Annotated in this window: 51 protein-coding genes (1 of these 51 only partly in view); 24 read left to right on the forward strand and 27 right to left on the reverse strand. The window is 60.0% G+C overall.

Translation table 11 applies throughout. The annotated features are described in order from the left end of the window. Positions 1-136: 136 nt before the first annotated feature. From M1D88_RS15920 to M1D88_RS15930, 3 genes are read right to left on the reverse strand one after another with little or no spacing between them, the layout of a single operon-like run. Positions 137-1,237 (reverse strand): polyprenyl synthetase family protein, encoded by a 1,101-nt coding sequence (locus M1D88_RS15920; RefSeq protein ID WP_458111717.1) that lies wholly within the window; start codon positions 1,235-1,237, stop codon positions 137-139. After that, positions 1,234-2,553: a geranylgeranyl reductase family protein gene (locus M1D88_RS15925; protein WP_458111718.1), complete on the reverse strand. Its 1,320-nt coding sequence runs from the start codon at positions 2,551-2,553 to the stop codon at positions 1,234-1,236. The genes M1D88_RS15920 and M1D88_RS15925 overlap by 4 nt, the downstream gene beginning before the upstream one ends. Positions 2,554-2,559: 6 nt before the next feature. Continuing rightward, positions 2,560-3,345, reverse strand: a complete 786-nt coding sequence (locus M1D88_RS15930) for a demethylmenaquinone methyltransferase (protein WP_458114549.1) — start codon at positions 3,343-3,345, stop codon at positions 2,560-2,562. Between the two features lie 122 nt (positions 3,346-3,467). On the opposite strand from M1D88_RS15930, the gene M1D88_RS15935 reads away from it, so the two are divergent. The 4 genes from M1D88_RS15935 (at position 3,468) to M1D88_RS15950 (ending at position 7,589) form a co-directional block, all read left to right on the forward strand. Continuing rightward, entirely contained in the window at positions 3,468-4,865 is a 1,398-nt protein-coding gene (locus M1D88_RS15935; RefSeq protein WP_458111719.1) for an isochorismate synthase, read from the forward strand. Between the two features lie 201 nt (positions 4,866-5,066). Further along, positions 5,067-5,870, forward strand: coding sequence for an ABC transporter substrate-binding protein (locus M1D88_RS15940; protein ID WP_458111720.1), 804 nt, complete (start codon positions 5,067-5,069; stop codon positions 5,868-5,870). A gap of 118 nt (positions 5,871-5,988) precedes the next feature. Beyond that, a complete protein-coding gene (locus tag M1D88_RS15945) occupies positions 5,989-6,780 on the forward strand; it encodes an amino acid ABC transporter permease (protein WP_458111721.1) in 792 nt (263 codons plus the stop codon). 11 nt (positions 6,781-6,791) lie between these two features. After that, positions 6,792-7,589: an amino acid ABC transporter ATP-binding protein gene (locus M1D88_RS15950; RefSeq protein WP_458111722.1), complete on the forward strand. Its 798-nt coding sequence runs from the start codon at positions 6,792-6,794 to the stop codon at positions 7,587-7,589. Positions 7,590-7,645: 56 nt separating this feature from the next. On the opposite strand, the gene M1D88_RS15955 is transcribed toward M1D88_RS15950, so the two are convergent. The 5 genes from M1D88_RS15955 to M1D88_RS15975 form a co-directional block, all read right to left on the reverse strand. Next, positions 7,646-8,641, reverse strand: coding sequence for a hypothetical protein (locus tag M1D88_RS15955; protein WP_458111723.1), 996 nt, complete (start codon positions 8,639-8,641; stop codon positions 7,646-7,648). 143 nt (positions 8,642-8,784) lie between these two features. Then, positions 8,785-10,509: a 2-succinyl-5-enolpyruvyl-6-hydroxy-3-cyclohexene-1-carboxylic-acid synthase gene (menD, locus tag M1D88_RS15960; protein ID WP_458111724.1), complete on the reverse strand. Its 1,725-nt coding sequence runs from the start codon at positions 10,507-10,509 to the stop codon at positions 8,785-8,787. A gap of 316 nt (positions 10,510-10,825) precedes the next feature. After that, positions 10,826-12,592: an arginine--tRNA ligase gene (gene argS / locus M1D88_RS15965; RefSeq protein WP_458111725.1), complete on the reverse strand. Its 1,767-nt coding sequence runs from the start codon at positions 12,590-12,592 to the stop codon at positions 10,826-10,828. 224 nt (positions 12,593-12,816) lie between these two features. Next, the gene (locus M1D88_RS15970) at positions 12,817-14,922 is read right to left on the reverse strand and encodes a PhoX family protein (RefSeq protein ID WP_458111726.1); all 2,106 of its coding nucleotides are present in this window, start codon (positions 14,920-14,922) and stop codon (positions 12,817-12,819) included. Positions 14,923-14,963: 41 nt separating this feature from the next. After that, a complete protein-coding gene (locus tag M1D88_RS15975) occupies positions 14,964-15,935 on the reverse strand; it encodes an o-succinylbenzoate synthase (protein ID WP_458114550.1) in 972 nt (323 codons plus the stop codon). Positions 15,936-16,081: 146 nt separating this feature from the next. Here M1D88_RS15975 and M1D88_RS15980 point away from each other — a divergent pair, with 146 nt between their 5' ends. Together M1D88_RS15980 and M1D88_RS15985 are read left to right on the forward strand one after the other, a co-directional pair. After that, complete coding sequence (locus M1D88_RS15980) at positions 16,082-17,095, forward strand: phosphatase PAP2 family protein (RefSeq protein WP_458111727.1); 1,014 nt, start codon at positions 16,082-16,084, stop codon at positions 17,093-17,095. Between the two features lie 290 nt (positions 17,096-17,385). Next, positions 17,386-18,171, forward strand: a complete 786-nt coding sequence (locus M1D88_RS15985; RefSeq protein ID WP_458111728.1) for a response regulator transcription factor — start codon at positions 17,386-17,388, stop codon at positions 18,169-18,171. Position 18,172: 1 nt separating this feature from the next. Here the strand turns inward: M1D88_RS15985 and M1D88_RS15990 are convergent, their stop codons facing one another. Together M1D88_RS15990 and M1D88_RS15995 are read right to left on the reverse strand one after the other, a co-directional pair. Further along, positions 18,173-18,670 carry an Hpt domain-containing protein gene (locus M1D88_RS15990; protein ID WP_458111729.1) on the reverse strand — a complete coding sequence of 166 codons (498 nt, stop codon included), beginning with the start codon at positions 18,668-18,670 and terminating at the stop codon, positions 18,173-18,175. A gap of 246 nt (positions 18,671-18,916) precedes the next feature. Further along, positions 18,917-19,414, reverse strand: coding sequence for a hypothetical protein (locus tag M1D88_RS15995; RefSeq protein WP_458111730.1), 498 nt, complete (start codon positions 19,412-19,414; stop codon positions 18,917-18,919). A 106-nt stretch (positions 19,415-19,520) separates the two neighbouring features. Between M1D88_RS15995 and M1D88_RS16000 the strand changes: the two genes are divergently transcribed. From M1D88_RS16000 to M1D88_RS16015, 4 genes are all read left to right on the forward strand, one after another. Continuing rightward, on the forward strand, positions 19,521-19,709 hold the full coding sequence (locus M1D88_RS16000) for a hypothetical protein (protein ID WP_458111731.1): 189 nt from the start codon (positions 19,521-19,523) through the stop codon (positions 19,707-19,709). 248 nt (positions 19,710-19,957) lie between these two features. Beyond that, positions 19,958-20,473, forward strand: coding sequence for a hypothetical protein (locus tag M1D88_RS16005; RefSeq protein ID WP_458111732.1), 516 nt, complete (start codon positions 19,958-19,960; stop codon positions 20,471-20,473). A 116-nt stretch (positions 20,474-20,589) separates the two neighbouring features. Continuing rightward, a complete protein-coding gene (locus tag M1D88_RS16010; protein ID WP_458111733.1) occupies positions 20,590-21,657 on the forward strand; it encodes a hypothetical protein in 1,068 nt (355 codons plus the stop codon). 119 nt (positions 21,658-21,776) lie between these two features. Continuing rightward, entirely contained in the window at positions 21,777-22,022 is a 246-nt protein-coding gene (locus M1D88_RS16015) for a hypothetical protein (protein WP_458111734.1), read from the forward strand. Between the two features lie 67 nt (positions 22,023-22,089). Here M1D88_RS16015 and M1D88_RS16020 read toward each other — a convergent pair whose 3' ends face one another. Together M1D88_RS16020 and M1D88_RS16025 are read right to left on the reverse strand one after the other, a co-directional pair. Next, entirely contained in the window at positions 22,090-23,304 is a 1,215-nt protein-coding gene (locus M1D88_RS16020) for an MFS transporter (RefSeq protein WP_458111735.1), read from the reverse strand. Between the two features lie 10 nt (positions 23,305-23,314). Continuing rightward, positions 23,315-23,878 (reverse strand): DUF2243 domain-containing protein, encoded by a 564-nt coding sequence (locus tag M1D88_RS16025; RefSeq protein ID WP_458111736.1) that lies wholly within the window; start codon positions 23,876-23,878, stop codon positions 23,315-23,317. Between the two features lie 152 nt (positions 23,879-24,030). Between M1D88_RS16025 and M1D88_RS16030 the strand changes: the two genes are divergently transcribed. Both M1D88_RS16030 and M1D88_RS16035 read left to right on the forward strand, forming a co-directional pair. Then, complete coding sequence (locus M1D88_RS16030) at positions 24,031-24,831, forward strand: alpha/beta fold hydrolase (protein WP_458111737.1); 801 nt, start codon at positions 24,031-24,033, stop codon at positions 24,829-24,831. After that, positions 24,828-25,565, forward strand: coding sequence for an esterase/lipase family protein (locus M1D88_RS16035; RefSeq protein ID WP_458111738.1), 738 nt, complete (start codon positions 24,828-24,830; stop codon positions 25,563-25,565). The genes M1D88_RS16030 and M1D88_RS16035 overlap by 4 nt, the downstream gene beginning before the upstream one ends. 22 nt (positions 25,566-25,587) lie before the next feature. Here M1D88_RS16035 and M1D88_RS16040 read toward each other — a convergent pair whose 3' ends face one another. The 3 genes from M1D88_RS16040 to M1D88_RS16050 form a co-directional block, all read right to left on the reverse strand. After that, a complete protein-coding gene (locus M1D88_RS16040) occupies positions 25,588-26,151 on the reverse strand; it encodes a hypothetical protein (RefSeq protein ID WP_458111739.1) in 564 nt (187 codons plus the stop codon). 112 nt (positions 26,152-26,263) lie between these two features. Further along, entirely contained in the window at positions 26,264-26,716 is a 453-nt protein-coding gene (locus M1D88_RS16045; protein ID WP_458111740.1) for an SRPBCC family protein, read from the reverse strand. A 93-nt stretch (positions 26,717-26,809) separates the two neighbouring features. Continuing rightward, on the reverse strand, positions 26,810-28,042 hold the full coding sequence (locus M1D88_RS16050) for a MinD/ParA family ATP-binding protein (protein ID WP_458111741.1): 1,233 nt from the start codon (positions 28,040-28,042) through the stop codon (positions 26,810-26,812). Positions 28,043-28,205: 163 nt separating this feature from the next. Here M1D88_RS16050 and M1D88_RS16055 point away from each other — a divergent pair, with 163 nt between their 5' ends. Continuing rightward, on the forward strand, positions 28,206-28,940 hold the full coding sequence (locus M1D88_RS16055) for a GAF and ANTAR domain-containing protein (RefSeq protein WP_458111742.1): 735 nt from the start codon (positions 28,206-28,208) through the stop codon (positions 28,938-28,940). A 288-nt stretch (positions 28,941-29,228) separates the two neighbouring features. Here the strand turns inward: M1D88_RS16055 and M1D88_RS16060 are convergent, their stop codons facing one another. Both M1D88_RS16060 and M1D88_RS16065 read right to left on the reverse strand, forming a co-directional pair. After that, complete coding sequence (locus tag M1D88_RS16060; protein WP_458111743.1) at positions 29,229-30,044, reverse strand: MBL fold metallo-hydrolase; 816 nt, start codon at positions 30,042-30,044, stop codon at positions 29,229-29,231. Positions 30,045-30,147: 103 nt separating this feature from the next. Next, complete coding sequence (locus M1D88_RS16065) at positions 30,148-30,852, reverse strand: SGNH/GDSL hydrolase family protein (RefSeq protein WP_458111744.1); 705 nt, start codon at positions 30,850-30,852, stop codon at positions 30,148-30,150. A gap of 465 nt (positions 30,853-31,317) precedes the next feature. On the opposite strand from M1D88_RS16065, the gene M1D88_RS16070 reads away from it, so the two are divergent. After that, on the forward strand, positions 31,318-32,811 hold the full coding sequence (locus tag M1D88_RS16070; protein WP_458111745.1) for a right-handed parallel beta-helix repeat-containing protein: 1,494 nt from the start codon (positions 31,318-31,320) through the stop codon (positions 32,809-32,811). Positions 32,812-32,915: 104 nt separating this feature from the next. On the opposite strand, the gene M1D88_RS16075 is transcribed toward M1D88_RS16070, so the two are convergent. Genes M1D88_RS16075 through pdhA form a run of 3 tightly spaced genes read right to left on the reverse strand, consistent with a single transcriptional unit; the run spans position 32,916 to position 36,716 of the window. Then, complete coding sequence (locus M1D88_RS16075) at positions 32,916-34,358, reverse strand: dihydrolipoamide acetyltransferase family protein (RefSeq protein ID WP_458111746.1); 1,443 nt, start codon at positions 34,356-34,358, stop codon at positions 32,916-32,918. A gap of 4 nt (positions 34,359-34,362) precedes the next feature. Next, positions 34,363-35,475 carry an alpha-ketoacid dehydrogenase subunit beta gene (locus tag M1D88_RS16080; RefSeq protein WP_458111747.1) on the reverse strand — a complete coding sequence of 371 codons (1,113 nt, stop codon included), beginning with the start codon at positions 35,473-35,475 and terminating at the stop codon, positions 34,363-34,365. Continuing rightward, positions 35,472-36,716, reverse strand: a complete 1,245-nt coding sequence (gene pdhA, locus M1D88_RS16085; protein WP_458111748.1) for a pyruvate dehydrogenase (acetyl-transferring) E1 component subunit alpha — start codon at positions 36,714-36,716, stop codon at positions 35,472-35,474. Before pdhA ends, M1D88_RS16080 begins: the two co-directional genes overlap by 4 nt. Positions 36,717-36,874: 158 nt before the next feature. Here pdhA and M1D88_RS16090 point away from each other — a divergent pair, with 158 nt between their 5' ends. Then, positions 36,875-37,339 carry an Lrp/AsnC family transcriptional regulator gene (locus M1D88_RS16090; RefSeq protein WP_458111749.1) on the forward strand — a complete coding sequence of 155 codons (465 nt, stop codon included), beginning with the start codon at positions 36,875-36,877 and terminating at the stop codon, positions 37,337-37,339. A 68-nt stretch (positions 37,340-37,407) separates the two neighbouring features. On the opposite strand, the gene M1D88_RS16095 is transcribed toward M1D88_RS16090, so the two are convergent. Beyond that, complete coding sequence (locus M1D88_RS16095) at positions 37,408-38,052, reverse strand: NeuD/PglB/VioB family sugar acetyltransferase (RefSeq protein ID WP_458111750.1); 645 nt, start codon at positions 38,050-38,052, stop codon at positions 37,408-37,410. 592 nt (positions 38,053-38,644) lie between these two features. Here M1D88_RS16095 and M1D88_RS16100 point away from each other — a divergent pair. From M1D88_RS16100 to M1D88_RS16120, 5 genes are all read left to right on the forward strand, one after another. Next, complete coding sequence (locus M1D88_RS16100) at positions 38,645-40,921, forward strand: glycosyltransferase (protein WP_458114551.1); 2,277 nt, start codon at positions 38,645-38,647, stop codon at positions 40,919-40,921. Between the two features lie 50 nt (positions 40,922-40,971). Next, positions 40,972-41,592 carry a sugar transferase gene (locus M1D88_RS16105; RefSeq protein WP_458111751.1) on the forward strand — a complete coding sequence of 207 codons (621 nt, stop codon included), beginning with the start codon at positions 40,972-40,974 and terminating at the stop codon, positions 41,590-41,592. Positions 41,593-41,614: 22 nt separating this feature from the next. Then, positions 41,615-42,802, forward strand: coding sequence for a glycosyltransferase (locus M1D88_RS16110; protein ID WP_458111752.1), 1,188 nt, complete (start codon positions 41,615-41,617; stop codon positions 42,800-42,802). Continuing rightward, positions 42,795-44,213 carry an O-antigen polysaccharide polymerase Wzy gene (wzy, locus tag M1D88_RS16115; protein WP_458111753.1) on the forward strand — a complete coding sequence of 473 codons (1,419 nt, stop codon included), beginning with the start codon at positions 42,795-42,797 and terminating at the stop codon, positions 44,211-44,213. The genes M1D88_RS16110 and wzy overlap by 8 nt, the downstream gene beginning before the upstream one ends. A gap of 269 nt (positions 44,214-44,482) precedes the next feature. Next, positions 44,483-45,541, forward strand: a complete 1,059-nt coding sequence (locus M1D88_RS16120) for a lipopolysaccharide biosynthesis protein (protein ID WP_458111754.1) — start codon at positions 44,483-44,485, stop codon at positions 45,539-45,541. Positions 45,542-45,590: 49 nt separating this feature from the next. Here M1D88_RS16120 and M1D88_RS16125 read toward each other — a convergent pair whose 3' ends face one another. The 4 genes from M1D88_RS16125 to M1D88_RS16140 all read right to left on the reverse strand — a co-directional run bounded on the left by M1D88_RS16125 (position 45,591) and on the right by M1D88_RS16140 (position 50,854). Next, positions 45,591-46,520, reverse strand: coding sequence for an NAD-dependent epimerase/dehydratase family protein (locus M1D88_RS16125; protein WP_458111755.1), 930 nt, complete (start codon positions 46,518-46,520; stop codon positions 45,591-45,593). 48 nt (positions 46,521-46,568) lie between these two features. Beyond that, positions 46,569-47,837 (reverse strand): nucleotide sugar dehydrogenase, encoded by a 1,269-nt coding sequence (locus M1D88_RS16130; protein ID WP_458111756.1) that lies wholly within the window; start codon positions 47,835-47,837, stop codon positions 46,569-46,571. Positions 47,838-47,961: 124 nt separating this feature from the next. After that, positions 47,962-49,098 carry a DegT/DnrJ/EryC1/StrS family aminotransferase gene (locus M1D88_RS16135; RefSeq protein WP_458111757.1) on the reverse strand — a complete coding sequence of 379 codons (1,137 nt, stop codon included), beginning with the start codon at positions 49,096-49,098 and terminating at the stop codon, positions 47,962-47,964. After that, positions 49,091-50,854 carry a polysaccharide biosynthesis protein gene (locus M1D88_RS16140; protein ID WP_458111758.1) on the reverse strand — a complete coding sequence of 588 codons (1,764 nt, stop codon included), beginning with the start codon at positions 50,852-50,854 and terminating at the stop codon, positions 49,091-49,093. Before M1D88_RS16140 ends, M1D88_RS16135 begins: the two co-directional genes overlap by 8 nt. Positions 50,855-51,278: 424 nt before the next feature. Between M1D88_RS16140 and M1D88_RS16145 the strand changes: the two genes are divergently transcribed. The 4 genes from M1D88_RS16145 (at position 51,279) to M1D88_RS16160 (ending at position 56,172) form a co-directional block, all read left to right on the forward strand. Continuing rightward, positions 51,279-52,781, forward strand: coding sequence for a polysaccharide biosynthesis tyrosine autokinase (locus M1D88_RS16145; RefSeq protein WP_458111759.1), 1,503 nt, complete (start codon positions 51,279-51,281; stop codon positions 52,779-52,781). 212 nt (positions 52,782-52,993) lie between these two features. Beyond that, on the forward strand, positions 52,994-54,694 hold the full coding sequence (locus M1D88_RS16150) for a DUF4012 domain-containing protein (protein WP_458111760.1): 1,701 nt from the start codon (positions 52,994-52,996) through the stop codon (positions 54,692-54,694). Between the two features lie 165 nt (positions 54,695-54,859). Beyond that, positions 54,860-55,441: an LPXTG cell wall anchor domain-containing protein gene (locus M1D88_RS16155; protein ID WP_458111761.1), complete on the forward strand. Its 582-nt coding sequence runs from the start codon at positions 54,860-54,862 to the stop codon at positions 55,439-55,441. 188 nt (positions 55,442-55,629) lie between these two features. Further along, entirely contained in the window at positions 55,630-56,172 is a 543-nt protein-coding gene (locus tag M1D88_RS16160) for a VanZ family protein (protein WP_458111762.1), read from the forward strand. A gap of 31 nt (positions 56,173-56,203) precedes the next feature. Here M1D88_RS16160 and galU read toward each other — a convergent pair whose 3' ends face one another. After that, entirely contained in the window at positions 56,204-57,088 is an 885-nt protein-coding gene (galU, locus tag M1D88_RS16165) for a UTP--glucose-1-phosphate uridylyltransferase GalU (RefSeq protein WP_458111763.1), read from the reverse strand. Positions 57,089-57,506: 418 nt separating this feature from the next. Continuing rightward, positions 57,507-57,671, reverse strand: partial view of an enoyl-CoA hydratase/isomerase family protein gene (locus M1D88_RS16170; RefSeq protein ID WP_458111764.1) — the 3' end only. It continues 624 nt past the right edge of the window; the window shows 165 of its 789 coding nt (coding positions 625-789); its start codon lies off the right edge, out of view; it ends in the stop codon at positions 57,507-57,509.

A 57,671-nucleotide genomic window follows, 5' to 3' on the forward strand; every position in this document is an offset into this window, starting at 1 on the left:
ACCGGGGCTGTTCCGTTAAAGCCCGGCTAAATCTGCGGCACCACAAAGACCCTGGCGCACCAAAAGAACCCCAGCTCCACAAAAAGCGGCAGCCCAAAGCCCAAAACTCCCAAAAGAAACAAAAAGCCCAACAGGGCTAGCTGTTGCGGTCCACCACGGCCGAAGCGAAGTTGCTCAGCGAAGTCTTGACCACGCCTTCAGGCAAGGGAGCAAGGGCAGCAATTGCCTCATCGGCCCAGCGGCGCGCCACAACCCAGGACTCAGCGGTGACGGAGTGCTCGCGAAGCCCTGCAACTGCCTCAGCCAAAGCGGAGTCGGAGGAGAGGTCGCCGTCGATGAGATCAAGGAGCTCCACCGCGGACTGGTCTCCAGCCGAAGCAGCTTCACGGAGCAGCAGAACCGGCAGGGTAGGCACACCTTCGCGCAGGTCAGTGCCAGGCGATTTTCCGGACTTCACCTTGATGCCCGTGACGTCAATGACGTCGTCCGCGAGCTGGAAGGCAACACCCACTTTTTCGCCGTATTCCACGAGCACCTCTTCGTATGTGTCATCCGCTCCGGCAAAGATGGCACCGAGCTGGCCGGACGCAGCCACCAGGGAACCCGTCTTGTCCGAGATGACCGAGAGGTAATGCTCAATGGGGTCCTCGTCCGGACGCGGGCCCACGGTCTCGTGAAGCTGGCCCAGGCAAAGCCGTTCGAAGGTCCGTGCCTGGATTCCCAGAGCGCGGGAACCCAGTTCCGAAACCAGGATGGAAGCCCGGGCAAAGATGAGATCGCCGGTGAGGACGGCTACGGAGTTACCCCAGACCTCGTGGGCCGTGGGAGCACCGCGGCGGAAGGGAGCCGAGTCCATCACGTCGTCGTGGTACAGCGTGGCGAGGTGGGTCAGCTCCACTACGACGGCGGCCTGAACCACCGCGGGCAGGGAAGCGTCACCGAGATGGGCGCACAGCAGCGTCAACAGGGGCCGGATCCGTTTGCCGCCGGCTTCCACCAGGTGACGCGACGTTGCGTCGGCGAGGGGATCCGAGTTGGCTATGGCCTCGCGCAGCTTCTTTTCCACCCGCGCCAGGTTGGTGGTGATCGCCGGGCCCAATTCAGGGTCTTCAGCGATGGCCGCGAAGCCAGTGGGCAGCTGGAGGCCCGTGGCAATGGCAGTGGTATTTAGATCGGGTTCAGAGCTCGGCAGGCCGTGTCCGGCATGCGTCCAGCTTTGGTCTGCAGAGTTGGTCACGGGTTAACCCTAACTTTTTGTTGCGGAAACCGCTGTTTGGTGGCTAAGGGCGGGCTCGAGGTGTTGGACGTTGCCGGGACCAGCGCTTCAAGCACGCGGATCACTTTGTCCTCAAACCCTTTGGCGGCAGGATCGGTGAGATTGGCCAGCAGCCGCACCACAAACCGCATCAGCACGGGAATTGGCATACCGGTCCGCAGGGCGAGTTTCATGATGGCCGGCTTGCCAATCAATGCGGCAAAAGCCCGGCCCAGTGTGAAGTGCGACCCCCACTGGCCCCTCACGTAGTCCGCGTATCCCGCGAGGTGGGAGTCGGCGTCGTGCGCTGAATCGGAGGCAATGATGAACTCGGCGGCGAAGCGGGCCGACTCCATGGCATAGGAGATGCCCTCTCCGTTGAACGGCGACACCATCCCGCCGGCATCGCCCAGCAGCAAGAGCCCTGGCGAGTAGTGCGGCGTGCGGTTGAAGCCCATGGGCAGCGCCGCTCCCCGGATCTCCCCCACCTGGTTTTCCGGCGTGAAGCCCCACTCGGCGGGCATGCCGGCGGTCCATTCGCGGAGCACCTGCTTGTAATCCAGTTTGCCGAATTCCTTGGACGAGTTCAGGATTCCGAGGCCCACGTTGGAGGTGCCGTCGCCCACGCCGAACACCCAGCCGTAACCGGGCAGCAGTTTGCCGTCGCGGCCAGGAAGCTCAAGCCAGCCTTCCATCCAGTCGTCGTCGGTGCGGGGCGAAGTGAAGTAGGTGCGGACGGCGACGCCGAGGGGGCGGTCGTCGCGCTTCTGGATCCCAAGGGAAACGGCGGTGCGGGTTGAGTTGCCGTCCGCTGCGAGTACGACGTCGGCAGTAAAGTCATGCGACTCCCCCGTCTTTCGTCCGGACTCGTCCAGGGTCGCGGCGCGGGCGCCAATGACCCGGCCGTCTTCCGCGCAGAGCGTTTCGGTGACGCTGTGACGCTCGAGGATGACGGCGCCGGCGGCCTGGGCGTGACGGGCCAGCTCTTCATCGAAACCGAGGCGGGTGCGGATCAGGCCGTACTGGGGAAAGTCAGAAACTTCGGGCCAGGGGAGCTCGATGCTCCGACCGCCGGCGAGGAGCCGCAAGCCCTTGTTCCGGCGCCAGCCGTCCTCTTCCGCGTGGGGAAGGCCGAGTTTCTGGATCTCCCGGACAGCCCGGGGCGTCAGGCCGTCGCCACAGACCTTTTCGCGCGGGAAGCTGGTTTTCTCCAGCACCGTTACCTCAATGCCGGCTTGGGCAAGGTAATACGCAGCGGTGGATCCGGCGGGGCCTGCGCCTACTATCAGAACTTTCACAGAGAGCTAGCGCGTGCTGCGCGAAATGTTGCGCCGCAGTTTAGCAACCGGGCCGGTGTGGGCGGCGATGGCGGCAGCACCGCCGTCGGGCGTTGAATCCAGCGGCTTGTGGGCACGGTGCACTGCCACGATCCCACCACTGAGGTTCCGGTACGTGACCGTTTCCCAGCCGGCTTCCTGCAGCCAGGCAGCGAGGTGGTCCTGGTCCGGCCAGGCGCGGATGGACTCGGCGAGGTACACGTAGGCGTCCGGGTTGGAGGAGACCTTGACGGCAATGGCCGGGAGCGCGCGCATGAGGTACTCGGTGTACATGGTGCGCCACAGCGGAACCACGGGCTGCGAGAACTCGGCGATGACCAGCTTGCCGCCGGGCTTGGTGACGCGGAGCATCTCGGCCAGCGCCTTCTTGGGCTCGTTGACGTTGCGCAGGCCGAAGGAAATGGTGGAAGCGTCAAAGGAGTTGTCCGCGAAAGGGAGGCGGGTCGCATCACCGGCAATGAAGTCGATATCCGGGCGGCGGCGCTTGCCTACCTTGAGCATTCCGAGGGAGAAATCGCAAGCCACGACGTCGACGCCGGCATCGGCGTACGGCTCGCTTGACGTTCCGGTTCCGGCAGCCAGATCCAGCACCCGCTGGCCCGGGATGGCATCAACGGCCTCCACCACCACTCTGCGCCAACGGCGGGTCTGCCCCATCGAGAGGACATCATTGACGACGTCGTATTTGGGGGCGACGTCGTCAAACATCGTGGCTACTTCGTCCGGACGCTTATCCAAGGATGCTCGGTTCACCATGCCATTGTCTCAAATGTTAGGCAGGCCCACGAACCACGGGTGTGCCCGGGTGCGGCGGAAGATGGCGATACCCGAAAGCACCCAAGGACCACGGTACTTTCAAGTACTCTTGACCCATCATGACGAGCACGTTCCGTACTTTAACAGTCCCCCTGGACGCAGGATCAGCGCAACGGGGGCTGCCGTCATTTCTCACGCGGGACGACGTCCTCTGCTGGACCCGCCGCGAAGCAGGTCTCGTCGGTTTCGGGGAGCTGACCCGCTTCAGCGCAACCGGCCCGGACCGCTTCCTGGAAGCCGACATCTGGTGGCGCCACCTGGTGCTCGAGGCCGACGTCGAGGACCTCGTTGAGTGCCCCGGCACAGGCCCGGTGGCCTTCGGCTCCTTCGCTTTCTCCAAGCTGTCCACCCACCGTTCACGGTTGATTGTGCCTGAGATTGTGGTGGGGGTCCGGGACGGCAGGGCCTGGCTCACGCAGTTAACGTTCGACGACGTAGAGCTCACCGAAGCGGGCGCTCTCGCCGCGCTGCAGGGGTGGCTTGAAGGCTCGCCGGAGGTGCCGGAGGAGCCGCTTGGTGGGGTACCCGCGGGTGGCGCGTCCCGTGGTGGGGCGCCCGCTGGGGAGCCGCTTGGTGGGGTGCCCGCGGAGCCGGGTGCCGCCGTCGTGCCCCAAACGAAGCTCGAAACCGGGTCGCTCAGCGAGCACGACTGGATGGCCGCGGTGGCCGCCGGAGTCGCTGAAGTGCGCACCGGAAAGCTCGAAAAACTGGTGCTGGCACGGGACATCGTGGCCACGCTGCCCGAAGGCGTCAACGCCGCCGAGATCCTTCGGCAACTGGCCATCAGGTACCGGGAATGCTGGACCTACGGGGTGGACGGCCTCGTCGGATCCACGCCGGAAATGCTCATCCAGGTGGAGGGCCGCACGGCGCAGGCCCGTGTTCTGGCGGGGACCCTGGACCGTCGCGATGCCGATGGCATGGAAGGCTCGCCCCTCGAGTTTGCCGAGCGGGTGCTAGCCGGTTCCGAGAAGCAGCGGCACGAGCACGAGATCGCCATCCAGTCATTGACCAAACAGCTGGCGCCCTTCTCGGAAGCCATGAACGCCCACAGCGAACCGTTCATCCTCGAGCTGCCCAATGTGTGGCACCTGGCCTCGGATGTGAAGGCCGAACTCACTGAGGTGGAGGGCCACGTCCCCACGTGCCTTGCCCTCATCAACGCGCTCCACCCCACTGCAGCCGTGTGCGGGACGCCCACCCTCGTGGCTGGCGCACTGATCCGGAAGCTCGAGCACATGGACCGCGGACCGTATGCGGGACCGGTGGGCTGGCTCGACGCTGCAGGAAACGGCGAGTGGGGCATCGCCCTTCGCGGTGCCGTGATCGAGGCTCCGGATACGGTCCGCCTGTACGCCGGGTGCGGGATCGTCGAAGGCTCACAACCCGAAGCGGAACTTGCGGAAACATGGGCCAAATTCCGTCCCATGCTCGAGTCCTTGGGCATCAGCAGCTGATTGCGCTTTTCTGATTCAGACGCTTGGTTCGCCGGTGCAGTCCGGGATCCAAGACACGCTTCCCAAAAACAGGCTTGTTTTTTGTGCTCCAATAGTTATCCAATAGTGAAACAAAGTTTCCTGTGACGCACATCTCTCTTTCAGCAGATACACTATTAGCCGTCTCAGAACACATCCCCAGCAACAAAAGGTAAGAAAACTATGCAGCCGAAGTCCCCTGCCACGGCAAAATTCGCCGTCAAGGCAGCCTCAATCCTCGCCGCCGGAGCGCTCACCCTCACCGCCTGCGGCGGCACCAGCGGCGCCACCCCGGCCGCAAAAGACGGCATCCAGCTCATCGAGTCGGGCAAACTGACGGTGTGCTCGGACGTCCCCTACGAGCCCTTCGAGTTCCAGAAGGACGGCAAGATCGTCGGCTTCGACATGGACATCGCTGCCGAGGTAGCCAAGGACCTCAACGCCGAACTGAGTGTGGTGGACAGCTCCTTCGAAGCCATCGAGACCGGAACCGCGCTCAGCCAATGCGACGTCTCCATCTCCTCGATTTCCATCACGGACACCCGTAAGTCAGTCATGGACTTCTCAACGCCGTACATGGATGATGACCTCGCACTGGTGGCCTCCCAGGATTCAGGGGTCAAGAACCTCGATGACGCCAAGGGCAAGAAGGTGGGTGTCCAGCAGGCCACCACCGGGGCCGACTACGCCAAGGAAAAGGGCCTCGACGCCCAGCAGTTCGAAGACACCGGACTCCTGGTCCAGGCTCTCCAGGCCGGCACCATCGATGCAGCCCTGGGCAACCAGTCGGTATTGGGCTACGCCATCAAGGACGACTCAAAGCTCAAGTCCGTCGAGGACTACTCCACCGGCGAGCAGCTGGGCATTTCCATCAAAAAGGGCAACACTGCAATGGCCGAAAAGGTCAACGCCACGTTGAAGCGCCTGACGGATGACGGCAGCCTGAAGAAACTCCAGACCACCTGGTTCGGCGACGCCGCCAAGTAGCCGGCACCTCAATCCCTGAGACCTAAGCAGCTGAGGCCCCGTATCGTCCTGCGAGCAGCCCCAACATCAAGGGCGCCGCGGGGCCTCAAGGCTGCGCAAAAATGAATGTGAGTACATCATGGCAATGACCGCAACTCAACGAGCCAGAGTCAGCCTGAACGTCCAAGCGGGGATCTTCATTGTGGCCGTGGCCGCACTGATCCTGGCCACGGACTGGGAGACCATCGGCGCCAGCGTCTTCAATTTTGGCAAGATCGGTCCGATGTTCCCGGACATCTTCCTGGTCGGCCTGACGAACACCCTTGTCTACACTTTCCTCGGCTTCATCGTGGGCCTCTCCGGCGGCCTGCTCCTGGCCCTGATGAAGCTCTCCAGCTTCCCGCTCTACCGCTGGATCGCCACAGGCTACATCGAGTTCTTCCGCGGCATCCCCGCCCTGTTGGTCTTCATTGCCTTCGGCTACGGCGTTCCGCTGGCATTCGGGGTGTCGTGGAACGTGACCGTTGTGGTCATGGTGTCCCTCGGCATGGTGGCTGCGGCCTACATCGCAGAAACCCTGAGGGCCGGCCTGCAGGCTGTTCCCAAGGGCCAGCTCGAAGCCGCTCGATCCCTGGGCATGCCGCAGTGGCGGGCCATGGTCACCATCATCATTCCGCAGGCGTTCAAGATCGTGCTGCCGCCGCTGACCAACGAAGTCATCCTGCTGACCAAGGACTCGTCACTGATTTACGTCCTGGGCCTCACCGCTTCGCAGTACGAACTGACCAAGTTCGGCCGCGACGGTATCTCGAGCCTCGGTGCAGGCCTGACTCCGCTCCTGGTTGCCGGCGCGTTCTACCTGGTGATCACCATCCCGCTGAGCCTCTTGGCCCGGAAGTTCGAAAGCCGCTCCACGCGGACGAAGCGATAGGCAGGACACTCATGAACGACGTCGTAAATTCCTCCCCGAAAGCCGGGCACGTACAGGCAGCCGGTGTTTCCCTCAAGGGTCTCCGCAAGTCCTACGGCTCCAACGAAGTACTGAAGGGCATCGACCTGGAAGTAGCGCCGGGCGAAGTGGTGTGCCTGATCGGACCGTCCGGATCCGGCAAATCCACCCTGCTGCGGTGCGTGAATCTCCTCGAACAGCCCAACAAGGGTACTGTCCATGTGGGCGGCTTCGAGGCCACCCACCCGGACGTGGACATTGACCGGATGCGGCGCAAAGTGGGAATGGTGTTCCAGCAGTTCAACCTGTTCCCGCACCTGAACGCGCTGCAGAACTGCACCGTGGCGCAGACCAAAGTGCTCAAGCGCTCCCAGGCCGAGGCCGACAAAGTGGCGCAGGCCAACCTGGACCGCGTGGGTCTGGGGCACCTGGCAGACCGGTACCCGGACCAGCTTTCCGGCGGCCAGCAGCAGCGCGTCGCGATTGCCCGGGCGCTGAGCATGGATCCGGAGCTCATGCTGTTTGACGAGCCCACCTCCGCTTTGGACCCCGAGACCGTCGGCGACGTCCTGTCCGTCATGCGCAACCTCGCCAAGGAAGGCATGACCATGCTGGTGGTGACGCACGAGATGGGCTTCGCCCGGGAAGTGGCGGACCGCGTGGTGTTCATGGACGGCGGAGTTGTGGTGGAGGCAGGCTCGGCCGAGCAGGTCATCAGCGCTCCCACCCAGGACCGCACCAAGGAGTTCCTGCGCCGGGTCCTCGATCCGACGCACATCGACCTCTCCTAGGGTCGGGACGGGCTGGGACGCGCCGGGACGCGCAAACGGTCCGGGGACACTCACATTCAGGTGTCCCTGGACCGTTTCTGCGTCCTGGCACCGTTTCCGTGTCCTGAGGAGAGCGGACGACGGCGGGGCACCCCTGCCGCCGTCAGCCTGCGGCCGAGTTCGCCCGCCTTCCAGAGATCGGCCCAGACCCATCTCACGACGTTCCGGCCCGCCGCCCGGATGCGGTCCTCACGCAGCTTTTCGTCGACCACAACCTGTCCCGGGCTCCTGTCGTTGAGGTATTCGGGGTTCTGGTACTTGGCAATCCCGTCGAACTCCCCCACTGTGCGGCTCTCCTCCCAATAGAAGTCCGAGTACCCAATCCTGCCTGTCCCGCTGCGAACCTCATACTGCAGTACGGGCGTGGCAAACCCTGCTGAATCGATCAGACCGCGGCTATAGGATTCCCCGGCGGAGGCAGAGGTGGGGTCGGCGAATTTTATGGCCGCGGTCACTCGCCGTTCTGCCGCCAGGGGGTATCGCCCGGCCAAAGCTCCGAGCAGCCCCTCCTTGGTCAGTGCCGGAAGTCCGCGCACGCCGTCGGGCTTCAGCACATGGTCCAGCGGAACCAAAGCCTCCGCGAACGGCACGAAGGCGGCGAGGTCCAGGACTGTCTGGATGCGGGATGTGACCAGGAGACCGTCCAGCTCCTCGGCATCCATGCTCGCGGGATCAACCAGATGCCGCCGGACTCCGGCACGGGACCTGCCACCGCCCCGATACGTGGTCAACGCATGAACGGGTTGCCGGCGCAGAATGGTGGGTATCTCCCACGCCGACGCCGCGGAATGATGCGAGAAGATTGTGGGAGCCCGGCACGTTTCGGCCACGGCCCCGATCCGAAGCCTGTACTGCTCCCAGCTGCTGAGCCCGCCCCACTCCGCGGCATCCACATAGACACCATGGCGGATCCGCACCAGACTCCCGGCCTTGAGCGCGGCGGACAGTGGACGTGGGCTGGCACCGATTTCTGTCAGGTTCCTGGCGAGGATCAGCTGGGGAAGCTCATTCATGGTGACAACGTCGCACCAATATCCCTGCCGCCTGGAGGGTCAAGCGCGGCTATGTGGACAACCTTCTGGATCCAGGACGCGCATATGGTCCAGAGACACGCAAATACGGGTGTCCTCCGACCGTTTGCGCGTCCTAGGGGGTGTTACGGGGCGAGCACGCCGGCCACCGCAGCAGCAACCGCGGCCTTGATCGTGCCATGCAGCTCGCGCAGAGCCGCCCTGTCCGTGCGCACCTCGACAATCTGGCGCCCCTCCGGCCGCGCGGACAGCGCTTCGGCAAGTCCCGCCGTCGTCGTCACCGAGCAATGGTCGACGCCGTACGCTGCGGCGAGCGCGGAAAGGTTCACTGTGTGCGGGGTGCCGAAGAGGCGCTCGACGACGTCTCCGTACTGTCCGGAGGCCCGGACAGAACCGTGCTCGAGGAGGTCGAAGATAGCGCCGCCGCCGTCGTTGAGCACCACAATCCGTAGTTGAGGCTCGGGTTCCCCGGCCCCCAGGAGGAGCCCGCCGGCGTCGTGCAGGAAGGTGACATCACCCACCAGGAGGGTTGTCTCCTGCCGCCCGCCCCTGGCGATTCCGGTAGCCGTGGAAACAGTTCCGTCGATTCCGGCAAGGCCCCGGTTGGCGAAAACGGTGGCAAGCGGTTCCGGGCCCGGCTGGCCGGCGAGGTCGACGTCCCGGATGCCGTTGGAGGAACCCAGTACCAGCTGTCCGCGGGAGTGTTTCCACACAGTTGCTCCAATGGAGGGGCCAGTCGCAGCACCTGACGCCGAAAGAACTTCGTCCAGGGCGTGCTGAGCCGAGGCCCCCGAAAGCAGCCACGCGTCCAGCCACTCCGACGAGCCGCGTCCCGAGAATTGCGTCAGGTCGGTGAGGTTGTCGATGGGTGTTTCGCGCCGACGCCCTGACTCATACCAGGCCACGGCGACCGGCTGGTAGAGCGCGCTGGGAATGTCGCGGCGGGCCAGCAATGATGCAACAGGCCTGGAAAGGGTGGGCCTGCCAAAGACCACGACGCGCTCAAGGGGCAGCGGGGAGTCCGGTCCGAAGTGCTCGAGCAGCAAACGGTAGGGTCCCACCGCGTTCGGCCCGAACCGGGAGTTGGAGGAGGGTTCGGCGAGCAGGGGGAGGCCGTGGGCGCGGGCAAAGGCTTCGGCGACGGGGCCGGCGTCGTGCCCGGCCAGGACCACTGTCCTCCGCTCCGGCAGCTCGGTGGGGGCGGGCGGCAGGACCAGGGCTTCCGGGGATCGTCCAACCGAATAGTGGCGGCGGTCTGGGCTCGCCGGCAGCCCCTCCCCCTCGGCCGGCACTAGGGGATCCCGGAAGGCGAGGTTGAGCTGAACGGGACCGGGAGCGACGTCGTCGAACGCCCCGGTGGCTGCGCTCAGGGCGGTTTCGACGGCGCGCTGGGGATTGTCGCCCGCGGGGACGTCGGCGGCGAAACGCACGTGCTCGCCGAAGAGGTCCAGCTGGATGGTGGTCTGGTTGGCCCCGGTCCCCCGCAGTTCCGTCGGCCTGTCCGCCGAAATGACTACCAGCGGGACTGCGGCGTGGTTGGCCTCCATCACGGCCGGGAGCAGATTTCCGACGGCGGTTCCGGACGTCGTCAGCACGGCTGCCGGCGCACCGGTGGACAACGCGAGCCCAAGAGCCGTGAAGCCGGCCGCGCGCTCGTCGATTCGGACCAGCAGTTCAACCAGACCGGCGGCGTCGGCTTCAGCCAGAGCATAGGCCATGGGAGCCGACCGCGAACCCGGCGCCACCACAACGTAATGCACCCCGCCCTCGACCAGCGACGCAACAGCAACCCGGGCCGCCGCGAGCGAGGTCAGGATGTTCCGGGCAGGCCCAGTGTTCTCAGAAGTCACCGAACCAGTCTGCCACCCTTCAAACCCTCCCTCACCTTTCGCCCCCAAAACCCAAACCCTCCCTCACCTTTCGCCCCCAAAACCCAAACGCTCCCTCACCTTTCGCCCCCAAAACCCAAACCCTCCCTCACCTTTCGCCCCCAAAACCCAAACCCTCCCTCACCTTTCGCCCCCAAAACCCAAACGCTCCCTCACCTTTCGCCCCCAAAACCCAAACGCTCCCTCACCTTTCGCCCGTCCGGCGACGGAAGGTGAGGGAGCGTCTTGAAAAAACCGACGAAACGTGAGGGAGCGTTACAGGTCAGGCCACAGGCGGCTACATATTCTCCGGCGTTTCAATGCCCAGCAAGTCCAGGCCTTCGATGAGCCTGTGGAGGACAAGTCCGCACAGGGCCAGCCGTGATTCGCGTACGGATTCGGGAGCCTTCAGAACAGGGCACTGATCGTAGAACGTGGTGAAGAGCTGGGCCAGCTCAAAAAGATATGCGCAAAGCCGGTGCGGTTCCAGCAGTTCGCCTACCTTCCGAAGGGTGGTTCCGTACTCCAGAAGATGCAGCGCAAGCGCCCGCTCGGCCGGTTCGACGACGGCGATCCCGGCCACCGTTGCTCCCGCACCCCCCGCTCCTCCGTCAGTCGAGCCCTCCAGCGCCCCGGCCTTCCGCAGGATGGACCGGATTCTGGCCGCGGCATACTGCACATAGGGCCCGGTGTTCCCGTTTAGGGCGAGCATCCGGTCAAAGTCAAAGACGTACTCGGTGTCGTGCCCCACGGAGAGGTCGGCATATTTCACTGCGCCGATTCCTACCTGCCGGGCCGTCAGCTCGCGTTCCTCCGGAGTCAGATCAGGCCGGCTTAGGTCAACAACGGCGCGAGCCCTGTCCACGGCTTCGTCCAACAGCGCCATGAGCTTCACGGGGGCGCCGGAGCGTGACTTCAGAATCTTTCCGTCCTCCCCCAGCACGTTGCCGATCTGCACATGGATGGCCTCGACGGTTTCCGGCAGCCAGCCAGCTTCTCGAGCCGTCGCCGTGACCATCCGCAGATGCACGTTTTGCGGAGCTCCAACGACATAAAGCACCCGGTCGGCGTGAAGTTCACGGACACGGTAGCGGATGGTGGCGAGGTCGGTGGTCCCGTAACCGTAGCCGCCGTCGGACTTACGGATGATGAGCGGCAGGGGCTCGCCGTCGCGTCCGGTGAAGCCAGCAGGGAAAGTGCAAAGGGCACCATCGCTTACCCGCGCAATTCCGAGATCCTCGAGTTCCTGGCACAGGCGTGCTAAATCAGCGTCATAGGAGCTCTCGCCGGCAATATGGTCGTCGGTCAGGCTCACGCCGAGCTTGGCATAAATGGCGTTGAAGTACAGTTTCGACTGAGCCACCAGCCGCTTCCACACCTCAAACGTCTCCTGGTCTCCGCCCTGCAGAGCAACCACCCGCCGTCGTGCCCTTGCGGCAAAACCGTCCTCATCATTGACAGAAGCGTCGAACTTTGCCCGCGCCGCCTGGTAGAACGCGCTGGGGTCATCCACCAGCAGCGCGGCCTCCTGCGATCCCTCGCCCACCTCCAGCCAATGCTCAATGAGCATGCCGAACGGCGTCCCCCAATCGCCGATGTGGTTCTGCCGGATCACCGTATGCCCGAGCGCCTCGAGCACGCGCACCAGGCTGTCGCCCACCACGGTGGTTCGCAGGTGGCCAACGTGCATTTCTTTGGCCACGTTTGGGGAGGAATAGTCGACGACGACGCGATGCCGTACCGCCGTCGGCTCGCCGTCGTGCTCCCTCGCTTGGTTGAGGAGTTCCTCTATCCAAGTGCCGTCGAACGTGAGGTTGATGAAGCCGGGGCCGGAGATCTCAACCGAAGTGCAGATGCCATTCACTTCCAATGCCTCTACGATCCGGGCTGCGACCTCCCTTGGCGGAAGGCCCACTTTCTTGGCCAGGGCCATGGCGGCGTTAATCTGGATGTCGGCGAACTGCGAGGGCCGGATCACTGGGTCTGTCTGGTGGAATTCTTCGCCGAAGGCTTGGGCAATGGCGGTTTGGACTCTGGGGACAAGCAGGTCGGCTGGGCTGTTCACCCTGTCAAAATATCAGTCGGCGCCAAAAGCAACGCTCCCTCACCTTTCGCACCCAAACCCCAAACGCTCCCTCACCTTTCGCCCGCAAACCCCAAACGCTCCCTCACCTTCCGCCGTGCGGCCGACGAAAGGTGAGGGAGCGTTCCCAAAAAACCGACGAAAGGTGAAGGAGCGTCCCCAAAAAACCGACGAAAGGTGAGGGAGCGTTGGGGGGGTAGGGAGCGTCAGTCGTCGATGCGGAAGACCTGGATCACGGACGGACGGGGAGCGCGGGCCGTGCCCGGAGCAGCAACAGCTCCGGCAGCAACGTAATCCGGGAACAGCGACCGGGGCTCTGCAAATGTACCGTCTTCGCCAGGGTGCTGGACGGCGACAAACACGTTGCGTTCGGCATCGTGGATGATGGGGCCGCATGTCTCGGCGTCCTGCGGAACGGCCAGGAACTGTTCCACACGGCCGCGTTCGGCACCTTCCAGGGTGACCTTGAACAGCCCGTCAGCCTTGCCGATGCCCGAGGGCGCGCCGTCGGTCGAAATCCACAGGTTTCCAACCGAGTCGAATGCCAGGTTGTCCGGGCAGGAAATCGGCGAAACCTTGTCCACAGGGAAGCCGCTGAAGTACGTGACGTCGCCCTGGGCCGGGTCTCCGCACACCATCAGCAGGTTCCAGTTGAAGTTCGTGGCAGTCTGGTCGCCGCTCTCCGTGATCTCCACAATGTGGCCGTCGCGGTTGAGGTTGCGCGGATTGACCTCGGTGGCGCCTTCCTTGCCGGCCTTGCCGCGGTCCGAGTTGTTGGTGCACGCGACGTACACCTTGCCCGTGAACGGGTTGGGCTCCACATCTTCGCAGCGGTCCATCTTGGTAGGGCCAACCTTGTCCGCGGCCAAGCGGGTGTAGACGAGGACTTCGGCCACGGTCATTCCGGCAACCGCCGAGGCTCCGTCGACCACCAGCGGCAGCCACTGCCCGGTGCCGTCGAACTCCCCGTCTGCCGGCAGGGCGCCGGAACCGTCGATTTCGGCGAGGGGCGAGTTGCCCGTGAACTTCGCGACGTACAGGTTGCCGGCGGAGAGCAGCGTCATGTTGTGGGCGCGGTCGCCCTCAATGTACTTGTCGCGGGAGACGAACTTGTACAGGTAGTCGAAGCGCTCGTCGTCCCCGGAGTAAGCCACCACGTGCCCGGAGTCGGCCACGATCACGTTGGCGCCCTCGTGCTTGAAGCGGCCCAGGGAGGAGTGCTTCTTGGGGGTCGACGTCGGGTCGAAGGGGTCCACCTCGACGATCCAGCCGAAGCGGTTGGACTCGTTCACGTACCCGGCGTTGCGGGTATCGAAGCGGGGATCGTCCAGCTCCCAGCCCCTGGCAGTGGCCGACGACGTCAGGCCGTACCGCTTGTCAGCGGCGGACGTGCCGGCGGCGGCGAAGTAACCCTGGAAGTTTTCCTCCCCCGAAAGGATGGTGCCCCAGGGCGTAGTTCCGCCGGCGCAGTTGCCCAGAGTTCCCTTGATGGCCTTGCCGGAGGGGTCGGCCACGGTCTTGACCAGTTCGGAGCCGGCGGCAGGACCGGTGAGCTCGTAGACCGTCTCGTTGAGGTAGCGGCGGTTGAGCGGGGCGTCCTGAACGTAGGTCCATGGTTTGCGCGCGTTCTGGCGCTCGAGCTCCACCACGGACAGACCGTGGGCAGCTGCACCGACGGCCCGCACCTGGTCAGCCGGCATGCTCGGCGGGAACATGATGGCGTCGTTGGTGTACTCATGGTTCGCGAAGAGCACCGCCCGGCGGCCCTTGCTGCCGGGGATCTCCAGGATGTCCGTGTAGTCGTTGTTGTAGCCGAACTGGCGCTCCTGGGCAGCAGCCGTCTGGTTCGACAGGTCAAAAGCGGGGGCGTCGCTGAAGAGCGGATCGCCCCAGCGGATTACCGGCTTCCACGTGAAGCCCTCGGGAACGGTGACGGCGTCAACGGCGGCGTCAACGGGAGCGATGGCAGTGAACTGGAGCCGGGAACGCAGGCCCTTTTTCGCTGCGGGCGCGAGGCCCGGACCGCCGTCGGCAACTGCTGTTTCTGCCGAACTCAACGAGCCACCAAGTACGACGGCGAGGGCACCGGCGGCGCCGAACCCAAGGGCGGCGCGGCGGGACATGGTGGCGGAGGCGATGTCCCGGAAGTAGGAGTTGGAGCTGGTGTTGCAGACTTCGCCGGAGCAGGCGTTGTCGCATTTCAGGGCGCAGGTGACGGGGCTGCGCTTTCCTTTCGTGTGACCGAGCATGGGAAGCACGGGGAGAAAAGGAAATTTGCGCCGGGCAGTATCCGGGGTGGAGATATCAGGCATGGGGACCTTCCAGGGGGTGAGATGCGGTCCCGCCCACCCTGTCAGCGCGGTGCGAAGCCCGGAGGACGGCCCGGTGAAGCTTCGGTGAACTGAAGGTGGACGTAGACCCGTCGCAGCCGCTCCATCCACCAGTCCACACGATCGGGCGGCGCAGCGAACTCGGCCAGGAGTCCCGGGTCGGCGAGAACGCCTCGGAGCCGGATGGCGCCGTCGTCGGGCACCAGGGAATCCCGGGTGACGTCACCGGCGAGCAGCGACACCGTCCCCAGGCCGCAGGCGTAGGGCAGTTCGGGGAGCGCAGCGGCGAGCGCGAGCCCTGCCCGGATACCAACAGAGGTATCCAGGGCGGAGCTTACGACGGCGGGAAGTCCGGCCTGGCCCACGATCTCCAGGGCCCGCCGCACTCCGCCCAGCGGTGCTACTTTCACCACGATCAGGTCGGCGGCTCCGGCACGGGCAACCTTCAGCGGGTCCTCTTCCTTGCGGACGCTCTCGTCCGCGGCAATCAGCACCGGGGTTCCGGCCGCCTGAAGGCGCCGGCGGACTTCCGCAAGGCCGTCGATGTCCGGGACAGGCTGCTCGGCGTACTCAAGCCCGACGTCGGCGAGCCGGGTCAGTGCGTGAACCGCCTGGGCCACGTCCCAGCCGCCGTTCGCATCCACGCGGATGGCCGCCTTGGGAAGGGCGGTGCGGACGGCGGCCACGCGCTCGACGTCGTCCACCAGGGACTGACCACGCTCGGCGACCTTGATCTTGACCGCGTCCACACGGCCGAAGCGCGCCAGGACTTCGGGCACCTGGCTGGCGTGGACTGCGGGAACGGTGGCGTTGACCGGAATACGTGTGCGAAGCGGTTCGGGGAAGCCGTGCCAGCCGGCTTCAATGGCCGAGGCGAGCCAGCGGGAGGCTTCGGCGTCGGCATATTCGGGAAAGGGGCCAAACTCACCCCAGCCCCTGGGGCCCTCGAGCAGGAGCGCTTCCCGGCGCAGGATCCCGCGGAACTTCACGCGCATGGGCAGGCTGACAACGCGGGCGCCGTCGCGGATTTCCTCCCACGGCGGGAGGCCGCGGCCATTCAGCAGGGAGGCGGCTGGGGACTCGGACACAGCGCCACTCTACCTTCAGGCAGTTCGCAGGCTTTTGTGGCAATCTGGGAAGGATGACACACAGCGGCCAGCCCTTAAGCACTCAAGCGTCCTCAGGCGCTGACCATCAGGCTGCCGGACTCGACGAAGCAGCCACACAGCGTCACCGTGGGGGCAGCAACGCTCAGAGCAACATACAAAACAGCAGCGACTTCAGCCGAGGCGGCTTCGCTTCCGGGTTCCTCTTCCTGCTGGCGACACTGGCCTCCGCCGCCGGCGTTGCCGGGACGTACTACTTCTTTGTCCGCACCACCACCGGCCAGTACATCGACGAATCGGCCTTGGTTGAGGCGGTAGCCATCCACGGACCGGCAGGCAAGGCGGCCACGAAGCTACTCGACTGGCTTCCCACGCTCTCCCTTGTCATGGCCATCATTGTGGTCATTTTTGTGTGCGTCATCCGGCAGCGGTGGATGGCAGCCGGGATCACCGTGACTGCGTGTGTGGCCGCGAACCTTGCCACGCAGGTCATCAAGGATCTGGTTCCCGTCCGACCCTTCCGGGGCGTCACCACCCTCGACCTGAACTCACTCCCGTCAGGGCACACCACCCTCGCAGCATCCGCCGCAGCAGCGGTGTTCATCATGGCCTCACCGCGCTGGCGTCCGCTCGCAGGATTCCTGGGCGGCAGCTTCGCCGTCGCGAGCGGGGTTTCCACCCTGATCAACCAGTGGCACCGCCCCGCGGACGTCGTTGCGGCGTTCCTGGTGGTGGGGGTATTCATGTTCCCCGCGGGCTGGCTGGTGATCCGAACCGGCCCGAAATGGAATGTATGGGAGGGCTACGGACGGCAGCTGGGGTCCTTGCGGCTGTGGGTGGTCCTCCCGGTGCTGACCTGCCTGGCATCTGCGGGAGTGGCCGCCTACTCGCTGCTGATGATCGGGCCGGGAGCGGGCCTGGCCGGCAGCACCATCAGCTACTTTTGGGCTGGCGTCTCGCTCATTGTGATCGGCGGATATGCGGCCACCCTGGCGGGAGTTTGGCTTTTCGGGCATGCAGTACGACGGCGGCACACGCCTTTGCGGTAGGCCCGCCCCTCCCCCAACCGGCTAGCCCTCCGCCCAAGCGGGTGGCCCACGCCCAAACTGGCTAACCTCTACCCAATTGGGGAGCGGTAGAAGCTGTTTTGAGCTCCCAGAACCACACCTGCTGCTACCCAGTCGGGGCAGCTGGTTCGGGTTCAACCCAGCGAACGTAATTCTCAGTTCCACCGAAACTTACCGATTACGTCCGTTCCCTTGTAGCTTAGAAGAATGGGGGAATGAATACTCGCACCGGCATCTTGGTAAGAGAATTCACATAAAACACATGGGGGGCCATGAGTGATCTTGGCGTGGCGGTAATAATTGAAGATGACGCTGATATGCGAAACCTTCTGGAAGCCGTTTTAAATCAAGCGGGATTCGAGGTTTATTCAGCATCCGGTGGACGTGAGGGCGTTGCTGTCGTCCGTGATAAACAACCCGACGTCGTGACGCTCGATGTGGGGCTTCCCGACATCGACGGTTTTGAAGTCCTTCGGCGGATCCGCCAGTTCAGCACCGGGTATGTGGTTATGCTCACTGGCAGAACTACCGAGTCCGATCTTCTGAGTGCACTTCAAGGCGGAGCTGACGACTACATCATGAAACCATTCCGCCCCCTCGAGCTACGGGCGCGAATAGCCGCGATGATGCGCCGCCCGCGGAAGGAACCATCCAGAGGGCATGAGGGCAGATCTCGCCAGGAAGCCCGAGCGTCTGCCGAAGTACGCCACGACGAGCACATCCTCCGGCACAGAGGGTTGACGTTGGACTTCCGTACCCGCACAGCCGCCGTGCGCGGGTCGGCATTGGACCTCACGCGGAAGGAGTTCGATCTCCTGCATGAGCTACTCCGAGGAGGGGGAGCAATCCGCACTAAATCCGATCTGGTGCGCGTCGTCAGGGGTGAGTATCCCGATGACCATCTTCGTGAAGCCGACGAGCGTGCCGTGGAAGTTCATATAGGCAACCTCCGCCGTAAGCTTGGCGAAAAGCATCCTGAAGCACCCCACTGGGTGCAGACAGTCCGTGGCCTGGGCTATCGCTTGACTCCGGCGAAGGGTGAGAACCGGGATGTCTAGGTCACAGCCTGGAATCATCCTTCAAGGCATGCACGCCGGCAGGGTTGTCCCTGAGGTAATTGTGCTGCAACTCGTTTACTGTTGCCTGGCCCTGCCGCGTCACCGCTTCCAGCAGCTCCTGTCCCATGTCCCCGACCTCGCCCATTCGGATAGCCGCCTCAAGCGTCTCCGCCAGACCTGCCAGCCGTAGCCCTCCGACCATCCCGGAGGAGTTCTTTAGGCTAAGGACTGCATCGAGGGCCGCCTGATGATCCTGACGCTCAATTGCTGTCATCAGGGAGTGGTGCCGTTGTACCCACAGTTGGGCGTAGTCGTGGGCGAAACGCACGACGATGTCCCGGCTTCCCATCTGGGCCTCCAAGTCATCAAGAACTGCACTCTCGATCCAGCGCGGCTCGCCCCCTTCAAGGCTCGGGCTTGCCCGGAAGCGGCCTGCAGAGGAAGCCGGCAGGGCAGTGTCGCGACCTCTGTCGCCCGATTGAGGACCTGAAATGTACATGTTCTAAAGGCTAGGTGCTGAACTTCGGCCAAAGATGATTCTCCGGCAGATGCTGCGGAAAGCCTGCGATTACCCTGCGAACGGCAGAAAGCTCAAGGACACTCTGTACCCAGGGGCCTCGCGCCCATGGACATAAAACTGATGGAGTGCTTTAGGCCAGGGCTGCTTAGATCCCCGCCGAGCCGCAACTATCCGGGCCTTCCGACGACGGTTCCAAGGAATTGGCGCGCAAATGATGGACAGTGCTTAGGTCGGGGCGTCCAGAAATGAATGGGCGGCGAGCTCCCGGGCTCTGGCCATCGCTTGTTCGGCAGCGCGTACTCGTTTCTGAGACCTGCCGGCTGTGCGATGGAGGTCCGCGGACCATTCGAATTCAGCCGCAGACTCCCCGTATTTCGCTTCATGGAAAAGCCGTCGGCCGATCTCGTAGCGTACGGTGGCTTCCCGAGCCCGCCGCCTGGCGAGGCGCAGGGCCTCCTCCTGCAGCAACGCCGCCTCCTGCCACCGGTACTGTCCCTGGTACACGCGGGCGAGGGCGAGCAGCGGGTGAAACCTCTTGGATGCTGATGCCAGCAGCTCTTCTCCGCGCGCAGCCGCTTCCTCGAACCGTCCCAGCAGGGCAAGGATCCATACCCGCTCCAGATCGGGGCACGAATCCAGCCGCGCCGTCAACGCTGCCCGGTCCAGGATGATCTCACGGAGCGTGGCAGGGTCGGTGACCCATACGTCGTCTCCCCGTGTCACTGTGGCACCCCCTGCCATTCCGGTCAATTCGTTTGCTGCTGAATCGAATCGGTTCTGCCCTGGCCGTTCCTTAGTTGGGTCCCGGCAACAGGCCGTAAATTGCGGATTGACCCATACTAATGCAGGGACCATCGGCTGGGATCGGCAAGGCGACGGACAGCACTCGGGCCATCTCCACACCTCCTCGCGCACCGCCGTCACCATTTCTCTGGTCCGGATTCCCGCTGTGCGGGTCCCAGAGGTCGGGCTGTCGCCGCGCCGGCACCAGGTCCTGTCGATCGGGTTCAGGGCTTGAGCTTTCTTCAGATTTTCCGCAGTAACCATAAATTTACGCAGGCCCGGCGCAGGTATCTCAAAGAAGCTCAAGGGTTGGGAAAGCTTCCTGCCCGCGTTGGCCGGCTTGGGTGCTGGGGCTGTTAGCTTCGAATAACCGGGAGGAACCGCTCCAGCCGCGTCGTTTTGCGAACAGGCCGCGGGCGGAGCGGATTCTTCATCCGGGACATTTCCGTGATCGCTACACTCTATAAGCAAAGGTCTCAACCCATGCGTAGTATTTCCCGTATTTCCCTTGTTGCAGCCGCATCCGCCGCACTCATCGGCTTCATGGCCCTTCCGGCTTCCGCCGCCGACACCACCGCCACCGTGGAGGTGCCCGCCGGTTCCATTGGTATCTCCGCCCCGGCCAATACCGCGCTGAGCGCCCTGACCCCCGGCGGCACCGCATCTGCCAGTCTTTCCGGTGTAGCGGTTACAGACAACCGCGCCGGTCAAGCCAACTGGAGCGCCCAGGTCTCCCTCAGCAACTTTGTCGGTGCGACCCCCACCAACATCATCCCGGCAACCGCCGCGAGCTACGCCCCCGCCGCAGCTGATGAAACCGGAACATCCACCGTCGCTCCCACCACCCAGACGGACCTATCCACGGCCAAGACAGTTCAGGCCGCGACCGGCGTCAGTGGAAACAACACCGCCACCTGGGGAGCCACGCTCAGCGTCACTGCACCCTCCAATGCGCTGGCCGACACCTACACGGCAACCCTGACCCACTCGCTCCTCTAAGACCAGTCAGCAAGTAGCAGATCCGGAGCGGTCGCCTGCAGTTTGCAGGCGACCGCTCCGGGGGCACACCCACCAGTTCCCCTATTTCAAGACGAGGTCCCGTTTTGCGTTTCCTGATGACAGTGTCCGTGATGATCCTGCTGGCACTCCTCCAGATAGTGCCAGCCACGGCATCCGCCATCACGAACCCTTCCGCTGCAACCGCCCCCGCCAAGGCTGATCTGAGCATCCAGCTGCTGGATATTCCGGCCAGTACGCAAAATGACCCGAGGGCACGGACCTACATCATTGACCGTCTCGCCCCCGGCGGCGAGATCAAACGCAGGATCCGGGTCGAGAACAACAGCGCGGCCACACAAACGGTGCACCTCTATTCGGGAGCGGCGCGCATCGACGGCGGTGTCTTCGTCGGCGAGGACTCCGGGGTGCGGAATGAACTAAGCACCTGGACGACCCTGGCAGACCCGGAGGTTGATCTTGGGGCCGGAGAATCAGCCGAGGTCCTCGTGACCATCAAAGTCCCCGCCAACGCGCCGGAGGGCGAACAGTACGGCGCCGTCTGGGCAGAAATGCGCAGCGCACCCGGCAAAGGAGGCGTCGTCCAGGCCAGCCGGGTCGGCATCCGCATCTACCTCTCCGTCGGCCCGGGCAACGGCCCGCCTGCCGACTTCAGCATCGCCTCCCTCACACCTTCCCGTAGCCAGGAGGGCGATCCAGAGCTCGGCGCCCTTGTCACCAATACCGGCGGACGAGCCCTGGACATCACCGGCGAGCTCAACCTGACCGCGGGACCGGGTGGTCTGTCTGCCGGTCCCTTCAGCGTCCAGTCGGCAACCACCATCGCACCTGGCAAAACCCAGAAGGTCACCTTCACACTGCCCCGGGAACTCCCCAACGGCCCTTGGACTGCAGGTATCAAGCTCAAGAGCGGGCTGGTGGAACGTGAAGCGTCGGCCCCGGTTACCTTCCCTGATGCTGGCCCCGGCGAACCCATCATTGCCGTCCAGAACGACAACAACCAGTGGGTCCCGGTGGCCGCCGTCGCTGCAGCAGTACTGATGACCCTGATCGCCACGGCCCTGCTGATCCAACGCCGGAGCCGCCTGCGCCGAACTGCTTCAGAGGAAACCCCTCAGCCGGGCACACGGCGGGCCAACCGGCAGAGGACCGGTGCCTCAAGATAGGGGCGGCCGCGTGCGCGTCCCCCGCATACCAGTAGCAGCCTCCACCGGCCTCGCCGCTGCCGGAGACAGTTTTCGAGCACCAGGTTCGGGACGCCTCCACCGCACCATCCGGAGGACGAATGCTCATCTGGGTGCTGATCATTCAGGTGGCGTTCGCACTGGCAGCCGGCGCCACACTGCTGCTCGTCCCTTCCACCGCCTTTGACCAATCCTGGCCTCAGTTGGCAGCTGCCGCCTTCGTCGTGATCGAGAAGATCCGAGCGCAGGGCACCGCAGACCTGATCGACACCGTACTGAGCACCAGCAGCGAATGGCTCCGGGCTGTCGATAACGACGGCAGCCTTGGCTGGGTTGAACTGTCCTGAAAGATCAGGCCGGCTCAGAACGGCACAGCGGAGGTTTTGAAGGAACCAGCAGACTCCTCCCCCGAAATCAGTAGTTCCGGCGGTGCCTGAGCCGGGGAATTGTCACCGCGAAGACGGCAGCTGCGGCGAAACCCAGGAGCCCGGTTGCGCGCACTCCCACACCCAGCGAGGTAAGAGCCGTGACAGCTGAGAGCAGCACAGGCCCTCCCGTGGAGCCGGCATCGGCGATGAACCTCCACAGGCCCAGAAACTGCCCCCGGCCATGCTCGGGCGAGAAGTCCGCTCCGAGGGTCATGTTGAGGCCCGAGCTGATGCCGTTCCCGAATCCCACCAGCATGGCGACGAGCGTGAGCCCCAGGAATCCGGACGTCAGCGGAATCAGCAACAGAGCAACCCCCATGATGAGCGTGGCAGGTAGCGCAACCCAGAGCCGGCCTTTGCGGTCCATCAGTTTGCCTGCCGGATAGAACACCAGCATGTCCACCGCGCCGGACAACCCGTAGATCAGCGAGGCCTGGGTGGCATCCATCCCCAGGTGGTCGGCCCAGAGCGGGATCACCACCTGGCGGGAGGCACGCAGGGCGTTGAGCAGCAGGATCCCGAAGCCAACAGTGAGGAACACGCCTGCATGGGAGGAGCCAACGCTGCGGAGGGTAGGCTCCGGTCCGGTCTGCGAACCAGCCGTGTCCGGGAGTGTCAGCTCCCGGATGGTCAGGGCAATGACGGCAGCAGCGAGCATCGCGGCCACCCCTACCCAGTAGGCGCCGCTGATTCCAGCTAACTGCATTACACCCGCACCGATGAAGGGCCCCAGGAAGATCCCGATCCTGCTGATTCCCCCAAGAGTGGACAAAGCCCTTGCCCTGAACTTCACGGGTACTGCTTCCGTGAGGTACTTCTGCCGCGCCAGGCTGAAAACGCTAGAGGCCATCCCGACGACGACCATCGCCGCTGCGAGCAGCCAGACTCCATCGGGGACCAGCAGGGAAAGCCCTGCGGCGGTCAGTGCCAGTGCTCCCGCCGCTCCGGCGCCCACGATGGACGACTTCTCGCCGAACCTCAGGGTGATCAGCGAAGCCGGCAGGTTGAAGAACCAGGACCCGAGCCCGATCAGCGTGACGATAAGCGCGGCTGCAGCTACGGAGGCGCCAAGGTCCCGGGCTGTCAAGGCCACCACGGGGAGTACGGCCCCCTCCCCCAAACTGAACAGCAGGCTGGGACCGAAAGCGGGAACGGCGATACCCCGGAGGCTGAACGGAGGGGCTGCGCGCTGGGTGGTCATCCCTTTTATCCTAGGTGTCCCGCCGCGCCGCCCCGGAAACAAGTCCAGCAGACCCCGCGGGACGGGAACGTTGGAGCAGCCAGCCCGCCACCACCAGGATGGCGCCGAAGAGCAGGAACAGGAGGTCGGCAGCAGTTTGCCAGGGGCCGCTGATCACATGGTGGATGGCCAGGACATGGTGATTCACTATGCCCTCCACCAGGTTGAAGGCTCCCCATCCCACCAGGACCCAACCCCAGAGGACCCTTGAAGCCCAGACCCTCTCCCGGGCTTTTGCCACCCTGGAATACAGCATGGCTAGGCCCACCACCACGGCCAGCCAGGTGAACGAATGGAAGAGGCCGTCCCACAGCGTATTCATTTCCAGGCCCTCGACCGTATCCACGGGATGGGGTCCGACCGGGATATTGGCGGTGTCCGCGCTGCTCAGCATGTGGTGCCATTGCAGGATCTGATGCAGTACGATGCCATCCACAAACCCGCCAAGGCCAATCCCCAAGAGGATCCCCGGCAGCCGGATGGCGGGTGCTCCGCTCCTCCACCCGCGACCTTCCGAAGCCAGCTTCTCAGACATCCGCAACCCCGCTCCTGCTCGGCACAGCCATTTAGACAGTAAGCTTACTATCCATGAAGTCCATCGACGAAGATGCCCACACCCCGCATCCGGCACCTGCTCCCGATAAAGGACCACGAAACGCCAACCCGGGACGGCGATATCCTCAAGCCATGGACCGTTCCGCACAGCCTGACGTCACCGACGTCGAGTACGGGGGCCTCCGCGGGCGCATCTACGCGTCCAAAAGCAACAGCGGAAATCCCGACGGCGGGCCTACCTTCCTCCTGGTGCACGGCATTGGCGTCTCCCACCGCTACCTTGCCCGGCTGCACAAGGCCCTGGCCTTGTCTGCGGACACCTACTCCATCGATCTCCCGGGGTTCGGCTCAATGCCTAAGCCGAAGCGGCAATTGAGCGTGGAGGAGTACGCCTCCTTCATCCGGGTGGCCCTGACAGACCTTGGCATCACGGAGAACTGCGTCGTCATAGGCCACTCCATGGGTACGCAGTTCGGGGTGGAGGCGGCCATCCAGGATCCGGGGCAGTTTTCGCGCGTGGTGCTGATGGGGCCTGTGGTGGATCCGAAGCGGAGGCATGTTCTCAAGCAGGCCTGGGATCTTATGCGGGACGGTGTGGGCTCCGAATCTTGGAGCTCCAACTGGATCGTCTTCTCGGATTACTGGAGGTGCGGGCCGCGCTGGTACCTGAAGGAGCTGCCCGTGATGATGGACTACCCCATGGAAGAACGCGTGGCACAGGTCAAGGCTCCGGTCCTGGTGATCAGGGGTGAACAGGATCCCGTGGCCAAGGGGGATTGGGCGCGCAGGCTTGCAAGGCAGGCGGGCGGCCAGCTCGCCGAGTTCCCTGGATGCGGACACGTGGTGCAGCACCTGGCCACGGAAAAGGTTGCCGAGGTGATCAGGACGTTCGCAGGCCTTCCCGCTGTGGCGTCCAAGGACGGCCCGAGGTGAATGGCGCCGCCCGGCGGGGAGGGAAAGCCCGGCCGGCAGAGAAAGTCCGCACGGCATTGAGGGCCCGGCGGGCCATACAGAAAGCGGTGTGGTGGACGGAGGACTACGCCTATGCCACCGGCCGGCAGCTCCGCAGTTTCTTTGACCGCACCCAGCCGGACGACTTCCTCAGCGGTACCGGACGCCCCGTCGTCGTGATTCCCGGTGTGTACGAAAACTGGCAGTTCATGCTGCCCCTGATCACTGCCCTGCATCAGGCGGGGCACCCCGTGCACGTGGTCACTGTGCTGCAGCGGAACCGACTCGCCATACCGGCGGCGGCCAAGCTGGTGGCCAAGCACCTGGCTGCCGCAGACGTGATGAACGCCGCCATTGTGGCGCACAGCAAGGGCGGCCTGATCGGCAAATACCTCATGATGACGCACGACGGCGAGCGGCGGGTCGAGCGGATGGTGGCGGTCTGTTCGCCGTTCTCGGGATCCCGGTACGCCCGTTTCATGCTGGCGCCGAACCTGCGGGCGTTCTCCCCCCGGAACGCCCTGACCCTGCAGCTGGCCCGGGAAGAACGCATCAACCACCGCATCACATCGGTGTTCGGGCCGTTCGATCCTCACATTCCGGAGGGCAGCATCCTCCCCGGGGCGCGGAACATCAAGCTGGACGTCCCGGGGCACTTCCGGATCCTGGGGCACCAGGACACCGTCCGCACCATCCTGGAAGAGATTCCGCTCTAGGACGTTTGCAGCCTCCGCACGTTTAGGGCTGGAGTGCAGTATGGGTGGCTTCGGGCTTCCGGTGGAAGCAAAGGTAGAAGCCCACAGCCTGTTCCATCATGTAGAACACGAACGGCGGTATGTCCTTCTTGGCCACAAGAATCGCTGCGAACGCAGGAGCGCTCAGCAGGGTGGTCAGCCCGATCCACCGCCTGGCCCGGTCGCCCCGCGCCGGAGTGCTCGGTGCCGGGTCGCTCTGGGCCGGCATTGTCAGCAGAGCGGTCCCCAATGACGCGAGGGCCACGAGGTGGAGGCTGCAGTAGCTAATGAAGGGCCACACCGGACCGCGCCGGTAGGCGAACCTTTCAAGGTCCGATCCCCTGTCGGCGAGGTCGGCCACGAACAAGGGCGCCCCCACAAGCAAGGCTCCTGCCGCCGCCGTCGCCAAATTCTTGGGAGGCCCATCCGGAAGGGCCTGGGCAAAGCGGGCGAAGCCGACGGGCACAGTGGCTGTTCCTGCGGCGGTCAGGAACTGCCCGGCCACCCATCCACGTCGGCCGCGCTGCAGCAATGCCAGACGGTCCGCTGCCCGGGGTGTTGTGTACACGCGTGGTACCGGTGAGATTCCGACTTCCCACCACAATGGTGCCTGCCACAATGACTGCCCCTGCCATCCGGTAGGGGTACCCGCCGCGATCGGCGTGGGCCGCCTTCATGTGTCAGCCCGCCGGGTGGTCAGCAAGAAGTTCGGCCAGAGACTCCAGGTTGGCGCGGATTGTCCTGCCCTGAGCGCGTTCGATGAGCGGATCGGCCAGTTTGCCGAAGACGCCACCGAGGCCTGTTTCGGCGTCAACGCGGTAAGTGAGCTTTGTCCCGCCGTCGACGGGTTCCAAAATAAGGGCCACCTGGAATTTCAAGGGGCCGTCAACGGCGGTATTGACCACGCGGTTGGGCGGATCGAATTCAGTGACTTCCGTTGCCCATTCGAACCGGCGGCCCAAGATCTTGCTGGTTCCACGCGCACGGGTTCCGACGCGGGGCGGGCCGTCGCTGACCTGCTCCGCCTCAACCACCGAGCTGTCCCACACGGGGAGATTCGTGGGGTTGGCGATGAAGTCGAAAACTACGTCCGGCTCCCGATGAAGCACGACACTTTCTTCTATGACAGGCATGACTGTCCCTTCAGATGGTCCCAACGAACTCGTCAGGTGGCACAAATTCTCCGCCGCCGTCTTTAAGGGGTCAAGATGTAGGGACTTGCCTGCCTAGACGTAGCCGTCCACAATCGCGGCAGCGATTTCCCGGTAGGCCCGCCGGGTTTCGGGCCGCAAAGCCTCAAGGGTGACCAGGTCGCCGTCGGCCACTCCCCTGTCGTGGGGAACGGCAATCAGTTGCCGGCAGATGCCTGACAGGTGCTCCTCGATGGCGTCCTTATCCACACGGGTGGAGACCTCGTCCTTGTCCGTGATCACCACAATGGCGTTACGCGCCAGCTCCTCGTAGCCGTGGTGGGCCAGCCACTGCAGGGTGCTCCGGGCGCGCTTGGCACCGCTGACGGCGTAGCCGGCGGCGATGATGAGATTGTCCGCCGATTGCAGGATGCCGCTCATCGCGTTGTGTGTGACACCGGTGCCGCAATCGGTCAGGGCGATCGAGTAGTAGCTGGAAATGAGCTTTCGGATACGCAGGTATTCCTCAGCTGTAAGGGAATCCGAGACTTCAGGATCCTGCTCTCCCGCGATGAGGTGCAACCGGCCTGCATGGTGCATGTAGCGTGCCAGGGCCGTGAGCGAATCGATGGATTCGATGTTCTTGAGCAGGTCCGTGATAGTGCGCGGGCTGGCCTGCTGGTAGATCCCTTCGCCGAGGGCGCGCTCCACCAGGTCGCCGGAATCCGGGTTGGCGTCGATGGCGCAGGGCGGGTCGCCGCGGAATTCGGCGAGAGTGAGGCCGACGCCAACTGTGGTGGAGGTTTTGCCGATGCCGCCCTTGAGGCTGAGGACCGCGGTGTTGTAGCTGCCCTGCAGCTGCCGTGAGATGCGGCGGCCGAGTTCGTCTTCCTCGCGTTGGCGGGCGCTGGGGCCAAGATTCAGGGCGCCGCCGGTGACGGCGTAGAGCACGCCGCGGAAGCCTCCGATGGGGCGGGGCTTCTGCTCGCGGACAAAGAGGCCCGGTGAGCTGATGAAGTCCGGCATCGGGGCATCGGCCAAGGCCTCCCGGGCGGCGTTCCGGCTTTTTCCGCGCTTTGGAACGGCCACGGCATCAGGGGCCGGGCGGTTATCTATGGACGAATCCGGCAGTGGGGAGCCGGAGGGTTCACGTTCGGGTGGGCTGGGGATCTCCGCCTCGAGGGTTGCGACGGAGCCGGTTGCGCTGGGTACCGTTGGTATCGTTCCTGTGGCGTCGCTGCCATCAGTGCGACGGCGGTCGCGGCGGCGCACCAGCGGCTCTTCCTGGCCTGGCGCTGCATCAGTGCGGTCTTCCAAAGAATCGGACATTTCTGATCTCCCATAACTCGCAAGTTGAGACCTGCGGAGGCCGTAAAACTTCGTCCAGCTAGCAATTCTAGGTGGTTAGCCTGCAGTTCCTGATTCTGGAGCGGGCTCGGGCCGCTCCCGCGCTTCTGGTTGTGCACATGGGCAGCACAATTTACATTGAAGAATGACCACTTCCTCGGAACGTGAGCGCGTTCTTGAACTGCAGGACCTCATCATCAGCAGCGAAAGCGTTGCTGAGTTTTTGGGGCACCTCTCCTCATTGGCCGCTGCCGCCCTCAGCCGCGAAAGCGGCTCCACTGTGGAAGTCGGGGTCACGCTGAAACGGCGACGGCGGACGGACACCGTTGCGGGCAGCAGCCCGCATGCGATCAAGCTGGACAGGATCGAGCAGCAGCTGGGTGACGGCCCCTGCATTCAAGCATTGCGGGTGAAAAGTACCGTCCTGCTGGCGGACGTCCGCAGCGATCCCCGCTGGCCTCGTTATCAGGCGGAGTTGGAGAAAGTCGGCTGTTACAGCACTCTGGGCGTACCCTTGGAGATCGGCGATGACTCTTCAGCGGCCCTGAACTTCTTTGCCAGCGAAACGAACGTCTTCACGGACGGCGTGGTGCGGGAAGCAGAGGACTTCGCTGACATCGCTGGCCGGGCTCTGCGCCTGGCGGTCCGCCTGGGTTCTGTCCAAAATCTGGCTGACGATCTCAAGTCAGCAATGCAGAGCCGGACGTCCATTGATCTGGCGTGCGGCGTGATCATGGGCCAGAACCGCTGCTCGCAGGAGGAGGCCATGGCCATCCTTGGAAAGGTATCGAGCCACCGCAACCAGAAACTGCGAGTTGTGGCCGAGGAAATGCTGGGCAACATTTCAGGAGCGAAGGTCAGTACGCACTTCGACGGTTAGCTTTGACTTCGCTCCGGCACTGATTACCAGAGGCGTCTCCTAGTGCGCGCTAAGAGCCAGGACGACGACGGCGGCTGCCGCCAGCGAGAGGACGGCAAGCACCAGTAGCCCTACCCATTTTGGACGCTGCTTATGCGGGTTGATGTCGATGTACGGCATGGGAACCTTCCTTGGGAGACTCCGGTGATCGTAACCCGAATGTTGACGGTCCGATTGTCACGAGGAAAAGTCGATTGCTTCCGAGTGCTGCCCAGCTGGCGCTTAAACGTAGTGGTGGCAGGCCAGCTCCTAGTGGTGGCCGCGGGTCTCCTGGAGCCGCTTAATGAACCAGCGGGATTGTTCCGGGCCGTAGGGAAGCACAGGGATGGCCTTCGTGGCATCCGACGGTGTATCCCGGATGGATTGCCAGGCCTGGCGCACTGCCGTGCTCATGGTATTGGCCATGGTTTTCACGAACTGGTCGCTGCAGGGACCGCCATGGCCGGGAATGAGGAATTCGTATCGGTGCCTCAGCGCAGAGATATGCCGCAAGACGTCTGCCCACTCCTCCGGGTATGAGTCCTCGAAGGAAGGGTGCGCGCCCTGCTCCAGCAGATCGCCTGCAAAAAGTGTGGTGGGAGTGCCCACCAGCAGATCGCCATCAGTATGGCCTCGGCCCAGCCAGAAGAGGGTTACTGTGAGTCCACCCAGATCAACCAGCACGGGCTGGTCCTTGACGATGGCGTTGGGCACCACCAGTTCCACGTTATCGCCTTCACCAGCGGCCATCTCCGGTTCAATGGAGGCAACGAATCGGCGCTGGGCGTCGCCGTTTTCCTCAATCTCTGCAGCACAGTTCTCGTGGGCCCAGAACTCCGTAACCCCGGCGCCTGCGAAAACCGAATTGCCAAAGAAGTGATCGTAGTGGGCGTGGGTATTCACCACCACAAGGGGCAGTTGGGTCTTTTCGCGGACCGCGTCCAAGATTTCCCGGGCCTGCCGTGGACCGCAACCTGTATCAATCACCATGGCCCGTTCCGTACCTACAACCAAGCCAGTGTTCAGCAGTGAACCCTGGGTTGCGAGCACATAGTTTTCAGAGCCAACTTCTTGCCATGGTGACATTACTTCTCCGTACTTCCGGCGTGTACCTGCGTTGTTCAGGCCTCGATTCTACGCGGTGAGGCTTGGGACGGCCGGGTTGTGGGGCCCGCAACAACCGCGCGCTTCATTCCGCTATGGCCTTACCCAAGGCCTCCCCAATCACCTGCGCAGCTGCCTCCGTGGGGTGGACGCCGTCGGTTGTCATGCCCGGGGCAAAGCGGTCCCCCTGGCGAACTCCTGCCATAGGATCCACAAAAACCCAGCCTCGTGACAGCGCAAACTGTTTCAGCTGTTGGTTGAATCGCGTGGCTAATCCAGGCTCGATATCGATAGGGGGAATGGCGGAAACGAGCACCTTCTGGGCGCCCACCTTCTCTGCGACGCGGACCAGGTTTCCGGCGCTCTGCTCGAACGGCACGCCGTTGTAGACATCGTTAGTTCCCGCCAAGATGACGAGGACGTCAGCCTCAACGTCACTGGCGTTCTCAGCCATGGCCGCAGAACGAGCTCCGCTAAGGGCCCAGCCGCCGGCGAACCTCGCCCCCGGCCCAACATGTGACACCCACGAACGTGACCCGATCTTGCCGACCAAAAAATCGCTGCTATTGGCTTCGGTAATCGAATCACCGATGGCGGCGAAGGTAACGGACTTTGAGGTTGGGGCCGGAGCGGCCCTGCTGGGATTCTCGTCGATTGACTGTTGCGGGCTGCTTGAAGGTGTGGCACTGGACGGTAGGGGTGCCACGGGTGTCGGGTTGGCTGTGCAGCCAACCGAGAAAGCAATCACAGCCGATGCCACAAGTACCGACGTGAAGCGTTGGGCTTGCATAGACATCCTGGAACTAGGGTTCAAGTACAACCCAGTCTATTGCGTCAAGGCTTGTGAATTCAGTTTTTCGAAGATGCATTTATTGATCATTGCAAGAGACCGACTTTACTCAATTTATTCTCACTATTAGATCAACGTTCAGTCAAATTGAGCTTCTACTACCACCGGCCGCCTAAGTGTTGGTAGTTAATAACTGCGTACTAAACACCTTCGGCAAGTAAATGGACGAAATAAAACACGTATTCATCACTGTGGTTTGGGCCATTTCAGCGAATTAGCTTCTAAGTACAGCAATCTATGAGTTTGGGAGGCTCAAAGTGTTGATACCTAGAACTGCTAACCCTTGTCTCGCGCGTCTCTGCACTAAAGCGAACAGGTCCTTCTGGGATCCAGGATCGGGTGCGGTCTGCACACGCTCAACTGAGCATGCCGTCCCTAGTCGCTCGGTTGTGTCGCGGTGCAGCCATGGCTGACGAGGCTGGAAAGAAGTTGTCATCCGACGCGGTTGCCGGCATAAAACGCCGGGGTCTCCTCCGATTTGGAACCTTAGTAACTGCCTTTACGGGTGCTTCCGCAATTTCAGCCATTGGCGCCAAAAACGCTGAAGCTGCACCAGGGGACAAAAACCCGCCGAACACTTACGTCCCCGTTGCGGAAAAAGGCGCGGCCTCTGGTGTAGCGACACTAGATGTCGAATCGAAAATCCCACCTGCTCAAATTCCTGATCTGTCTGCAACCTATGGTCCTGCAGCAGAAGGATTCACTACAGCCTTCGCACCTCTATTGGTGGGAAACCAAAAGGCTTTGCGAAACCGTGATCTGTTTATAGACGCGGTTGCGGAAGGCACACCAACAGACGGCACTACAGATGCTCAGCCAAAAATTGGTGGGAGTCACAACTTGATACCGCCTAAAGGCGGGAAAGTGTTTCTTCGCAAGGGCTCCTACCTAATGGGCACGAGACTAATAATAACCAGGCCAGGGATGATCTTGGAAGGAGAAGGCGTAGATGCCACTACTCTCCTTCTGAACGCTGCCATGTTTCAGGTTGGAGCATCAGACGTACTCATTCGGAACATGACAATCAAAGGAAACGGATCCAACGCCCGCACTTTGTTCCAACTGGTCAATAACGGCAATTTTAGGAACTGGCGGTTTGAAAACGTCAAGTTTGATGGGGTTAGTACCGTGCCTGGGCGAATAGGGTCAAAGACGATAGACGGAACAACGTTAACCTTGACGGCCGGTCTTGATGCATTCGTAGAATTTGAAGGTTGCGAATGGACCGCGTATACGGAAGACGCCAGTTTTCACGCTAGAGGCACGAAGCATGTAACCCTGGATAAGTGCTGGTTCCATGATGCGGGAACCGACACAGCAAAGGGCGACATGATCAAATTCTCTGCTGGCGCCGAGTACTGGAAAGTTCTCCATTGCCGTCTAAACAATGGAACACGAGACGCAATCGACGCCTATGACGCGCAACGTGGCCTCATAGATGGATGCACCATAGTAGACATGGGCGTCCACGGCATAGAAATGAAAGTTTCATCGAACGGTGCCACTAATCCATCAGACCGCATTATTGTCACCAATAATCACTTGGTCAACATGGGTACCGGCACTCCGTCACCCTCAATGCAGCTTGCTACTTCGGCAGTGATAGCTACCGGCAACATAATTGAAGGCGGTTCTTCTTATGGCATGCGGTCGGGAAGAACGAATGACGGTTTGGCCAACACCCAGAACATCGTCTGGACCAATAACTACATCCGCGGCGCAGCTCGCCATGGTTATGTGTTGAATGGGGTCGACGGCGCCATTGTCCGGGACAATGTTGCCGTAGGATGTGGAGGCTCCGGTTTTTACATTCCACGAAGCTCAGTCAACTCTTTAGTGATGGGTGGACCGACTGACAACCTTTCACGCGGCAACGTCTCAGGCGACGTCTGGGCCTGACATCGGCCAGAGGACTTTGTTGTTGACTGCCAGAAACTCAGTCGCATCAGCCAAGGCACCGGCGATTCCGTGTGCCCCAGCTGTCACCTCCTGTAACGGCGGCATCAAAGATCGGCCAGCACAGTCCCAGGGTTCTCCATCCCGTCCGCCACATAACGCAGGAAGCCGGCCGCCGTTCCGCCGTCACAAACGCGGTGGTCGAATGTCAGTGTCAGCTCGGTGACTTTACGGACCGCCAGCTGCCCGTTCAGCACCCAGGGCTTGTCGACGATCCGCCCCACGCCGAGGATTGCCACTTCCGGGTGGTTGATTATCGCAGCTGAGCCGTCCACGCCGAATACGCCGTAGTTGTTCAGCGTGAACGTGCCGCTGCCGAGCTCAGAGGGCGTTGCCTTACCTTCACGCGCAACCGCTGTAAGCCTGCGGATCTCCTCATCAAGTTCGCGGGCGGTTCGTTTATCAGCATTCCGAATGGAGGGCACCATCAGCCCGCGCTCGGTCTGGGCCGCGAAGCCGAGGTTCACGCCGTCAAAGGCCACTATCTCCTGAGACTGACCGCCCTGACCGTCATCAGCCGAAACGAGGCGCGAGTTCAGCTCCGGATACTTCTTTAACCCAGCTGTGACAAATCGGGCGATGAAGGCCAAAAGGCCAGGGGTGTTGTGAGGATCCGCTTTCTTCAAGGAGGCCCTCATCTCCACCAACGCGGTGGCGTCCACGTCTACCCAGACGGTCGCCTCTGGAATCTCGGAGCGGCTTCTGGCCATATTCGCAGCCGTCGCTTTCCGGACCCCGCGGATAGGCGTGCGGCTGGAGATCTTGAGGCCGCTGCGTGGATCTGTCTCCAGTTGGCTCTCTGAAGAGCGTGCAACGCTGGCAGCAGGGTCGGCAGCATAAGGCTCTTCAGCCTGAGCGGAATCCTGCTCCGGCCTCGGGTTAATGGCAGCCTCCACATCCCGGCGCAGGATGAGGCCGCTCTCCCCCGAGCCGTGCAGTTCGCCCAGGTCAACGCCGTGCTCCCGGGCCATCCGGCGGACCAGCGGCGAGATGACTGCTCCAAGTTTTCCCGGTACTCGCGTCCGGAGTAGCGAGAGGTCACCAGGATCAGCCGCCGGCCTGGACGCTTCTGCCGGCTCCACCAACGAGAGGGAAGCTGAGCCCTTTCGTGCACGCGTGCGTCGTGCTGCACCCGCTCCGCCCGGAGTTCCGTATCCGATGAGGACATTGCCGGAGCCGGCCTTTTCCTCTTCCCGGTAGGTTTCAGCCGCTTCCTGAACAGGAGTCTGGGCCGGTTCAAGGCCTGGGCCCGTGCTGACAGAGATCAGTGGCTTACCCACATCCAATGTCTGGCCCGGTTCTCCATGAAGCTCCGCGACAGTGCCCGCGTAGGGCGACGGCACTTCCACCATGGATTTGGCGGTTTCCACCTCGGCTATCGGCTGGTCGACGCGAATCTCGTCGCCCACGGAGACAAGCCAGTTCACAAGTTCGGCCTCCGTGAGGCCTTCGCCGAGGTCCGGCAGGAGGAATACTTTGGTTTCGCTCATAGGATCAGTCTTCCCACTGGAGGTCGTCAACGGCGTCAAGGATTCGGTCCACGCCCGGCAAGTAGTAATGCTCCAGCTTGGGAGCAGGGTAGGGAATATCGAACCCGGTCACCCGCCGGATGGGTGCCGCAAGGTAGTGGAAGCAGCGCTCCTGCACTCTGGCCACTATCTCGGACGACACGGAAGCGAAGCCATGCGCCTCCGCGATCACCACGGCCCGGCCGGTCTTGCGGACAGAGGCGCTCACCGTCTCATCGTCGAAAGGCACAATCGAGCGGACATCGATGACTTCCAGCGAGCGTCCTTCTTCGGCGGCCGCAGCAGCGGCGGCGAGAGCGGTGGGAACTGTGGGGCCGTAGGCGATGAGCGTTGCGTCCGTGCCAGGACGGGCGACGGCGGCACGGCCTTCGGAGGAAGTGCCGCCGTCGAGGTTCGCCTGGTGTTCTGCTCGGAGGGCGTTCAGGTCAACCATGTCCTTGGACCAGTACAGCTTCTTTGGTTCCATGAACATCACCGGATCATCTGAGTCGATGGCCTCCCGCAGCATCCGGTAACCGTCCGCAACCGTTGCCGGGGTGAAGACCTTCAGACCGGCAGTGTGCGCATAGTAGGACTCAGAGGAATCGCAGTGGTGCTCGACTCCTCCGATGCCGCCGGCATATGGGACGCGGATTACGATCGGCAGCTTCACGGCGCCTTTGGTCCTGTTGTGCATCTTGGCGACGTGGCTGACGATCTGCTCGAAGGCCGGGTAGGCGAAGGCGTCGAACTGCATTTCGATCACGGGACGCATGCCATTGATGGCCATGCCAACAGCCATGCCAACGATGCCCGACTCCGCCAGAGGAGTGTCGAAACAGCGCTGCTCCCCGAAGGTTTTGGTGAGTCCGTCTGTAATTCGGAAGACGCCGCCGAGCATTCCGACGTCTTCACCGAAAACCAGGACGGTAGGGTCAGCGTGCATTGCATCGACCATCGCGGTGTTAAGCGCCTTGGCCATTGTGATGGCCTGCGGGCCGGACTCCTCCGCGGACGCTGCTGCCTTCGCCGCGGCTCGTGCGGTGGCAGCGCTGACGTTGCCGTTAACCTCTGATGAGGTGGTGATGGATGGACTCATCGTTCTGCCTCTTCTGTGCTGGCATCAACTGCTGCTTCTCGGGCAAGTTCGTCAGCGAGCATTGCTGACTGTTCCCGCAGCTGTGGTGTGGACTTTGCAAAGACGTGGCGGAAGAGTTCCTGCGGATCCACCGGCATGTCTTGGCCCAGTCCTTCGCGGAGTTGGGTAGCCACCGTCTCAGCTTTCGCCGTGATCCGGGCCTCTGCAGTTTCATCCAACAGCCCGCGTTCGGTGAGGTAAACCTGCATCCGTTTCAGCGGATCCCGGGCAGCCCATTGGGCCACCTCGCTGTCCTGGCGGTAGCGCGTGGCGTCATCGGCGTTTGTATGGGCCTGCATTCGGTAAGTGTGGGCCTCGACCAAAAGGGGGCCGGAGCCGCCGCGGGCTAGGCTCACCGCCCTGTCCAGCACCGCGAGAAGCGCGACGACGTCGTTGCCGTCCACACGCTCACCTGCCATTCCATAGCCCACAGCCTTGTGAGCCAGGGAAGGAGCCACCGACTGGTGGGCCAGAGGCACCGAAATTGCGTACTGGTTGTTTTGGACGAAGAACACCACGGGAAGGTGGAACACGGCCGCGAAGTTCAGGGCCTCGTGGAAGTCACCTTCACTCGTGGCGCCGTCACCGCACATTGCCAGGACAACTGTGTCTTCGCCACGGAGTTTGGCGGCATGGGCTACCCCGACGGCGTGCAGCAGTTGCGTAGTCAGCGGTGTGCACTGGGGGCCCACCTTGTGCTCGGTGGGGTTGTAGCCGCTGTGCCAGTCGCCCCGGAATATGGTCATGGTCTGAACGGGGTCGACTCCTCTGGCCATCACCGCAACGGAATCGCGGTACGTGGGAAAAATCCAGTCGCCCTCGGAAAGGCAAAGGGCAGCTGCCACCTGGCATGCCTCCTGGCCATGGCTGGAGGGATAAACCGCCATGCGTCCTTGGCGGACCAGCGCCGAGTTTTGGTCATTGACCCTGCGTCCGACCACCAGTTGCTCGTAAGCGGCGAGCAGCTCAGCGTCGCCCGGCAGCGGATACTCGTGGCCAGGCTGGGTGCCCTGCTCAGTGTGGTGTACCAATGCGCCGTCCTGGTCCACCATCTGAATGGGGTGCCGGGCGGGCAGCATGTAGTCCTCAACCGTGATACCGAACTTGCGTACAGCCTCGGTAACGGCGTCCTCGCCGGTATGTCCGGGCTGCCCCTCGGGTCCTGCCGGTTGGACGGCGGCGTGGTCTGCGGAGATCGTCATTGGTCAGTCCTTCTATAGCCACTATTCATTCCCAGTATCGTCCCGAAGGCTGTTTCGTATCCAGCGTCACAGTAAATCGTGGAAAACCGAGGCTGGATGGCCTACCCTGAAAGACAAATCGTAAGTGTGAGCTGGATTACGGGTAGAGGTGTAGACGAATGGCACAGAATGGAACTGCCCGAGGCGAAGTCCTCCTGGACGACGTGGACCGGAACATCATTGCCGAACTGACCCGCGATGGCCGGATGTCGGTGACACAGGTAGCGGAGAACGTCCATATTTCCCGGGCGCATGCTTACACGCGCATCGCGCGCCTGACCAGCGAAGGCGTGCTGACCAAGTTCACAGCCCTCGTGGACCCCATTAAGGCCGGCCTCAAGTCCTCCGCCTACGTAACGCTCAAAGTCAGCCAACATTCCTGGCGTGAGCTCCGGGAACAGCTCAGGACCATTCCCGAAATTCATCACATTGCCCTGGTGGGCGGGGACTTTGACGTGATCCTCTTGGTTCGCGCCCTGGATAACGTGGATTTACGGCGAGTGATCTTCGATCAGTTGCAATCCATGCCTGGCGTGTTGGATACCCAAACATTCCTGGTGTTTGAGGATCTGGATACGCGGTGACGTTAGACGACGGCAATCTCAGCAAGTGCAGGCGATGGACTGTCGCCGCTGTTACGGACAGGACTCTTTTAGCGGGCCGGGATCCCCTTGACAATACAATCCGGATTGACGCTGCGGGTAACACAAGCCGCAGCACCTACCGTGCTCCTTGCTCCGACTCTGAGACCTTGAAGAATAACGGCCCCCGCACCAACCAGGACTTCCTCCTCGCAGAGAACATCGCCGGAGATTACCGAACCCGGATTGACGGAAACAAAATCACCCAAAACGGAGTCGTGGCCAACGGTGGCATTCGGGTTAATCTGCACGTGCTTGCCCATGAGCACATTCGTCGAGATCTGCGCTCCCGAACATATGATGGATCCTGCGCCAACCGTGCTCAGGGAACCAATTGTCACGGACGGATGAATCGCCAGGCCCGGCGTATTGTCCGCATCACTAAATCGGGCGCTTATCAATCTTCTGGCTGTGGGGTTACCCACTCCCACCAGGTAGCAGGTCTCCAGCCCCCTTGCTAGCCATTGACTCTCGTCACCCAGATACTGGATACCGCTCCGACTCAGTCGGTCAATATTCTCGCTGCTTGGGCTCGAATCAACGACGCCTAAAAGGTCGTATTTTGGGCCAGACGCGGCGGCATTTTGCGCCAAAACCACATCAAGGGTTTCGCGACCGAAGCCACCAGCGCCAATTATTACAAGCGGAAGAGTCATGGTTACCACTATCGTATACGGACCTAACATGGCAAAGCTGTCGGCCTTTTTGCGGTCTCTCAGCACAGCGAGATGCTGTGCACGCGGTGTCCCGCCCCAATTCTAGCCATAACGAAATCCAGGAAGAGCGGCTAGTCTTTGGAGCAAGTAGACAAGAATTACCCCAGTCGAGGTCGACAGTTAGACGAAGGCGAAAAATGTCCATACCTAAGGCGCTTATCCGCAGAAGTCAAGACTTCACGCACATCCTTGCAAGCTTTGACCAAGACCCCATCGTGGCGGCCAAGAAACTACGGGTAACTGTTGACCAAAACTGCCGCTTCATATCCACGACACTCGCGAACTTTGGCTCTCAGCCTGTTGAAAAACAGAAGCATCTGCTGCGCCGGTTCATGTAATCCGCCAGCAATCGAATGCCAATGAAACAGTTTCAGCGGTTGTTCAACCAACACGGTGAAGGTACGATCAATACCCTTAATGAGCGAAAATGATGAAGCAGATTGCAAAGCCGCCGTCTAAGCACCCCTTACGCATAACACTTGTTCTAAAGACAAATGAAGGCGGTCTCTGGATACTTCCGCACGTCCAAGAAATGCTCCTGCGCGGTCATTCAGTGTCGGTCATCGTTCCACCCGGAGACGGCCGCTTGACTCGATCCCTCCGCGAAACAAACGTGAGAATCGTTCCGTCGAGATTTGAATTCAAGTTCTCACCTCGACCTAGTACCTTTTGGGGCCTCCTCCGACTTCGGGACCAGATCAAGGAGACCAGCCCGGATGTGCTCCATTATCATCTTTATGCGTCTGCATTGGCTACACGCTTGGCTGCCATCGGGTTGGGAATCCCGTCGGTACATATGGTGGCAGGACCGCTCTATCTTGATTCTGGGATTATTCGTTTTGCAGAACGCTTTCTTGTGACACGAGACACGAAGCTTATCGCTGGAAGCAGGAACACTGCTGATAGATATCTTGCACTCGGTTTACAACCTTCGAATCTGGACGTCGTACCTTATGGAGTGGACGTCGAAACCTTCCGATTGCCGACCTTTCAAGAGAAACTCGCGGCTCGTGATGAGCTTAATTTCTCTCAGGACTTGTTCGTCGCCGTCATTGTTGCTTACGTTTATGGACCGAAGAGACTGGTTCACGTTCATTCGGGAATAAAAGGACACGACATTCTTTTATCTGCTTGGAAGAGGTTTGCGATCAATAAAAAGGATGTAAAGCTACTATTGGTCGGAAATGGTTTCGACCGCGAGGGTGAGTTACACCGGCAGCAACTTATTGGCAGGTACGTGACCGGATCCACGGATGTCAGGTGGATAGAAAATGTTGAGGACGTTCGGCCGTACTACTGGGCCAGCAACGTGAGTGTCAGCCCATCGCTATCGGAGAATCATGGAGCAGCCCTTGAAGCCGGAGCAAGCGGCGTAGCACGTATTGTGAGCGACGCTGGCGGACTGCCTGAGACAACTGACCAAGCGTCCGGCTGGGTTGTTCCACGCGGAGATGAAGAAGCCCTCTTTCAGGCGCTCGAGCAAGCCTACAGCGAGCACCGTGCCGGCGCCCTGGAAGGCAAGGGGATCATCAGTCGTCAACAGACAGCTCAATACTTCGACGCAAAAACGAGCGCCACGAGAATTGTCGACGTCCTGGAGAGCGTTATCCGGACCCGTAGAGCACTCAGAGCCGTAACCCTGGTCAGCGAAGCCAGGCTCGGAATGGACAAAGCCGGACAGGTCGCAGCCCTCGATGCCGCTAGTGCCGCGGCTGCTTGGGAACGCTACTCGTTCCGGATCAACGACTTCAGGTTAGCTGCCCGGACCTCGCCCATTCATGGTTCCGGACGAGTGTCCCTGGGGTCAGTGGAGTTGGAGCGGCTACCCTATTACGTAGGCCTCGTTCAGCTGCTGCGAACAACGCCTGCACTCGTATTTCGACTGTGGAAAGTTGTCCATGGGTCACGGGTGCTCATTGCCAGGCTGCCGGGTCCTCTCGGTTTCATCACGATCATCTTGGCGAGGATTTTGTCGAAGCCAGTTTTCGTGGAAGTGGTAGGTGATCCGGAAACTGTTATTCGCCATCATTCATCTCGTCCGGTACGTGCGTTTGCGAAGACTGCGGGCTTTCTCATGCGCTATTGTGTTCGCACTGCTGACGGCACTCGATTTGTAACCCATAAGACACTTCAATCGCTCTATCCACCCAGACCAGATACCCCATCCCTGAACATGAGTAATGTTCAACTGCATGATGATGATTTTTGTTCAACATACATGCCTCGTAGTGCGCATTCATGGACTTTGACATGCATCGGGACACAAGAGACGAACTACAAGGGTCACGATATAGCCCTGGAAGCACTCACCTTTTTGAGGGATCGTGGTTATGACTGCACAATGGTGCTGATTGGTAATGGGGCCCTGCATTCAGACCTCCTGCATCTGGCACGCAAATTGAAAGTCACTAATTCCGTTACTTTTGTTGACAGCTATAGCTCTAAATCAGAACTCTGGAAGTTTCTGGATGCAACTGACGTCTTCCTCCACCCCTCCCGGTCAGAAGGACTACCCAGGGTGGTCCTCGAAGCAATGGCTCGCTCTCGTCCAGTCATTGCCACAACAGTCGGCGGACTACCAGAGTTGCTAAACGGCAGGCATCTTGTGCAACCCGGGAACGCCCAGATGCTTGCAGAGTGCATTCAGCGCATGCTCGATAATCCTCAGGAGGCGGAAACAGCCGCACGCTCCAACTACGTTGTGGCCAGAAGATACCACTACGAGGAACTGGAAAAGGTCTTTGATGAGTGGTGCGACATCGTATCCCACCGTGCACAACAGCAGAGCCATGTCGATCACGTTTCATAGTAGCGAACCTGAATGAATCAGCGGATGCGAGAGAGAAACTGATAATGCGCATGACCAATTTGAACACTTATGCCGTTACCAAACGATTATTGGACTTAGCGGTAGCATCTACCCTTTACTTTGCTACCTTGCCAGTTCAGGCGATAGTCGCAATATTAGTTCTCTTCGATCTGGGTAAACCGGTACTTTTCAGACAAGATAGGCCGGGTTTGGATGGTGAGATTTTCGTACTGCTGAAGTTCCGAACCATGAAAAATGCTACAAATAATGCCTCTGACGACGATCGAATTACGCGTCTTGGATCATTTCTTCGTTCAACGAGCTTAGATGAAATCCCCACTCTCATTAATGTCATTAGAGGGGATATGAGCCTGGTAGGACCACGTCCGCTCTTGACTGGATACCTCAGTTTATATTCGCCGCAACAAGCGCGGCGCCACCAAGTTAAGCCCGGCGTCACAGGGCTCGCACAAGTCAATGGGCGGAACCTGCTGACGTGGGAAGATAAATTTCGCTTGGACGTTCTTTACGTTGAGCAGAGATCCATGAAGCTGGACGTCTACATCCTTTGGAAGACGCTCTGGACAGTCCTCCGTCGCGACGGTATTGCGTCTCCAGGGCATGCAACTACACCAGAGTTTGAAGGCCGGCAGCATGAGCGTGATCAATGAACTATCACCTTCGTGAGAGTCCATGGATGACTACGACGATATGGAAGACGGGCCTGCCCGTCAAAGGAACCGAGAAGGCGGAAGCAACATGACATCGCCGGTGGTCAGCAGTACTGAGAAACGGAATAGCGGCGTCGCCCACATATTCAATCGTATGGATCCGGGCGGAGCGGAGCTTCGCACTGCTGAGCTGGTGAGCGAAGTCGGGGCCATATTTCACTTTTATGGCATCGGGGGCGGGTCGGGTCAACTCGATGAGGACCTCATCCGGCAGGGTCACACCGTCATCAACGAACAGCTGCGCTTGAAATCCATATTGAATTACTACAGATTCTTCCGTTCTGGGCGATATGTTGCTATTCACTCCCATCTAGGATCGGCGTCGGGCGTTGTAATGCTTCTGGCTCTCCTCTGCGGTGTGCCGCGCCGAATCGTACATTTCCGGAGCGACGGAATAGGTGGCAGCCGGCGACTTTCTAAAATGGCTCATTTGTGGGTTTCCAGAATCTTAATCCAGCTTGTTGCTACAGATATTCTTGGTGTATCACCCGGCGCACTTCAGAATGGGTGGAAAGCAACATGGCGCCGAGACCCGCGTTGCAAGGTGATTCCCAACGGATATGACAGCCAGAAGATGAGAAACCAAACATCGTTAGCTCTACGTACTACCCCTATCGAGAGCGCCCCTCTGCGGATAATCAACGTCGGAAGACGGCTTCCAGAGAAAAACAGGTTGCGGTCGATTGAGATCTGGCGAGAGCTGACAAGATCCTGTGACGCCACCTTGATACTGGTTGGCGATCTGTCCGAGAACGAGGAGCGTTTGTGTGCCGAACTCGGCAGGGAATCCGAAACGCGCTCAACAATAGACATCGTTGGTTTTACTTCAAGTCCTTTGGACCACATCTACTCCGCGGACGTGCTGCTTGTTACTTCCACCAGGGAAGGACTTCCGGGCGTGGTGCTCGAGGCCTTGGCCCTTGGCGTCCCGGTAGTCGCTAACGATCTTCCCGGGACCCGCTGGATACAACAGCAGGTTAGCGGCATTCAGATCTGTAACGTTAGTGAACCAAACCAGTCTTGGATCCGTGCCATTCATTCAGCGGCATCAACAAATAAGGATGCTATCCGCTCCTCGTTCGATGCGAGTCCTTTTCAGCTGAAGAGCGTTGTCCCCCAATTTATGGAGGTGTGGGGTCTGGATGGCTGATGTACTGGTGGCTAACCGAAGTCGGAGCCGGCTGGAGATTTTCGGAATTGTGTGGTTTTTGATAGCACTATTCATCATATTTCAGATACTCGAACTTCACCCCCCTCTGTTCTGGCTGGCCCTCGAAGCAGTGAGTTTGGTCGCGGCGGGTGTAGCAACGCTCAGCACTTCGTTTGTTCGAGGGTTCTGGTCCCCGGCGGTCCTCTTCCTACTCATAGTCGGGATCTTCCACGTAGGACTCGCCCCGTTTGCCATCTTCGACTGGGATCCGCTGTTTATCCGTCCTGATGACTACACATGGTTTTACGGTGAGGTGGGAAGACAAGCATTTTCGGCGGTAAATCTTTTCATGGCGAGTTTTGTATTCGCCGGCATTGTTGTCGCCTTGGCAACGCATAAACAATCCTCCCTCACGGAGCCTGTTCCAAGCAACAATGTGGGGGACGGAAGAACGGGCTTGGCGAAATTCGGCGCCCTAACGCTAATAGGGGGGGTTCTATATTGGTTCTACCTCACATATAACGCTGGCGGTGTAGGTATATTTTTCGGTTCATATATTTCCTTTCTTTCTGTCACTGCAAACACAAACCTTCCTGTTACATACATGGTCATTGGCCTGGGCTTGGGTCTAGCAGCGCTTGGCCACGACTTACGTCTCGTGCAACTCTCCCTCCTCGCGTTCGCGGCCTACGCTTTCATTGCCTTTTTTCTAGGTCTAAGGGGTGAGGTCCTCTTCCCTACTGCTGTCGCTGCGTCTGTTTTGGCATATCGGGCTCCTATGCCGAGGGGAGGTTGGGTCGTCGCAGCATGCGCCTTCGTATTGTCACTTATCAATGGAGCCAGGAACATTCGCGAGAGAGGCATTTCAGGTGGTCCAGTGGACGTGACAGCATTTAGCCCGCTTGAGGCGTTGGCTGAAATGGGATCATCCCTGAGGGTGGTCGCCCAAGTCATAATCTGGCACGAACACCAAGGTGAGGATTACCAGATGGGAGATACCTACACGGTCGCTCCTGTCAGATTGTTGGAGGGCCTCTTCTCTCCAGCAGGTACCATACCTGCCGGTTCTGATTTTCGACTGATGAACTCTGAAATAATGTCTAGGTCAGGCGCAATCGGTGGCTCGGTGATTGCCGAACCATTTCACAATTTTGGAATTATCGGCGTCGTACTCATTGCTCTATGTCTGGGCGTTCTATTCGGTTACTTCTCGCAGCGATCGTTTAATGTTGCTGTAGCTGTAGCTTACGTCTGTGTTGCGGTCCCACTCTTCAACCATATCCGCAACTCGTTCGTCCCAGTGCTGCCGTTCATCCTCATCAGTGGACTCGTAGTTGGATGCGTTTATTTATTCAACCAAAAGACTCCTAAACCAGACATCCCACGAAAACAAGTGCGGTCAATCCTATGAGGGGATTGGGCTTTCTAACTGGACCTACATCCAAGGTAGCTCGGTGGACCATTGCCGCTGTCGCGGCCTCAACCGTTACAGGCGTAATCACTGCTCGGTCACTCGGACCCGATTCACGAGGGACTCTTGCAGTGGTTCTCACCCTAGCTGGTTTAAGTGTCCTGTTAGGAGCACTCGGCTCCAACATCGCCGTCCGAACTCATCTTCCCCGGAAGCAATCGGTCGTCGCTGCGGACTATGTTCGACTCACAGGTCTATTGGCCGGGCTCGTGACAGTAGTTCTTGCCGTTGCTTACTTTGTTGCGTCCCAGACAGTGAAGGGAGGACTGGTTGATTTTGGGGTTGCATTCGCATTCGCTGCTTACGGGCTCGGTTATTTTTTCGCGGCCCAGTCGCTTGATTTACTCAATGCCCAAGGCTTTGTTAGTAAATCTGCGAAACATAATGCGTATGGCTCAGTATTATGTCTATTTTTTGTATTCGTGTGTTGGTTGCTAGATGGCAACCTTATCGCCGTGATCTGCGCCTATAGTCTGTCCGTCGTTTTCCAATTCCTGTTGACAGTGAGGACCTTGCGGCCCACTATCAAGGCTTCGAAGACTCACTCACGGGAGGGAATGCTGAAACTAACTGGAGACGGCCTGAAGTCCATGGGTCTCAATGTAGGGCAGCACTTGACCTACACTTCCGGCCTGATATTTTTGGCGATACTATCCACTCCAGCCCAAGTGGGTTTGTACGCCGTAGCCGCTACTCCTGCTGCTTTACTGCGCATCCCATCGAATGCAATGGGCCAACTATTTTTTCACCAGGCAGCATCGGATCAGGTAACTGGACCAAAGCTGATCGTTACACTCCTCAAGCTGACGTGCTTGCTTCTTCCACTCGCATCATTGGCCTGGTTCATAGCCACACCGGCATTCGTTCTTGTCTTCGGCGACGATTATGTAGAAGCCGTGGCGGCATTCAGGGTGCTCCTAGTCGCAGAGATAGCCCTCGCCCCCTTCCTCATTCTCGGACGGGTTCTGGTCGGAACTCAACGTATGCGGACCGCAAGCGCCGCCGGCCTGGTCGGTTTTCTGACGCTGGCAGCAGCTTGCCTTTTGTTAGTTCCATCCGGCGGAGCGGTTGGAGCTGCGTGGTCCGCTTTGCTGGCCTACCTTGCAATGTCCGCAACAACCGGGCTTGGCAGTTTGTTCATCTCTACCAATCCAACCCAGGCAAGTAGCGTCGACTCACGCACTCCCATGGGTGGGGTCGATAAGGACCTGAAAGAGCTAGACGTCAGTCCCAGGCCGCCAACCGTAAAGAAGTCTCGGCTGAAGTGAATGTACTAGATGGCACTGCAGTTCAACACTGTCTGCGTCGGCTCGCCGCTTATAAAGCCATGTACCACTCGTAGACTTCCTTGAGCGCTTGGACAAATTCTGGCTTTTCCACATCGGGCAGCAAACTGTCCAATAATGTCGAAGACGCCTGGGAATGTTTGACGTCCCCGGGCCGTGCTTCGACGTATTCGACTTCAATGCGTTTGGGATGCATCTCCTGCAATAGTTGAACAACGGCGTTGAGGGATGTGCGTGTGCCAAAAGCCAAGTTTACGGGAGTAGAACTGGTCGCTTTACGGGTTGCAGCCTTCGTTAGGGCGTCGGTCACTGCATGAATCGAAGTGAAGTCCCTGGATTGTTCCCCGTCACCAAAAATAGTTAGCGGCCTGTCATCTTTCAACGCAGCTAAGAACTTTGGGATAACGGCAGCGTAGACATGGTCGGCTCGCTGCAAGGGGCCGAAGACGTTGAAGAAACGGAACGCTATTGTTGAAAGCCCGTAACTACTGGAATAGGCATTTGCGTACGCCTCAGTAGCGAGCTTGGTAACTGCATAGGGGCTAAGCGGCAAAGTCGCTAGGGACTCGACTTTGGGAAGAGTGGGGTTTGCCCCGTAGACCGAGGACGACGAAGCCACACTAACGTGGTCAACACGGCATAATCTAGCCGCCTCCAATACGTGCAATGTCCCGTTGACGTTGACCTCATTCGTCGAAACGGGATCTTTGATGGAGCGCGGGACTGACGGAAGGGCGCCGAGGTGAACGATGGCGTTCACTCCCTCGCTAGCATGTAGGACGTCATCGAAATTACGGAGATCACCATCAATCTCTTGGATGCGAGGGGATGCGGAGACACGACGTACCCCTGTGACATAGTTGTCCAGCGTCCTCACCCTCTCTACTTCAGGCTCTCGTAGGAGGCGATTTACGAGATTCGTACCGATGAAGCCACAACCACCAGTGATAAGGATGTCCATTGCTCTCCTGTTTGGAAATGAGATAGCGAGTCTTCTCTAGCCTTAGGTCTAGAGGTGGTGTACCTTCGGCCCACGTACTCGGTGTTTGGTATCTAGAACGCAGGTCAGATCATTTACCACGCAGTCGTAGTCGAAGTAGTCATGGTCGGTCAGGAGCACCACAATATCGGCGTCCTTAACCGTTTCCTTCGACAGTTCCGCTTCAGCAACCCCTGTTGGCCAGCGGTGAGACTCAACATGTTTATCCACACCGCTTACAGTTGCACCAAATTCGCCTAACAGTTCGGCTACCCGAAGCGAGGGGGCTTCGCGGATATCACCCGTATTCTTTTTGTAAGCGAGACCGAGCAGAAGAACACGTGAGTTTTTCAGAGGCTTACCCTGCACGTTGAGTAACTCCATCATTCGCTGCACAACGTATTGCGGCATATTGTCATTAATGTCGTTTGCAAGCTCCACAAACCGGAAGTTTTGACCAAGCTTCCGACGAACTTGCCAGGACAAGTAGCTAGGATCTACGGGTAAGCAATGGCCCCCAACGCCAGGCCCGGGCGTGAATTTCATAAACCCGAATGGCTTTGTTCCGGCAGCCTCGATTGATTCCCAAACGTCGACACCTAGCTGATGGGCAAAGATTGCGAGCTCGTTGACCAGTGCGATGTTGACGTGACGGAAAGTATTCTCAAGTAGCTTGGTGAGCTCGGCCTCTTTGGGGGAGCTCACGGGAACTGTCTGGTTAACCATATCGTCATAGAAGCCCTTGACTTTTTCGAGGCAGAGAGCAGTCATGCCGGAAACCACCTTCGGCGTCTCGACAAAACCCCACGTCGCGTTGCCAGGATCTATACGTTCAGGGCTGTACCCGACATGAAACTGTTTGCCCGCTGTGAGCCCGGAGCCCTGCTGAAGTATCGGTACGAGAAGCTCTTCCGTCGTGCCAGGATAAGTCGTAGATTCGAGGACAACCACTGCACCGGGCTTGAGGTAATCGGCCAAAGACTTACTCGACTCCTCAATAAATGTTAGGTCAGGAAGACTTTCACGCAGCGGCGTCGGGACTGTGATCACGGCAACGTCAAATCCTTCGGCGGCTTCGTAGCTATGCGAAACTGCATACCGACCGGAATCCAAGGCCGCTCGCAACTGAACGTCAGACACGTCGTCCACATACGAATCACCGTTCTGAAGACTATTGACTCGATTCTTGTCCAGATCTACCCCCACGACAGAATAGCCAACCTCGACGGCACGCATTGCAACCGGGAGGCCCACGTAGCCCTGTCCTACAATTACTACTTTGCGGTCTTTGACTTTCATATCCCCATGTCCTGCCGTTGTAATAGATCCCGTATCTGTACTGGATCTTTCAAGAAGTTTGTTTGATTATCATTTTTCTCAGACACTTCAGCTCCAGGTCTGACTGGGAGCGGCATCGATGCCTTCATCTCTGAGTCTTCAAAAAGCCCTCAATTGTGTGAACGATCCGCTCAATGGAATCGGCGGTAAGGGAAGACCCGCTGGGAAGGGTCATGCCTGTTTCAAACAGACGTTGCGAAGTGCCGTTGATGAGGCCGCCGGCTTTACTGAACACCGGCTGAAGATGCATAGGCTTCCACAGCGGACGGTTCTCGATATTCTCCGCGTCGAAGGCAAGGCTCAGATCTCGGGCATTGAAACCCGCCTTCTCTGGTTCCACAAGTACCGACGTCAACCAGGCGTTATCCTCCTCGTCCCTGTTGCCCCCGAAGATCGAGACACCGTCGACGCCAGCAAGCAGTCGTCTGTAGGTGTTCCGGTGTTCGCGGCGCCTCAATATCATCTCGTCAAGTCGGGCCAGCTGTGCCCTGCCAAGGGCGGCCAGCAAATTGCTCAAGCGGTAGTTGAATCCGACATCGTGATGCTCATAGTGGGCTACGGGTTGACGTGCCTGCGTTGCTAAGTATCTGACGCGCAAAGCAACCGCTTCCTCGTCCGTCAGGAGCATTCCGCCCCCGGAGGTTGTCATGATCTTGTTGCCGTTGAAGGAAAAGATAGCCGCATCACCAAAGGCGCCAGTGGGCTTTCCAGCATGCAGGGCACCCAAAGATTCGGCAGCGTCAGCAATTACGGGCACACCATAGCGAGCTGCAACTTCACCGATAGCCGTATAATCGACGGCCTTTCCCAGGAGATCAACCGGAACAACAGCGCCAACCCGTGTCCCGGCACTTGTTAGAGTTTGAAGTGCCTGCTCGAGCAAAGAAGGATCCATATTCCCTGTTTCCAACAAGCAATCTATGAAGAATGGCTCGGCACCGGTGTAAACAATGGCGTTTGCAGTTGCTGCGAAAGTCATAGTTGACGTCAGCACCACATCACCGGGTCCAACTCCTTTTGCAAGGAGGGCCAGGTGCAAGGCAGCCGTTCCGGAACTCAACGCCACAGCATACTTACGACCAATGCGCCCGGACATTTCCCGTTCGAACTCGTCCACGTCCGGCCCCAGCGGAGCAATCCAGCCAGAACGGAGCGCGTCCAGGACGTACTTTTCCTCCAACTCACCAACGTCGGGAGCCGATATGTAGATACGCTCAGTCATTGTTGCCCGAAAATGATGAAGCCAGGTAGGGCTTCGGTATGTCGTTTGTATGACCTTCGGTTTGCTCCCACTGATCGTGGTCAAGCATCGCGGGCTCCAGGGGAGGCACTGCGGTGTGGGTCACTTTGGGATGGAACGGTCGTTCATCGTGTTCACTGACCCCGAAGAGTTCCTCGTGTAGCTTTTCACCGTCGCGGAGACCAGTGAAGACCACATCGATTCGCCTCCCTGACTTGCTTATCATGCGCTCAGCGACATCCAAGATCTTTACCGGGTTCCCCATATCCAAGATCAAGACTTCCCCTGGGCGGCCGATTGCTCCCGCTTGAATCACAAGCTGGCAGGCCTCCGGAATGGTCATGAAGTAACGCGTCACTTCGGGATGAGTGACTGTCAATGGCCCTCCGGCTTCAATCTGGGCTATGAAAGTCGGCAGCATTGATCCGCGGCTTCCGATCACATTTCCGAATCGAACCGACAGAAAAGTTTCGCCGGTTTGGTCTGCAGCCCAAGCCGTCAGCTTCTCAGCAATACGCTTGGAATGGCCAAGGACACTCGTCGGGTTCGCAGCCTTGTCTGTGGATATATTGATAAATGTCCTTACACCAACGCGGCGTGCGGCAGTCAGGACATTCAATGTCCCGAGGACGTTGGTCTTCCAGGCCTCTTCCGGATACTGCTCAAGCATCGGGAGGTGCTTCAAGGCGGCAGCGTGAAACACTACCTCTGGCTTACGGTGATCAAAGATTTCATTCAGGGCTTCCCGATCCCGAATATCAGCCAATACCACGTCATCGCTATCCAGCAAGCCATGCCCGGAAATACTCATCTGGACGCCATGAAGTCCCGATTCATCACGGTCCAGCATGATCAGTTCTTGCGGTCGGTACCTTGACAGTTGCCGACATAGTTCAGATCCAATCGATCCTCCGGCCCCCGTCACCAAAACTCGCTTTCCAGCAACATAACCGGCGATAGACTCCACCGCTGTATCGACAGGACGTCGTCCAATGATGTCTTCGATCGCGACGTTTCTGAGGTCTCCAAGTTTCATGCCGTCTTCAAGAATCTCGGAAAGAAGTGGCATGACCATCATTCGCAACCCAGCTTTATCTGCTTGGTCGGAGACTTGACGGATGAACTCGGCATCTGCTCGGGCAATACAAAATACAAGAGCCGTTGCCTCGACTCTCCGTGCCAACTCCACTAAATCGCTTCCATCACCCAGTACTGGAATATTGGAGAGCCGAAGATGACGCTTGTCCGGATCATCGTCGATCAGCCCGACAGGCATATAAGGGGAGGCTGGATCGCTCAGCATCCGCTTCACAAGATAAGCCCCGGTTTGACCCGCTCCATAGATTAATGAACGCTCTGCGGAGTCGCGGGGCCGGACTCGTCGTTCTGATACGAGTCTCTGCAGGTATCTGCTTCCTCCCATTAATACGAACGCCACGGGTAAGGCGACTAAGGCTGTGCTGCGAGGGGCGCCGGCTGCATCCAATAGAAGAAAGTTGACGACAAACAGTGCCGCCGCAACGGCACAGACAGTAAAGAGGAGAGTTTGGGCTTCGTGAAAAACGCCGTGCTGATGGCGCCCCCTATATAGAGCCAAGTGCCAACCAATGGCTGCTTGAAGCAGAATCGCACAAATTACAAGTATTCCCACAGAGCCCCAGTTGACCCGGGCAGCAACGAAGTCGAATCGAAATAGCACGGCGAAGGTAACGGCAATAACCCAGGCTTCAGCGTCCACTGAATACTGAAGTACTCGGGACGCCCATCGTTCTGTGCGGCCCTCGTCGACAGGTCGGCCTTGTGTTTGGTTTCTTGCCCGCATTGAAAGTATCCCCCCGGAAAAATTCGACTGCGAAGAGTCCGATGAGGACACTTCGACAGGCAGGGCACCACAGTGACTTGGTTCCCCTACGAAAATGCAAGGCTGGCAAAAGCTGAGACCGATTCCAGCTTTGCAAATTCTTCTTCATTATTACCTGATGATGCTCAATTACAAAGGGAAGTCATAAGAAGTACCCGTAGATCCCCAATCAGTTCACTTGATCATTCAAGTGGACGGCGGGAAGAACAGGCCGGAATAAGATTGTGCCCGCATGTCACGACCTCCACCGGGTACCATAAGGAGCACTTGCCCGAGGACGGTACCTGGAAGGGGCTCGATTTTGGAGCTGAAGGACTATTTGCGGATTTTACGACGCAACTGGATTATCGTCTTAGCCTGCGTATTGACCGGGGTGCTAGCTGCTGGCGCGACCTCCTTGGTTGTCAAACCAAGCTACAAATCTGACACAAAGCTGTTTGTAGCGCTCCAGAATTCTGGATCCGTCACAGAATTGCAACAGGGTAACGTCTTTAGTCAGGCCCGCGTGCAGTCATATGTGAAAACTGTAAACACACCTACAGTTCTTCAACCCGTGATCGATAGTTTAGGACTGAACCTCACCCCGCAAGCGCTGTCGCAAAGCATAGTGGCCAGTTCAGATGTGAATACCGTTCTCATAAGCATCTCAGTCACCGATGAGTCGCCGGTCCAAGCGGCAGCCATTGCTCAGGCTGTAAGCCGAAGTTTGGTAGAGGCTGTTGACGAACTGGAGAGACCAGCAGCGGGCGAACCGTCCCCCGTGAAGCTCTCGATCGTTACACCGGCGACCGCACCCACAGCACCGTCGTCTCCCAACGTCCGCCTGAACCTGATTCTAGGATTGCTGGCGGGAATTGCTGCCGGCGTCGCGCTTGCCGTCCTCCGATCGGTTTTGGACACTAGAATTCGCGGCGAGGCAGATCTGCGCCGGGTCACGACGGCGGCCGTACTCGGCGGGGTCAGCTTTGACTCAGATGCCGTGAAGAAGCCGTTGCTTACGCAAGCGGCGACTCAAAGTCCAAGGGCAGAATCCTTCCGCCAGCTGCGCACGAATCTGCAGTTCGCCCACGTGGGCCATGACTCAAAAACCGTACTCATCACCTCATCGGTTCCGGGCGAAGGCAAAAGTACAACAGCACTAAACCTTGCCATTGCCATGGCCCAGGCGGGACAGACTGTAGCCTTAGTGGATGCCGACCTGCGTAGACCTATGATCGCCGAATACCTGGGTCTGGAGCGCAATGCTGGGTTGACCACAGCCCTCATCGGGAGAGCGGACATCGTCGATCTGCTGCAGCCCTGGGGCAGTGAGCAACTGTATGTTCTTGCGTCAGGTCAAATACCTCCAAACCCGAGTGAGTTGCTTGGATCCGAAAAAATGAAGCAACTAATATCCAAGTTGGAGGGCACCTTTGACGCCGTGATCATCGACGCGCCGCCGCTTCTGCCTGTGACTGATGCCGCGGTTCTCGCCCAGCAAGTAGGCGGAGTGGTAGTGGTCGTGGGGACGCAAAAGGTACGCACCACCGACCTCGAAAAATCTCTTGCTGCGTTGGAGATGGTGCAAGCTGATGTCCTGGGCGTGGTACTCAACCGGCTTCCTACTAAGGGACCCGATGCTTACGCCTACGGCTACTACAGCTACGGCAACACAACGAGCGGTGCCCAAACCATGAAACCCTCTGACCCGGATTCTCAAGCGGCGCCAGATGAGGACGAAGGACGCTTTGCCGAAGAAATACTGCACGGAGAGACCCGAGAGCCTACCCGTATAAGAAGCGGTCTCGGCAGGCAGCCGCAGTGACCGCTAAGGATTTGGGGGATCCTTTGGTCGTGTCAGAATCTACCGAACAACCTCGTGCCACTCGTCCGTCAAGGCCAGGTCCCAAGTGGTCGCGTCGCAGCGGCCGACGCCGGCTTCTAGTACGAACGGCAGCAGTAATGGGGTCACTAGCGGTTCTGGTCGGAGCCGCAGCAGCCTGGCTGGCCTACCGCGCCACCGAGCTGAGAAATGAGATGACAGCGGTCAGCCAACTCATGCCTGAGTTCAAGGACCAACTGCTGGCCAAGGACAACCAAGCGGCACAAAAAACACTCGACCAGATACAGCTACACATTGATACGGCACGCGGAGCGGCGATCGATCCGCTGTGGAAAGCAGCCGGGGCCCTTCCGTTTGTTGGGCCGAACTTTTCAGTCACGGCCGAACTGGTTCTATCTGCTGACGATGTGGTTGACCGAGCCGCCCAGCCGATGCTGGGAGTTGTTAGCTCGTTGGACTGGCAGAAAATGACTCCGGTGAACGGCAAGTTCGATGTTTCACCATTGGAATCGTCCTCACCCACCATCGTGGCCGCCGCGAACACTGTTGAACTGACGCATGCACGCTTGTCGGGCATAGACCATTCAGGGCTGTTCCCCGAAGTCTCGCGTCCGCTTGCAGAAGCAACGCAATCGCTGGACGATCTCCGGCAGACGCTCAATACTGCCGCTGACACATCGAAAATACTGCCAGCCATGATGGGGGCGACCGGACCCAGAAACTACCTGGTCCTAATCCAGAACAACGCTGAGATACGTGCGACCGGCGGACTGCCTGGCGCCCTCGCCGTGCTGCACGTGGAGGACGGTGAAATCCGGCTTGAGGCGCAGTCCACCGGTTCCGCTATGGGCAGGTTCACGCCTCCTGTTGACGCGGATCCAGTGCAGACTCAGATTTATTCAAAGAGGCTGGGAACCTTCATCAGCGACGTCAACCTTACGCCGGACTTTCCCACGGCAGCAAAAGCCGCAAAGTCCATGTGGGAAGCCCGGCAGGGAACTCCGGTGGACGGTGTTATCGCCTTGGACCCGGTGGTTCTGGCCCACATTCTGAAGGCCTCTGGCCCGCTCACTATCCCTATTCCTGATGCGGCGATAGCAACCGGGTTGCCCACAACCTTGACAGAAGCAAACGTTGTAAAGACCCTTCTCTCCGATGTCTACAAGGAATTGGACAGTAATGAGCTACAGGACGCCTATTTTGCATCGGCTTCAAAAGAAGTCTTCTCTGCTTTGGCTTCCGGAAAGGTTGCCGGGGACCAACTCATTGAAGCCCTGACGACGAGTGCACGGGAGAACCGGTTGCACGTCTGGAGCGGCCACAACAGAGAACAGGACATTTTAGGGAAAACGGGGATTGGTGGTTCGATATCCGGACCGGCAGCCGGTGGGAATTCCTTCGGCGTGTTCTTTAATGACGGAACGGGTGCCAAAATGGACTACTACGTCAGACGCACTGTGCAACTGATACAAGAGTGCAAAACTGATGGTTATTCTGAGGTCACCGTTCGGGTAACTACGTCCAACACCGCCCCCATCGACGCAGCTACTTCCTTACCCGAATTAGTGACTGGTGGCGGGCGTTACGGGGTACCTGCGGGGACCGTGCAAACAAACATCGTTGTTTATGGTCCTGCTCAATCACAGATCGAAACCGCGCACGACAACGGGACCAAAGTCCCCTTCGGCTCTCATATTCACGGTGGGCGTCCGGTAGGCATGGTGGCAACCAGTTTGGCGCCAGGCCAAGAAAGTACTATGGACTTTACTTTCGGAAAAATTGTTCAACACACAGAACCGAAAGTCCTTGTCACCCCCACTGTCCAAAATGTCAACGATGTAATTCTGGATAACGAAATCAAAGCTTGCACTGCTAGCAGTAGAACCTCAAGATAAGCCCAAGTAAATCGTCAGGATTAACCTTTGCGGATGATCAAGACAAAGTGGTACGGTCAATTTTGGGATACATATCCGGCAGTTCCGCAGTTGGTCTCAGGGCGGAGAGGGAATCTCCTCAATTTCGGGTAAATATATAGGCATCAGGTCTCCGGGGGGACACTCATGAAAAAAGCATTTTCAGCAATCGCACTCGCAGGATTAATTGCACTCGTCGGCGCAGCTCCTTCTGTAGCCGCAAACTACCCGCCGCTTCCGCCCCAGGCGGCAGTCTCTGACGGTACGGTCGGCCCAGGCGAAGAATTCGTCTTCTCGGGCCAGGGCATGCACGCCAATGAACCACTCACGATTTCTGTTACACCCGGGGCAAACCCGGCAGCAACCGGTGCGAGCATTGCGGGTGGTAGCCAGACCGTCTCAGGCAAGATCAAACTGCCGATGGCAACGCAGACCTTCAGCACAGTTGCCGATGCGCAGGGCAGGTTCAGCATCACTCTCAGCATCGACACGCCAGGTACGTACGCACTCACGGCTACCGGCAATACATCCGGCATCACGGTTGGCCCGGTTTATGTGACAGTTGTGGCAGCTGCCGCCCCTCTCGCTGGCACCGGTGGCGCACCTTTGGCGAACACGGGCACTGACGCCAGCCTTCTCCTTTGGGGAGCAGCTGGAATTGGTGCCTTGGGCCTCGGCGCTGGAGCCGTTGTTGTTACTCGCCGCCGCGCAAAGGCTGAGACCGCTTAGTCCCGCAATAAGCACATCAAGCATCACAAGGTGGGTGGTTCTCCGGTAAACCGGAGACCCACCCGCTTTTTTCGTCTGACTACCCGTATTCACCAAGTGCCACCCCGTGATAGTCATTTTCCTATGGGGCGACACTGGCGGAACACCAATGTAAGACCGGGCCGGACCATCACCGTGCCGCCACGGACATGGCTTCCCTACATCTGGCTGGCGTTATTGGCCGTGGCCGCTGTGGGAACGGCGGCAGTAGCCCTAGCGAGGACAACCTGACCGCCGGAAAGTACCCAGCACGGAGGGTGAACCACTGGGGCTGGGTACTCGTCGCTTACTTCGCTGCACTGGCAATCATCGGATATTGGCCCACCCCGGTTGATGAGCCGGCCCGGGACGCACTGGAAGACTTCTTCGAGTGGCTGCATCAGAGTGGTGCACCGCGCTGGCTCAGCTACCAACTGTTGGAAGCAGGGGCCAACGTGCTGCTGTTTATTCCGGTAGGCGCACTGTGCGTGGCCGCCTTCCGGCGCAACCGGTGGTTCCAGAACGTTGCAATCGGGGTGATGGTCTCCGCGTCCATGGAGTTGGGACAGTTCCTTTTCCTGGACCGCCGTGACCCAAGCCCCCAGGACCTCGTCACGAACACCACAGGTACCGTAACCGGCATTTTCCTCGTCTACGCCCTGACCTGGTGGCTTAAAAGGAGACAGGCCCAGCGCTACCAAGCGGCGCACTGAACCTGCCTAAAAGACTCCACCAACACAGACGTCAGTTCACAAAGGCCTTCATCCAGGCCCGGAGCTCTTCGCCGAACTCCACGCGCTCCGCTGCCAGCGTGATCACCGCCTTCAGGTAACTCAGCTTGTCCCCGGTATCGAAGCGCCGGCCCTTGAACACCACGCCGTACACGCCACCGCCGTCGCCGTTAACAGCGAGAGTCTGCAGTGCGTCAGTCAACTGGATCTCTCCCCCGCGCCCGGGCCCGGTCTTCTCCAGAACACCGAAAACGGCGGGGTGGAGCACATACCTGCCAATGACGGCGAGGTTCGAGGGAGCCTCGTCTGCGGACGGCTTCTCAACGAGACTGTTCACGCGGACGTAGTCTTCGCCCTCCACCACCGAGATATCCGCACAACCATAGGCACTGATCTGCGGGTGATCCACCTCGATCAAGGCAATGACGGAACCGCCCGTCTTTGCCTGAACCTCGATCATGGTGGTGAGCAGCTCATCATGCTCGTCAATCAGGTCGTCACCCAGCAAGACGGCAAAGGGCTCGTCCCCCACATGCTGGCGGGCGCACAGAACAGCGTGACCCAGGCCTTTGGCTTCGCCCTGGCGGACATAGTGGATGGGTCCCAGCTCAGAGGAGTGCTGTACAGCCTCCAGACGTGTCCTGTCGCCCTTCTCCTCCAGTGCACGCTCCAGGGCGGGTGTCCTGTCGAAGTGATCCTCCAGGGAACGCTTGTTTCGCCCGGTAATCATGAGCAGGTCAGTGAGCCCGGCCTTGACGGCCTCCTCCACCACGTACTGGATTGCCGGCATATCAACCACCGGCAGCATTTCCTTCGGCATGGCCTTGGTTGCTGGCAGGAAACGAGTTCCCAGCCCTGCCGCCGGAATAACTGCTTTACGAACTTTCCCCGTAGTCATCTTTGAACCTTACAATCCGGGTTGAAAAAGCGAAATCAGCGATGGGAAAAACGAGTACCAAGACAGGTACTACTTGGGAAGGGCCCTGGGGAGCTCGACCAGCGGGACGAAGGCCGTTCTTCCTTCTTCCAGCGGGAGCTCCCCAGGCCCTTCAAGTAACTAATGTGGCGGGAGGACTGAAGGTCTCAAGATCAGCCCGAAAACTTCAAAATGCACTTTCCACTTCACCGGGACGGGGGACGGAATACAGCAGGGCCCTGGGGCGCTCAACCACTATATGAAGGCCGTTCTTCCTTCATCCCCCAATGGGAGCGCCCCGTGGGTCCTACATCTGGTTAATGTGGCGGGTCCTCAAAAGGTCTCGCCTATTTTCACAATCATTTTCCTAATCCATTCCAGGCCCCAAAACCGAGCCTTCTCAGACCCGTGTCCCCTTAAAGTTCGGAACCCGCTTTTCCTGGAAAGCCCGGAATCCCTCGGCATAGTCAGCCGTTTTGCACAAGCGGGCCTGCTCGGCATTTTCTTCTTCCATGGCTTCCCAAAGTCCCAGCCTCTCGTCACGGATATGGGCCACCAATTCCTT

It is taken from the genome of Arthrobacter sp. R1-13 (genome assembly GCF_054161475.1).

What these genes read in the sequence shown, in the direction of transcription:
- M1D88_RS15935 (WP_458111719.1), top strand. Translation starts at nt 3,468, where the DNA reads ATGACGAGCACGTTCCGTACTTTAACAGTCCCCCTGGACGCAGGATCA.
- M1D88_RS15940 (WP_458111720.1), top strand. Translation starts at nt 5,067, where the DNA reads ATGCAGCCGAAGTCCCCTGCCACGGCAAAATTCGCCGTCAAGGCAGCC.
- M1D88_RS15945 (WP_458111721.1), top strand. Translation starts at nt 5,989, where the DNA reads ATGGCAATGACCGCAACTCAACGAGCCAGAGTCAGCCTGAACGTCCAA.
- M1D88_RS15950 (WP_458111722.1), top strand. Translation starts at nt 6,792, where the DNA reads ATGAACGACGTCGTAAATTCCTCCCCGAAAGCCGGGCACGTACAGGCA.
- M1D88_RS15955 (WP_458111723.1), bottom strand. Translation starts at nt 8,641, where the DNA reads ATGAATGAGCTTCCCCAGCTGATCCTCGCCAGGAACCTGACAGAAATC.
- M1D88_RS15970 (WP_458111726.1), bottom strand. Translation starts at nt 14,922, where the DNA reads ATGCCTGATATCTCCACCCCGGATACTGCCCGGCGCAAATTTCCTTTT.
- M1D88_RS15975 (WP_458114550.1), bottom strand. Translation starts at nt 15,935, where the DNA reads ATGCGCGTGAAGTTCCGCGGGATCCTGCGCCGGGAAGCGCTCCTGCTC.
- M1D88_RS15980 (WP_458111727.1), top strand. Translation starts at nt 16,082, where the DNA reads ATGACACACAGCGGCCAGCCCTTAAGCACTCAAGCGTCCTCAGGCGCT.
- M1D88_RS15985 (WP_458111728.1), top strand. Translation starts at nt 17,386, where the DNA reads ATGAGTGATCTTGGCGTGGCGGTAATAATTGAAGATGACGCTGATATG.
- M1D88_RS15990 (WP_458111729.1), bottom strand. Translation starts at nt 18,670, where the DNA reads ATGTACATTTCAGGTCCTCAATCGGGCGACAGAGGTCGCGACACTGCC.
- M1D88_RS16005 (WP_458111732.1), top strand. Translation starts at nt 19,958, where the DNA reads ATGCGTAGTATTTCCCGTATTTCCCTTGTTGCAGCCGCATCCGCCGCA.
- M1D88_RS16010 (WP_458111733.1), top strand. Translation starts at nt 20,590, where the DNA reads ATGACAGTGTCCGTGATGATCCTGCTGGCACTCCTCCAGATAGTGCCA.
- M1D88_RS16015 (WP_458111734.1), top strand. Translation starts at nt 21,777, where the DNA reads ATGCTCATCTGGGTGCTGATCATTCAGGTGGCGTTCGCACTGGCAGCC.
- M1D88_RS16020 (WP_458111735.1), bottom strand. Translation starts at nt 23,304, where the DNA reads ATGACCACCCAGCGCGCAGCCCCTCCGTTCAGCCTCCGGGGTATCGCC.
- M1D88_RS16025 (WP_458111736.1), bottom strand. Translation starts at nt 23,878, where the DNA reads ATGTCTGAGAAGCTGGCTTCGGAAGGTCGCGGGTGGAGGAGCGGAGCA.
- M1D88_RS16030 (WP_458111737.1), top strand. Translation starts at nt 24,031, where the DNA reads ATGGACCGTTCCGCACAGCCTGACGTCACCGACGTCGAGTACGGGGGC.
- M1D88_RS16045 (WP_458111740.1), bottom strand. Translation starts at nt 26,716, where the DNA reads ATGCCTGTCATAGAAGAAAGTGTCGTGCTTCATCGGGAGCCGGACGTA.
- M1D88_RS16050 (WP_458111741.1), bottom strand. Translation starts at nt 28,042, where the DNA reads ATGTCCGATTCTTTGGAAGACCGCACTGATGCAGCGCCAGGCCAGGAA.
- M1D88_RS16055 (WP_458111742.1), top strand. Translation starts at nt 28,206, where the DNA reads ATGACCACTTCCTCGGAACGTGAGCGCGTTCTTGAACTGCAGGACCTC.
- M1D88_RS16060 (WP_458111743.1), bottom strand. Translation starts at nt 30,044, where the DNA reads ATGTCACCATGGCAAGAAGTTGGCTCTGAAAACTATGTGCTCGCAACC.
- M1D88_RS16065 (WP_458111744.1), bottom strand. Translation starts at nt 30,852, where the DNA reads ATGCAAGCCCAACGCTTCACGTCGGTACTTGTGGCATCGGCTGTGATT.
- M1D88_RS16070 (WP_458111745.1), top strand. Translation starts at nt 31,318, where the DNA reads ATGGCTGACGAGGCTGGAAAGAAGTTGTCATCCGACGCGGTTGCCGGC.
- M1D88_RS16075 (WP_458111746.1), bottom strand. Translation starts at nt 34,358, where the DNA reads ATGAGCGAAACCAAAGTATTCCTCCTGCCGGACCTCGGCGAAGGCCTC.
- M1D88_RS16080 (WP_458111747.1), bottom strand. Translation starts at nt 35,475, where the DNA reads ATGAGTCCATCCATCACCACCTCATCAGAGGTTAACGGCAACGTCAGC.
- pdhA (WP_458111748.1), bottom strand. Translation starts at nt 36,716, where the DNA reads ATGACGATCTCCGCAGACCACGCCGCCGTCCAACCGGCAGGACCCGAG.
- M1D88_RS16090 (WP_458111749.1), top strand. Translation starts at nt 36,875, where the DNA reads ATGGCACAGAATGGAACTGCCCGAGGCGAAGTCCTCCTGGACGACGTG.
- M1D88_RS16095 (WP_458111750.1), bottom strand. Translation starts at nt 38,052, where the DNA reads ATGACTCTTCCGCTTGTAATAATTGGCGCTGGTGGCTTCGGTCGCGAA.
- M1D88_RS16100 (WP_458114551.1), top strand. Translation starts at nt 38,645, where the DNA reads ATGCTCCTGCGCGGTCATTCAGTGTCGGTCATCGTTCCACCCGGAGAC.
- M1D88_RS16105 (WP_458111751.1), top strand. Translation starts at nt 40,972, where the DNA reads ATGACCAATTTGAACACTTATGCCGTTACCAAACGATTATTGGACTTA.
- M1D88_RS16110 (WP_458111752.1), top strand. Translation starts at nt 41,615, where the DNA reads ATGGATGACTACGACGATATGGAAGACGGGCCTGCCCGTCAAAGGAAC.
- wzy (WP_458111753.1), top strand. Translation starts at nt 42,795, where the DNA reads ATGGCTGATGTACTGGTGGCTAACCGAAGTCGGAGCCGGCTGGAGATT.
- M1D88_RS16125 (WP_458111755.1), bottom strand. Translation starts at nt 46,520, where the DNA reads ATGGACATCCTTATCACTGGTGGTTGTGGCTTCATCGGTACGAATCTC.
- M1D88_RS16130 (WP_458111756.1), bottom strand. Translation starts at nt 47,837, where the DNA reads ATGAAAGTCAAAGACCGCAAAGTAGTAATTGTAGGACAGGGCTACGTG.
- M1D88_RS16135 (WP_458111757.1), bottom strand. Translation starts at nt 49,098, where the DNA reads ATGACTGAGCGTATCTACATATCGGCTCCCGACGTTGGTGAGTTGGAG.
- M1D88_RS16150 (WP_458111760.1), top strand. Translation starts at nt 52,994, where the DNA reads ATGACAGCGGTCAGCCAACTCATGCCTGAGTTCAAGGACCAACTGCTG.
- M1D88_RS16155 (WP_458111761.1), top strand. Translation starts at nt 54,860, where the DNA reads ATGAAAAAAGCATTTTCAGCAATCGCACTCGCAGGATTAATTGCACTC.
- M1D88_RS16160 (WP_458111762.1), top strand. Translation starts at nt 55,630, where the DNA reads ATGGCTTCCCTACATCTGGCTGGCGTTATTGGCCGTGGCCGCTGTGGG.
- galU (WP_458111763.1), bottom strand. Translation starts at nt 57,088, where the DNA reads ATGACTACGGGGAAAGTTCGTAAAGCAGTTATTCCGGCGGCAGGGCTG.